Source organism: Bradyrhizobium sp. IC3123, assembly GCF_020193625.1.
Lineage (GTDB): Bacteria > Pseudomonadota > Alphaproteobacteria > Rhizobiales > Xanthobacteraceae > Bradyrhizobium > Bradyrhizobium yuanmingense.
Map to the genome: position 1 here is coordinate 282,129 of NZ_JADYVF010000003.1, position 55,727 is coordinate 337,855.

Here is a 55,727-nt window from a genome sequence, read left to right on the forward strand (position 1 = left end):
GTCACGATTCCCCACAGCTTCTAGAGACCGAATATGTCGGCCCCTGACGACACGACGTCGCGCGTGCGCCGTAAGCGCATGGAGATTTTCGCCTTCCTGTTCCTGACCGCGATCGTGATGCCCGTGCTCGCGGTCGGGACCGTCGGCAGTTACGGCCTTGGCGTCTGGATCTACCAGATGTTCGCCGGCCCTCCCGGCCCGCCGCCCTCCCCGCATTGACCGGCAACCAGCGAAAGACAGGCATCATGGCTCACGCCACACTCAACCGCCGCGCCTTGATCACCGGCCGGATGCTCAGCGCCGACCGCGTCATCGCGCCGCCGGGCGCCGAGATCGCCAGCATCATCGTGCAGGCGCGGCCCGAGCGCCTTGCCGAACTGGAAGCGGAGATCGCAGCGCTTCCCGGCTGCGAGATTCATGCCCGCGACGCGCGCGGAAAGCTCGTCGTCGTGGCTGAAGCGGCGGATGCCGGCAGCCTTGGCACCATGCTCAACACCATCCAGTCGCTGCCGAACGTCTATTCCGCAGCGCTCGTCTTCCACGCCATTGAAACCGCCTGAGTCAGGAAGAGCCATCATGACATCGCCGAAGCTCGACCGCCGCCAGATGCTCAAGCTCGAGGCCGCCGCGATCGCCGCGGCCGCCGCCGGCCTGCCGGCACCGGCGCTCGCCGCCAACCTCGCCGCCGAGCGGAAGGAGAGCGAATTGAAATGGGACAAGGCCGCCTGCCGCTTCTGCGGCACAGGCTGCTCGGTGATGGTCGCGACCAAGGACAACCGCGTCGTCGCCACCCATGGCGACATCAAGGCCGAGGTCAATCGCGGCCTCAACTGCGTCAAGGGCTACTTCCTCTCCAAGATCATGTACGGCCATGACCGGCTGACGCAGCCGATGCTGCGCAAGACGGGCGGCAAGTACGACAAGAACGGCGAGTTCACGCCCGTCACCTGGACCGAAGCCTTCGACATCATGGAGCTGAAGTGGAAGGAGGCGATCAAGAAGCGCGGCCCCAACGGCGTCGCCATGTTCGGCTCCGGCCAGTGGACGATCTGGGAAGGCTATGCCGCCGTCAAGCTATTCAAGGCCGGCTTCCGCACCAACAACATCGACCCAAACGCCCGGCACTGCATGGCCTCGGCGGTCGCCGGCATGATGCGCACCTTCGGCATCGACGAGCCGGCCGGCTGCTACGACGACATCGAGGCCACCGATGCCTTCGTGCTGTGGGGCTCCAACATGGCGGAGATGCATCCGATCCTGTGGACGCGCATCGCCGACCGTCGGCTGTCCGCACCGCATGTCCGCGTCGCCGTGCTCTCCACCTTCGAGCACCGCTCGTTCGACCTCGCCGACATCGGCATGGTGTTCAAGCCGCACACCGACCTGTACATCCTCAACGCCATCGCCAACCACATCATCAAGACCGGTCGCGTCAACAAGGACTTCGTTGCCGCACATACCGTGTTCAAGCGCGGCCAGACCGACATCGGCTACGGCCTGCGGCCCGAGCATCCGCTGCAGAAGAAGGCGACGGGCGCGGCGAAACCCAACGACGCCACCGACATGAGCTATGACGAATTCGCCAAGTTCGTGTCGGAGTACACGCTGGAGAAAGCCGCCCAAATGTCGGGCGTGCCGCTGAACCGGCTCGAGGCGCTGGCCGAGTTGTATGCCGACCCGAAGACAAAAGTGGTCTCGTTCTGGACCATGGGCTTCAACCAGCACACCCGCGGCGTCTGGTGCAACAACCTCGTCTACAACATCCACCTTTTGACCGGAAAGATCTCCGCGCCCGGCAACAGCCCGTTCTCGCTGACCGGCCAGCCCTCGGCCTGCGGCACCGCGCGCGAGGTCGGCACCTTCTCGCACCGTCTGCCCGCGGACATGGTGGTGACCAACAAGAAGCATCGCGACCACACCGAGCAGATCTGGCAGCTGCCCGAAGGCACCATTCCCGACAAGCCGGGCGCGCACGCCGTGCTGCAAAGCCGGATGCTGAAGGACGGCCTGATCAACGCCTATTGGGTGCAGGTCAACAACAACCTGCAGGCCGGTCCCAACGTCAACGAGGAGATCTATCCAGGCTTCCGCAACCCCGACAATTTCATCGTGGTCTCCGATGCCTATCCAACCGTGACGGCGCTCGCCGCCGATCTGATCCTGCCCACCGCGATGTGGGTGGAGAAGGAAGGCGCCTACGGCAATGCCGAGCGGCGCACCCAGTTCTGGCACCAGCTCGTCCCCGCGCCGGGCGATTCGAAGTCGGATCTCTGGCAACTCATGGAGTTCTCCAAGCGCTTTAGAATCGAGGAGGTCTGGCCCGCGGAGCTGATCGCCAAGAAGCCGGAATATCGCGGCAAGACCCTGTTCGACGTGCTCTACAAGAATGGCCAGGTCGACAAATTCCCGGTCACCGATATCGAGCCGGGCTATGCCAACGACGAATCCAAGGCGTTCGGCTTCTACGTCCACAAGGGCCTGTTCGAGGAATATGCCCAGTTCGGCCGCGGCCATGGCCACGACCTCGCGTCGTTCGACACCTATCACCGGGAGCGCGGCCTGCGCTGGCCCGTCGTCAACGGCCAGGAGACCAAGTGGCGCTTCCGCGAAGGCAGCGACCCCTACGTCAAGCAGGGCACCAACGTGCAGTTCTACGGCCATGCCGACGGCAAGGCCCGCATCTTCGCGCTGCCCTACGAGCCGCCGGCGGAATCGCCCGATAACGAATATCCCTACTGGCTCTCCACCGGCCGCGTGCTGGAGCACTGGCATTCCGGCACCATGACGCGCCGCGTGCCCGAACTGTTCAAGGCTTTTCCAGAAGCGGTCTGCTTCATGCATCCGGACGATGCGCAGGAGGCGAAGCTGCGCCGCGGCGACGAGGTGAAGGTGGTCTCCCGCCGCGGCTTCATCCGCGCCCGCGTCGAGACGCGCGGCCGCGACCGGCCGCCGCGCGGCCTCGTCTTCGTGCCTTGGTTCGACGAATCCAAGCTGATCAACAAGGTGACGCTCGACGCCACCGATCCGATCTCGCTGCAGACCGACTTCAAAAAATGCGCCGTGCGCATCGAGCGGGTGAACATGTCATGATGAAACGATCCGCAATCATCCTGCTCGCCTTCGCGATCGCAGCGGGCACGAGCTCGCTGACGGCGCAGACGGTGACCTCCGGCCTGCGCGGCCCGACCCCGCTCAACGACGAGGGCCCGGCGCCGCCGATGCTGCCGAACCGCAACACCTCCGAGAAGGAGGTGCGCAACTATCCGGAGCAGCCGCCCGTCATCCCGCACAATATCGACGGCTACCAGGTCGACCTCAACGGCAACAAATGCCTGTCCTGCCATGCACGGGCGCGCACGGCGGAGTCGCAGGCGCCGATGGTGTCGATCACGCACTTCATGGATCGCGACGGCCAGTTCCTGGCCTCGGTCTCGCCGCGCCGCTTCTTCTGCACCGAATGCCACGTGCCGCAGAACACCGCCAATCCTCCGGTCAGCAACGATTTCACCGACATCGACACGCTGCTGTCACGCGCAAGCCCGGGTGGCCGCAGATGACGACGACTGCCGACGATCCCAACGCCGAGCTGAATGCCAAGCGCGGCGTCATCGCGCGCAGCCGGGCGTTCCTGCTCGAGCTGTGGCAGGTGCTGACCCGGCCGAGCTCGGTGTTCGCGCTCGGCACCCTGGTGCTGGCCGGTTTCGTCGCCGGCGTGATCTTCTGGGGCGGCTTCAACACCGCGCTGGAAATCACCAACACCGAGAAGTTCTGCACCGGCTGCCACGAGATGAAGGACAATGTCTACGCCGAGCTGAAGTCGACCGTCCACTTCACCAACCGCTCCGGCGTGCGCGCGACCTGCCCGGACTGCCACGTGCCGCACAACTGGACCGACAAGATCGCGCGAAAGATGCAGGCCTCCAAGGAGGTCTGGGGCAAGATCTTCGGCACGATCGACACCCGCGAGAAATTCCAGGATCACCGGCTCGAGCTCGCCGCGCACGAATGGGCGCGCTTCAAGGCCAACGACTCGCTGGAATGCCGCAACTGCCACAGCGCTGATTCCATGGACATCACCAAGCAATCGCCGCGGGCCTCGGTGGCGCACCAGCGCTTCCTCTTCACCAAGGAAAAGACCTGCATCGACTGCCACAAGGGCATCGCCCACCAGCTGCCCGACATGCGCGGCGTTCCCGGCTGGCAGTAGGGTTTGGCGACGCCTCAGTGAACGCCTCGTCCTTCGAGACGGCTGCTTCGCAGCCTCCTCAGGATGAGGCTCAACGGCATCTTGCCCGCCAAAAATGCCGCCGCGCACTCAGCCCTCATCCTGAGGGCCCGCCAAAGGCGGGCGTCTCGAAGGATGGCGGCCGAGAACGGACTTCAAATGCGACGGGCCCGCGCTTGAACCAGCGGGGCGAATGGTTAGTTTGGGGGAAGGCGAATCGCCTCATTCGCCGCTCCCTCAAGACAGACATGGCCACTTTCACCCCGCATCAGGATGCTGCGCTCAAGGCCGTCGGCGACTGGCTCAAGGCCAAGCCGGGACGGGGCGGCACGCCGCCGGTGTTCCGCCTGTTCGGCTTTGCCGGCACCGGCAAGACCACGCTGGCGCGGCACATTGCCGAGGGCGTCGACGGCGAGGTGAAGTTCGCCGCCTTCACCGGCAAGGCGGCCCTCGTCATGCGCAACAAGGGCTGCGACGGCGCCTCCACCATTCATTCGTTGATCTACCGCGCCCGCGAATCCGGCGAGGAGCAGCCGAGCTTCGAGCTGTGGGACGACGCGCCCGCCTCCAAGGCCAAGCTGATCGTGATCGACGAATGCTCGATGGTCGACGCCGAACTGGGGCGCGACCTGATGTCGTTCGACTGTCCCCTCCTCGTGCTGGGCGATCCCGCGCAGTTGCCGCCGATCCAGGGCGGCGGCTTCTTCACCAATTCCGAGCCGGACGCGATGCTGACAGAGGTGCATCGCCAGGCCCAGGACGATCCGATCGTGCGGATGTCGATGGACGTCCGCGAGGGACGCGAACTCGACATTGGCCGTTACGGCGAGAGCGAGGTCGTCTCGCGCAAGGAGCTCGATCCCGATCGCGTCATGGGCGCCGACCAGATCCTGGTCGGCCGCAACAACACGCGCCGCGCCTACAACATGCGGGTGCGCCAGCGCCAGAACATCGAGGACCAGTTCCCGGTCGCCGGCGACAAGCTGGTGTGCCTGCGCAACAACCGCAAGAAGGGCCTGTTCAATGGCGGCCTGTGGCGCGTCAAGTCGCGCAACACCTCGCGATCGAAATCGCGCATCCTCTCAATGCGGTTGTCGCCGGATGAGGATTTCGGTCACAAGGTGACCAAGGTCTCAGTGCGCGCCGATTGCTTCGAGGGCGGCGTCGAGCAGATCGCTTGGGAGCAGCGCAAGCCCTATGACGAGTTCGACTACGGCTACGTCCTGACCGTGCACAAATCGCAGGGCTCGCAATGGGACGACGTCGTGCTGTTCGACGAGAGCTTTGCGTTCCAGGATTCGCGGGCGCGGTGGCTCTATACCGGCATCACGCGTGCCGCGAAACGGCTGAGCGTGGTGGTATGAAGCTGCCGTAGCGCGGATGAGCGTAGCGATATCCGCCGCTTGTAGCTGCGCTCATCCGGGCCACGGACCCTCACAATGAGCAGCCACGACGAGGTGCGTTCACCGCCCGCTAGGCTTTGTGCTGTATCAGCTTGCGATCTGCCTCGGAGTGGAACGCATGACCTCGCGCGCGACAAAGCCTGACGACCTCGATCGCCGGCTCGATGATGTTGCAGTGAGCCGCCGGAGCTTCCTCAAGTCCGGAAGCGCGGCAGCGGGCCTTGCGCTCTCGACCACAATTCCGGAAACCGCTTTTGGCTTGCCGGCGCAGGTACGACGCACGGATGCGGGCAAGCCTGTGCGCGTCTCCAAGGAACGGCTCAATACGCTGGCCGCAAAGTTCTACGCCGTCTTCAACGAAGGCAATATCCTGCCAGCTGCCTTTCCCGAAAGATATGCGGCACGAAACGACGTGGAGCTGCGGCGCATCGTCACCTTCACGCGCATCCCGGATACCGGAGAACGCGTCAAGGTCAGCGGCCTGCTTGCGGTTCCGGTCGGCGCGCGCGGCACCTTGCCGCTCCTGTCATGGCAGCACGGCACGATCCTCTCCTTCGACCAGGTCCCGTCGAACCTGCTGCGGCTGAAGGACGAAAATTACGAGCTGCGCGACAAAGTCGATTCGATCGAGACCCTGTTCAATATCCAGCGCTTCGCCGGCAACGGCTATGCGGTCGTCGCGGCCGATTATGTCGGCAAGGGCCCTTATCGCAACGGTCGGAGCGAAGCCTATGCCGTGAAGGGCGCGACGGTGCAATGCTGCCTCGACATCCTGACGGCAGGGTTGCACGAATTGCGGACACTGAGCCTGCGCCAATCAAACCTGTTCCTGAACGGTTGGTCGCAAGGCGCCTTGAACACGCAGTGGCTGAAACAGGAGCTGCAGCGCCGCGGCATCAAGGTGCGGGCGACCGCCACACAGAGTCCGTTCAATGATCTCGCCGAGAGCTTTCACTATTGGACGAACCCCACGGCCTATATTCCGGCCTCGGAAACCTCCTACCCGATGCCGCCGGCCTGGATCACACCCTGCCTGATCGTCCTGCTCGGCAGCTATCGCCGCTACTACGGGCTGACCGACTTGTTCAAGACGGCGGTCAAGCCCCAATATCAAGCCTTCGCGGAGAAATACTGGTCCGATTACAGCCTCGAGGGCGAGATCGCGAAGAGCATTCCGCCCGCCGGCGATTTCCTGGTCGAAGGCTTCTTCGATCGCTTCACCAACGAGACCAACAGCGCATTGGGCGCCGCCTTGGTGGCAATGGTGCGACGTACTGGCAGTACGATTCCCCGATCAGATTTTACTACGGGCTGGCCGATGAGGCGCTGCATCCCCGGCTGGTGCGGCCCGCAATCGCCGCCGGCGGGCATTTCGCCGCGGGCGTCGCGGTCAATGGCGCAAGCCATCGCGGCACGTTCCTGTCGAGCCTCTATGGCGAAGCGGCCGTTCTGAACGGACACGCGACGGCGTTCGACTGGTTCAATTCGCTGGCGTGAGCGCGGCTATTTCCCCGCGACGAAGTAAAAATCTTCCCGCCCGGGCGGCGACCCATAGGTGAACGGCTGCTGCTCGTGCCTGGTCGCGGCCCAGACGTCGTCGCGGACGATGTCGAACAATTTTCGGATCTCGACCTTCGGCTGCTTGATCTCGCGCGCGAGCGCGGTGGCGAACGGGCTGTTGGGGCTACCATCGCCATCCATCGCGGTCTGGCCGTGCTTAGCGGCGTAGACGACCATGAAGCCCGCACCGGGCTCGATGTTGGAAAAGCCCTTCTCGACCAGCTTCAGCGACAGCGTGCGCTGCATGGCCGGCGCGAACGGATTGTCGCGGCAGGCATCGAGGACCACGAGGCGCACTTTTCGCGCCGCGCCGACCGCGGCGATCACCTGCTCGAGCGCGACGGCCTCGGTCTCGGCGTCCTTGTCGGCGGTGAGCTTGGCGTCGACCGGAACGAGATAGTTCACCCCGCCGATCTCGAAACCATGGCCGGCATAATAGACCATGGCCCAATCGGCCTTTTCCGCTTCCTCGGCGAAGGCCTTCAGCGTCTGGAAGAGCGCATCGCGGGTGAGGTCCCTGGTGTCCATCACGGTCTGGAAGCCGAGGTCGCGCAGCACGCCGGCGATCAGCTTCGAGTCGCGCGGCGGATTTGGCAACGCATGGACGTTCTTGTAGGCGCCGTTGCCGACCACCAGCGCGACGCGACGGCCGGTCGTCGCGCTCGCCGCCTCCTTCGGCGTCAGGGCGGCGAGCCGCTCCTGCGCCATGGCGCGGGCGCGCGCAACCTCGGTCTCGTCGAACCTCGTCAGCGAATAGGCGGCGGCGCGATAATCGGCGCGGGCCTGCGCGAGATCCTTCCTGCGCTCGTAGATCTGGCCGCGGCCGGAATGGGCGCGGACATTGTTCGGGTTGATCTGGATGACCGTGTTGTAATCCTTCAGCGCGGCGTCGAGATCGCCCTTCATCATGTTGAGGTCGGCGCGGTTGTTGATCGCGAACGCGTTCCTGGGCTGCTTTTCGATCAGGCCATTGCAATCGGCCAGGGCGCGGTCGAACTTGCCCATCATGCCGTAAGTGACGCAGCGGTTGCCGGCGATCTGCGGCGCAGCCGCATCAATCTTCTCGGCCTCGGCGAAATCGGCGATGGCGCCGTCGAAATCCTTCAACAGCGTGCGCGCGCGGGCGCGATTGGTCCAGGCGAGCAGGAATTTCGGGGTGTACTTGATCGACAGGCTGAAATCGTCGATCGCGCTCTGCAGCGCGCCGCGGCGCGCGTGGATGACGCCGCGGTTGTTGTAGGGAACGCCATAGGCCGGGCGTTTCCGGAGCGCGAGATTGTAGTCGGCCATCGCGAGATCCTCCTGGCCGCTCCGCTCATAGGCGAGGCCGCGCAGGTTGAGCGCGACGACGTTGTCGGGATCGAGGTCGATGGCCATGGACAGCGTCTCGATCGCGTGGACATGGTCGCGCTTGTTGAGCAGGACATTGCCACGCGCGGACAGGGCGATCGCCTTGTCCTTGGCGGTGAGGCGATCGGCGCTCAGCAGATTCTCGCAGGCGGCGGCGCGGGCCTGCAGCTCAGCCTGGCGGTCGCGGCACAAAGCGAGATCGTCGCCGGCTCGGGGATCGGCCGCGGCAAAGCAAGTGCCGGCGGCGAGGACGGCCAGGATCAGGAGTACGACGCGCAGCATATTGTCAGGCCAGCTCCAGCCACCATTTGGTCGATCATCGATCGCGCCGGTTCATCTAGCGCGGAGTTCCGCATCCCGCCAAGCCGGCCCGTCGCCGCGTCAGCCGCGTCCTCACGGTCTCGTGTCCGCCCCGGCGTAACAATCTGCGGTACGGCCCGTATCTCGGATGATGCGAAACGCGGCCGGGCAGGCTGTTCGCCCGGTCCCGACCGCCCTAGACTGTCAGCCCTTCCGAAAGAGGATGCCATGCGCCGAACCGCCCTCGCCACCCTGCTCGCCGCAACCACCGCCCTGACGCTGGCTTTCGTGATGCCGTCGCGGGCCGCGGAGGAGGCGGTCGTGATCCCAGCCCCTACATTGGACGCGGCGCCCGCGAGCGGCGTCCAGACCGCCGTGCTCGCCGGCGGCTGCTTCTGGGGCGTGCAAGGCGTCTTCCAGCACACCGCAGGCGTCGTCAACGCGGTCTCCGGCTATGCCGGCGGCACCAAGGCGACCGCCGATTACAAGACCGTGTCGAGCGGCCGCTCCGGCCATGCCGAGGTGGTCGAGATCAAGTACGACCCGAAGAAGATCTCCTACGGCAAGATCCTCCAGATCTACTTCTCGGTGGTGCACGACCCGACCCAGCTCAACCGCCAGGGTCCCGACGTCGGCCCGCAATATCGCTCGGCCATCTTCACCACGTCGGACGAGCAGAAGAAGGTCGCGGAGGCCTATATCGCCCAGCTCAACGGCGCCAAGGTGTTCAACAAGCCGATCGTGACCAAGATCGGCGCGCTGGAGGCGTTCTATCCGGCGGAGGCCTATCACCAGGATTATCTGACGCTGCACCCGAACCAGCCCTACATCGTCTATAACGACATCCCGAAGGTCGAGAACCTGAAAAAGCTGTTCGCGGATAACTACATCGAGAAGCCGACGCTGGTGAATGCCGGCAAGGCCACCAACTGATCGCGAGATCCCCAAAGCAACGGGAGACCCATGCCCGACACCAAGACGAAAGCGACCGACGACAAGGTCATCAAGAGTGAAGAGCAGTGGCGGCGCGAGCTGACGCCGATGCAATACGCCGTGCTGCGCGAGAAGGCGACCGAGCGTCCCTTCTCGGGCGAATATGAGCACGACCACCGTGCCGGCACCTATGTCTGTGCCGGCTGCGGCAATGTGCTGTTCGAGTCGGATGCCAAGTTCGATTCCGGCTGCGGCTGGCCGAGCTTCACCCAGCCCGCGATCGAGAGCCACATCGACGAGGAGCGGGACACCAGCCACGGCATGATCCGCACCGAGGTGCTCTGCTCCAAATGCAGCGGCCATCTCGGCCACGTCTTCCCCGACGGCCCCGGGCCGACCGGCCTGCGCTACTGCATCAATTCCGCGGCCCTGAAGCTCGAGCCCAAATAAACCCAAGCCCGCCGCCGGGTTCCCCCATGGAACCCGGCGGCGCGATGTGCTTTTCTGCTCTGGCGGTGCGGCCGATCATCGCATTTCGGTGGCCGCCAGGGAGGATGCCATGGCGCTTGGGACCATCCTGATCATCCTGGTGATCATCTATCTCGTCGGCGGCCTGTCCGGCCGGTTCGGCGGCTACGGCTATGGCCTTGGCCATTCCGGCATCGGGATCGGCGGGGTCGTGCTGGTCATCCTGGTCGTGCTGCTGCTTCTTGGCAAAGTTTAAGTCACATAAGCCTTTGAGATATCGATAGGTTTCGTCCCCGCGGGGCTGCCATGCGCTGATTCATCATCTCGCATCGCGGGGGTCGCATTTTTGTCAAATCGGCCTATATTAGAGGGCGACAACGACATGCGGCGGGCCCGCTCGATTGCGGCCCCTGCCCTCCCCAACCCCACGCGCTTAAAGCCCCAGAGAAGATCACGAGGTCTTTGACCATGCGTCCACTGCGTCCGTTCAACTTCAACACCTCCGCCGAACTCTTCCCCGCCGCCATCCGCAAGAAGAAGCGTGCGGGCTTCACCTATCGGCGGTTCGGCACTGCGGCCGAGGCCGTGCAGTTCGCGATGGAGCAGTTGCCGACGGACTCGCTGAACGGCGCCTATCTCCAGGTCGAGGAAGCGCGCTTCGACCAGAACGGCATCCGCTCGCTGTACGAGAGCGATGCCTTCCCGCTGCCCCGCCGGCCCAAGCCGGCCCCGGCCGCGGAGACCGACGCCGACGCGGCGTAAGCTTTCGCAACAAAGTTCGATGTGCGCAGAAGGCGCGATGGCCGAAAGGTCGTCGCGCCTTTTGTGTTTGGGGCTTTCTCATCCGCTATCTCTCATCCGTCATTGCGAGCGCAGCGAAGCACCCAGCGTCCCTCCGCGGAAAGATTCTGGATTGCTTCGCTACGCTCGCAATGACGACTCTGGAAGATCGAGCGCATTGTCGACCAATCGGACTCGCGGCGAGCGCTCTCAGCCAGGCTACATCCGCGGCTGCTTTTCCAGCCAGCGCTGGAGCAGGCGGACGTTGCGCGTGTTGGCGCGGAACATGACGTCGAAGGCGTCGCCCGCGAACGGGACCAGGCCGACCACGCCGTCGACCGCGACATTGCCGAGCATGCGCGCCGTGATGTGCCAGGGCGCGCCCAGCGCGCGGGCTTCGCGCACCAGCCACAGCGAGATCGCGGTGGTGATGATGTCGCCGACGACGGGAATCAATCCGATCAGCCCGTCGATGCCGTAGCGGATGTTGGTGCCGGGCAGGATGAAGGCGACGTCGAGCAGCTTGGCGATCGCCTCGAGCCGCGCGATCCGCTGCTCGCGCGTCAGATTGCCGAACGGGCTGCCTTGACCGAACTCGAAACGAAACTCGCGAAATCCCTGCTCCAGGCTTTCCGGCCTGATCTCGTGGCCGTCCTGGTCGATGATCGGGCCGCGCGCCTCATCGCGCGAAAAGCGCGCATGCGGGCCGCTCCCGGAACGGGATTTGCGCGGAGCGAGGATGTCGTCGTCTTGCATGGCCATGGCCTTCAGTGAACGCGCCAGCGCGGCGGAGGTTGCGGCCGCGCCCGAACGCCGCGCGTCAGGTCGGCACCGGCGCGGCTTGCGGCTCCTCGACGTAGCGATGCACCAGCCAGGATGAAATCACCGCCGGCACGAAACCGACGAGCCCGTACAAGATGAACTGCACCGCGCCCGAATCCGGCCCGCGCGAGCTGTGGGTGAGCGAGGCCAGAGCGAAGGCGAACAGGCCGACCAGGAGCATCCGCAAGACCGGCCCAATCCGGCGGATGTGGATCAGGATGTCATCGACTGCGCCGATCATCAGCGCAGGCAAGAACCCGAACAGGTAGCTGTATTGGAGCGTCTTGAAGAACACCGCGAACAGCTTGCCGACCTCGCCGAGGTTGGTCTGGGCCCAATAGCCGGACTGGTAGGTCGTCGTCAGCAGCAGTAGGAACCCGCCGATGAATGGGACGACCAGCGCAAATACCAGATAGCGTTTCATCAAGCACCTCACACTCTGCAGGCGTTATAGCAGCGCAGCGGGAACCTTGAACAGCGGGCGCCGGGCTCCTTAAGGGGAACAAGTGGCAAGGCGATGAGTTCATGCTGGACCTGAATTGACCCCTGGCAGACTGGAGCCGCCGATGGCCCGCAAATTTCTCCTGGCGACGATCGCGCTGGCGGCCCTGAGCAGCCTGCCGACGGCACCCGCGCTGGCCCAAGGCCAGATGGGCACGCCGCAGGAGCGGCAGGCCTGCACGCGCGATGCGCAGCGCTTCTGCCGCAAGGACCTCGGCAATGACGGCGCGGTGCAGAGCTGCCTGCAAGCCAACCGGGCCAAGCTGTCGAAGTCCTGCAGCAAGGTGTTTCAGAGCCACGGCATGTGAGGACGTACCCATACCCGCGAACGGAGAGTGACGCCATGTTGCACGACGAAGAGCTCTCGATCCTGCGGGACATCAGCCAGTCCGTTGCCTTTGCCGACGACCGGCAGGGCAAGATGGGGCAATTGATCGCCGACGGCTACGTGATGAAGGACGGCGATCTGTTCGAGCTGACGCCCAAGGGCGTCACCGCTGTCGAGGAGCACGCCGCCGCTCTCGGCGCGAGCGATGAGGAACAAGCGTCTCCGATCGGCTGATCCGATCGCGCGACGTGACTGGCGTGCAACAATTGCGAATTCCTTTGTGCCGGCCATTGCGGGCGCGTGACAATGGCGCATACTTCGCTCGGGCGGCGCAGCACTTTCGATTCGAGCATCAAGAAGTCGAGCGACCACACGCGGGATCGAAGCTCCCGATGTGAAGGCTGCGACATGCGGCAGATCAAGCCGCGTGCGGCGCCCCAAAACCAAGCGGCTCAAGCCTTAAGGGAACTCGGGGATCCATTCCACATGACACGCCTTCAGACCATCGCTTCGCTCTTCGCAGTCGCCACCACCTTCGCTCTCCAGACCTCACCCAGTCTCGCCTTCACGCAAGAAGCCCAGCAGATGTGCTCGGGTGACGCCATGCGGCTGTGCTCCAGCGAGATTCCCGACATCCCGCGGATCACCGCCTGCATGGTGCGGAACAAGGCGCAGGTCAGCCCCGGCTGCCGCGCCGTGATGGACCGCCAGCACGCCGCCGCCGCGGCATCGCGCAAGCGGGAAGCCGCGGCGCAGTAGTCCTCTCGGACGTCATTCCGGGGCGTGCGAAGCACGAGCCCGGAATCCATCGGGCGGCATGTACGCGGTGAAATGGATTCCGGGTTCGCGCTACGCGCGCCCCGGAATGACAGAAGAGCCTCAATCGCCCCACTGCGCGAAGGCGTCGTTGAAGGCGCGCTCGCCGGGGGCGCCCTTCTCGATGGCGATGATGGCGCGGCGCTGGTTGGCGTAGACCAGCGGCACGTCGAACCAGGAGCGCTCCTTCAGGAGCTGGACGTTGCGGGCGCGGTCGGCATCGACATTGGAGAGGCCGACCAGGAAGAAGCCGTCGGTGACCTTGACCGCGAGGCCGGCGAGCGGCGTGCCGCGGGCCTGCTCGTTCGACTTCATCAAGATGCCCGGCACGTTGGAGACGCTGCCGCCGGGGAAATCCTGCGGCAGGATGAAGGTCAGCTCCGCCGTGTGGCTCGCCGGCAACGAGGAATCGGTGTTGCGGCGGAACGACATCGTCATCTTGAACTTGCGGTCGGGAATCTCGATGTCGGCGCGCACGGCGACGTCGGCCTTCTGGTTGCCGGAGGCCTTGATCGGCTCGAGCCGCCACACCACCGAGCCGACATATTGCTTGCCCTTCGGATCGGACGGATCCTCGTCGTAGAGCACGACCTTCTGCGCCACCGGCGCGACCGGCTGGTCCGCCGAGGGCTGACCGACGCGATCGGGAATCTTGGGCTTGCTCTGCGGCTGCGCCTGCGTCGTCGGCGTGTCAGCAACTTGCGTCGCGGACGGCTTGAGAAAGCCGTTGACGATCTGGACCAGTTGCTTGCCCCAGAGGATGCCGGCGCCGACCAGGATGAGCACGATGCCGACGGCAATCGCGCTCTTGAACGGAAAGGCGGAGCCGGTGCGGGCGCGCTTTTTGACGTCGCGATCGGGGGCGATGCGCGGACGCGGCGACGGCGGCTGCGGCGCGTAGCGCTCGGCCTCCTCGATCGACTCGTCGTAGGAATAGGGCGCTTCGGTCTCGCCGGCGCGGTTTTCCAGGCTCGGCTCCAGCCGGTCGAATTCCGGCGAGGGCGAGGGCACGTTGGCGTAGGTGCGGCGCGCGGCGCGGCTGGCCTGCGCGGCGGCACCGCCGAGATCGTTGGCGTCGGCCGTGATGTCGCGGAAGCCGCGCACGCCGGGTGAGGACGGCAGCGGCGGCGGGGGGCCGACGTCGGGCGGACGCCGCCCACCCTGGCGATCGCGGCCGGCCGGCGGCTCCGGCGGCGGGGCGGCGGGGCCAGGTGGGCGCGAGGCGTCGAAACGGGGCGCGCGCGGCGGCCGCGGGGCCTCGCCTTGATCATCAACGTTGAAGGACGGGCGGTCGGCGCGCGGCGGCGTCGGGGCCGGACGCGTGCGCGGCGGAGCCGCAGCCGGGCTCGCCTCGGTGGCACGGGTGCTGGCGCGGCGGAAGGCATCGCCACTCGAGCCGGAGCGGGCGGCGCCACCGGGACGCGAGGCCTCGCGGGCCCGCTGGGCGGCCTCCGATTCGACCTTGCGGACGGCCTCCTCCAGCGACAGCCGTTCCCGGGTGATCTCGGATTCGGAGAGCGGCGGCTGCACGCTGCGCAGCTGCGCGATCAGGGCCGTGCGCGCCCGTTCATAGAGCGCGCGACGGCTTTCGCCGGGAGCGTTGGGGTCCAGGGCGGCAATAGCGCGGGCGATCAGCGGATAGTAATCAGCCATTTCTACTCAACTATACGCGCGTCCCGGTAAGATATCGTTAAGCCTCAAACGGATTTTGCACCAGGATAGTATCTTCGCGTTCCGGGCTGGTGGAAAGCAGCGCGACCGGACATCCCACCAATTCCTCGATCCGCCGGACATATTTGATGGCCTGCGCCGGCAGGTCGGCCCAGGACCGCGCATTGGCGGTCGGCTCCTTCCAGCCCTCGATGGTCTCGTAGATCGGCTCGACCCGGCTTTGCGCGCCCTCGCCGGCCGGGAAATGGTCGATCTCCTTGCCGTCGAGCCTGTAGCCGGTGCAGACCTCGATCGAATCGAAGCCATCGAGGATGTCGAGCTTGGTCAGCGCCAGGCCGTTGATGCCGCAGGTCCGGACCGCCTGGCGGACCAGCACGGCGTCGAACCAGCCGCAGCGGCGCGGACGGCCGGTATTGGTGCCGAACTCGCGGCCGCGCTCGCCGATCTTGCGGCCGATCTCGTTGTCCTGCTCGGTCGGGAACGGGCCCTGGCCGACGCGGGTCGTGTAGGCCTTGCACAGGCCGAGCACGTAGCCGACCGCGCCCGGCCCGAGGCCGGCGCCGGTCGCGGCCTGCGCCGCCACCGTGTTGGACGAGGTGACGTAGGGATAGGTGCCGTGGTCGACGTCGAGCAGCGCGCCTTGCGCGCCCTCGAACAACATGCGCTTGCCGGCGCGCCGCTCGATATCGAGCAGCCGCCAGACCGTCTCGGCATAGGGCAGCAGCTGCGGCGCCATCGCCATCAGCTCCTTCAGGATCACCGCGCCGTCGAATTCCGGCAGGTTGAGGCCGCGGCGCAGCGCGTTGTGGTGCGCCAGCAGGCGGTCGATCTTGTGTGGCAGCGTCTGATGATCGGCCAGATCCATCAGGCGGATGGCACGGCGGCCGACCTTGTCTTCATAGGCCGGCCCGATGCCGCGGCGGGTGGTGCCGATCGCAGTCGCGGCGCTGGCGGATTCGCGGTGCGCGTCGAGCTCGCGGTGCAGCGGCAGGATCAACGTGACGTTTTCCGCGACACGCAGATTGTCGGGGCCGACATCGACGCCCTGCGACCTGAGCCTGGCGACCTCGTCGAGGAAGGCGGCGGGGTCGAACACGACGCCGTTGCCGATCACCGACAGCTTGCCCTCGCGCAGCACGCCGGAGGGCAGCAGCGCGAGCTTGTAGGTCTTGCCGTTGATCACCAGCGTGTGGCCGGCATTGTGGCCGCCCTGGAAGCGGACGACGATATCCGCCTGCTCCGACAACCAGTCGACGATCTTGCCCTTCCCTTCGTCGCCCCACTGGGCGCCGACGACGACAACATTGGCCATTCGCGGGTAATCCTGTTCAATCTGTCTCTAGAAGGCATGATCCTCGCGGAAAACCGGTGCCCACTTTTCCGGGATCACGCCTGCGCCCAGCCCAATCGGCAGCCGGAGCCGCCCGCACGCAAGGCAGCCAACCGGATAAAGGAAGCAGCCCTTCTAGGCAAGCAAGAACGGGGCTTTTTCGGGGTCTAACGTCCGGTCCAAGCCCTTGATATCCGCGGAAAATCCCGAACCCTGGCGGGCCGGCGCAACAGCTTCGACCAAAGCGGGAGAGGCCGCCTTCGCCGCCAGCATGGTCGCGATGCGCCCGTCCCCGTTGATGCAACCTCGATTTCCGTGTCTTTGGACCTGCCGGGTGATTAGCCGGCCCGGACCTCGCCGGGCCGGAGGGCTCGGCGTACTCGACGCGGGGCTCAACCATCACAATGTCCGCCACCGGCCAGACCACGCCCGCGGAAACATCCGGCCACAGCTGGATCGCCAACCAGCCTTACCTGCTGCTCAGCATCACCGCGCTGTGCTGGGCCGGCAACGCCATCGTCGGTAGGCTCGCGGCCGGCCACATTCCGCCGGTGACGCTGTCGTTCCTGCGCTGGTTCTTTGCCTTCCTGCTGGTGCTGCCGTTCGCCTTCAAGCACCTCGTGCAGGACTGGCCGGCGATCCGCGGCAAGCTCGGCCTGATGGTCACGCTCTCGGTCACCGGCATCGGCGCCTTCAACACGCTGCAATATTGGGCGCTGGAGCACACCCAGGCGCTCAACACGCTGCTGCTGCAGTCGGCCGCGCCGCTGCTGGTGGCGTTGTGGTCGCTGGTCATCCTCGGCATTCGTCTCACCGCCGCGCAGGCCTTCGGCGTGCTGCTGTCGATGTGCGGCGTGCTGACCATCCTGCTGCACGGCGATTTCACCACGCTGTCGAGCATCGACTTCAACAAGGGCGACCTGATCTTCCTGCTCGCGCTCCTGATCTTCGCGCTCTATTCGGTGCTGTCACTGAGGCGGCCGCCGATGCACGGCCTCTCGTTCCTCGCCTTCACCTTCGGCTGCGGCGCCGCCTGTCTCATTCCGCTGGAGATCTGGGAACTGTCCGCTCGCCCGGTGATGAAGCTCGACGGGCCGAACCTCCTGACGCTGTTCTACGTCGCCGTCTTTCCCTCGACGCTCGCCTATCTCTGCTTCAATCGCGGCGTGCGCCTGATCGGCGCCAACCGCGCCGCACCGTTCTTCCACGTCGTGCCGGTGTTCGGCTCGATCATGGCGATGGCGTTTCTGGGCGAGCACCCGCAGGCGTTCCACTTCATCGGTTTCGCATTGGTGCTGGCGGGCGTGTTCGCGGCGTCGCGAAAGCAGGCAAGTTAGGCGGCTTCATCGAAGCGCTCGCTGCACTTCCCTTCTCCCCTTGTGGGAGAAGGTGGCGCGAAGCGCCGGATGAGGGGTTGTCTCCGCGCATTCAATTGGGAGTGGACTCGCGGAGAGAGACCCCTCACCCGTCTCGCCGCTACGCGGCGAGCCACCCTCTCCCACAAGGGGAGAGGGGAAAAGTGCACGCGCTGCTACTTCGTCTTGAACTTGCTGTACGCCTCGCTCGTCGCAATGATCACGTGCTCGGCGCAGCCGTTGACGCGATGCGGATCGGCTTCGCGCTCGTAGGCTTGCGAGGTCATCATGTCGAGAAAGGCCGAGACGGACGGGTAATGGACCAGCGCGACGAAGTCCCAATCGTTGCCCGCGTGCGGACCGAGTGCGACCGCCTTGCCTTCACCGGTCCAGAGCAGTGTGCCGCCGCGCGCCTTGATCATCGGCACCGTGATCGCGCTGTAGCGCAAGTATGCGTCCCAGCCCGACCCGTCGCCATCGAGCGAGCGCGCGTGGAAGCGCATCAGGTTCAGCATCACCACCGGCGCATTCGGATCGAGCCGCTCCAGGCCCTCGATGTTCAACATATTGACCGCCAATGGCACCTCCTTAGGGCTCGGCTGCATTGTAGCATTGCGGCGCTGTGACTTGTGCCATCGCGGCAATCGGGCGCAAGTTGTATCCAACGCCCATGACGACCGCTTCGCCCGCGCCACCGGCCGCCAATCCGGCCAGCTGGCTCAACAACCAGCCTTATCTGCTGCTCAGCCTTAGCTCGCTGTTCTGGGCTGGCAACATCGTGCTCGCGCGCCATGTCGGGGCGCATGTGCCGCCGCTGACGATCACCACGATCCGCTGGTTCGGCGTGTTCCTGATCCTGTTGCCGTTCGCCTGGCCGCATCTGAAGCGCGACTGGCCTGCGTTGCGCAAGAGCATGCCCCTGATGCTGTTCCTGTCGCTGGTCGGCTTTGCCTTCAACAACGCGATCTCGTACTGGGCGCTGCAATACACCGAGGCGCTGAATGCGCTGCTGATCCAGTCGGCGGGTCCGCTGTTCGTGGCGCTGTGGTCGCTGGTGCTGTTCGGCGTGCGGCTGACCGGCGCGCAGCTCGGCGGCATCGCGATCTCGCTGCTCGGCGTGCTGATCATCATCCTGCGCGGCGACCTCGCGGCGCTGGCAAGCATCAGCTTCAACAGGGGCGACATCATGTTCGCCTCCTCGCTGGTGGCGTTCGGGCTCTACTCGGCCTTCATCCCGCGCCGGCCGAAGATCCACCAGCTCTCCTTCCTGTCCTTCACCACCTGCTGCGGCGCGACGATGCTGCTGCCGACGGCGATCTGGGAGGCGGCGAGCGGCCGCGTGCTGCAATTCGACGCGACCACGCTGGCGACACTGGGCTACATCCTGATCTTCCCCTCCACACTCGCCTATCTCTTCTTCAACCGCGGCGTGGCGCTGATCGGGCCGAACCGGGCGGCGCCGTTCTTCCATTTGGTGCCGGTGTTCGGCTCGGCGCTGGCGATCGTGCTGCTGGGCGAGAAGCTCCAGCCGTTCCACCTGATCGGTTACGCCCTGGTGCTCGCCGGGGTCGTGCTTGCATCGCGCCGGGGCTCGGCGATGACATAATTCCGCGCGACGGACGCGGTCACGACCTATAGCCATCTTCCGATTCCCCTTTGGACAAGCTAGGTTCCCCGCCAATCAAAAAGAGGGAACGACCGACATGATTTCAGGGCTGATTCGAAACCTGCGGACCGTCGCCGCGGCCGCGCTATGCCTCACGGCAGCATCCACCGCTCACGCCGACACCTATCCCAGCCGCAACATCACGCTGGTGCTGCCCTTCGCGGCCGGCAGCGGCACCGACACCACGACGCGACTGATTTCGCAGCATCTGTCGCAGGCGCTCGGCGTTCCCATCGTGATCGAGAACAAGGCAGGGGCCAACGGTATGCTTGCCGCGACCTATGTCGCGAAGGCTGCTCCCGACGGCTACACGCTGCTGGTGACGACCAACACTACGCATTCGGCCAATCCCTATCTGCTCAAGAGCCTCACTTACGATCCGGTCAAGGATTTCACCCCGATTGCCCGCACCGGCGATCTGCCCTTCATGCTGGTCATCAATCCCGAGGTGCCGGCCAAGACGGTCGGAGAGCTGGTGGCCTATGGCAAGGCCAATCCGGGCAAGCTGAGCTACGCCTCGGGCTCGTCGGCGGCGATCGTGTCGGGCGCGACCTTCGCGCACAATGCCGGGCTCGACCTGCTGCACGTGCCCTACAAGAGCTCGCCGCCGGCGCTCAACGACGTCATGGGCGGCCGCGTGTCGATGATGTTCGTCGACATCCTGACCGGCCTGCCCCATGTCAACGGCAACGCGCTGCGCGCGCTCGCCGTCACCACCAAGAACCGCACGCCGCTGGTGCCACACCTGCCCTCGATGCAGGAGGCCGGCGTGCCGGACTTCGACATCACGTCCTGGCAGGGCTATTTCGGCCCGGCCGGCATGCCGAAGGAGATCGTGACCCGGCTCAACACCGAGATCCGCAAGATCATCGAGAACCCGGAGATCAAGGCCAAGCTCGCCACGCTCGGCATGGACGCTTTTTCCGGCACGCCGGAGCAGCTCGGCACCTTCGTGAACGAGCAGCTGGTGCTGTGGGAGAAGCTGATCGCCAACGCGAAGATCGAGAAGCAGTAGTACGGTCTCGTAGGGTGGGCAAAGCGCAGCGTGCCCACGAAGAGTCGCACCGTACTCAAAAAGAAAAGGTGGGCACGACGCTTCGCGTCTTTGCCCACCCTACGAATTCAGCGCAAGAATTTACGCCGCGCGGACCTTGGCGAGGAAGCCATCGACGGCATCGCGCAGCGCGCCGGACTGGGTGTCCAGCTCGCGGGCGTTGGTGAGCACATCGCTGGCCGCGCTGCCGGTCGCTTCGGCGGCCGAGGTGACGCTGCCGATATGGGCGTTGATTTCACTCGAGCCGGCCGCGACCGACTGGATGTTGCGGGCGATCTCCCGCGTCGCCTCGCCCTGCTGCTCGATCGATGCGGAAATGCCGGCGGTGATCTCGCTCATCTCGGCGATCGTCTGGGTGATGCCGGAGATGGCCGACACCGCGTCGCTGGTCGAGGTCTGCATCGCCGCGACCTGGGCGGAGATCTCCTCGGTCGCCTTCGCGGTCTGGTTGGCGAGCGCCTTGACCTCGGAGGCGACGACGGCGAAGCCGCGGCCGGACTCGCCGGCACGCGCCGCCTCGATGGTGGCGTTGAGCGCGAGCAGGTTGGTCTGCGCCGCGATCGAGTGAATGAGCTTGACCACCTCGCCGATCTTCTCGGCACCGGTGGAGAGTTCCTGCACCGTGGCGTTGGTGCGCTCGGCATCGCTGACGGCACGGCTCGCAACTTCAGTCGAGCGCGTCACCTGGCGGGAGATTTCCGCAACCGAGCTCGACAGCTCTTCGGCGGCGGCCGCAACGGTGCCAACATTGCCGGACGCCTTCTGCGAGGCGGCACCGACGGTCGCCGCGCGCGAGGAGGCATCGCTGGCGGCCGCGGTCATCGATTGCGCCGTGGTCTGCATGCCGGCTGCGGCCGAGGAGACCGAGCGGACGATGCCGTTGACGCTGCGCTCGAAATCGTTGGCGATCTCCTGCATGGCGCTGCGGCGATCCGCCGCGGCGCGTTCCTTGGCGTCCGCGTCGGTCTTCTCGAGGTCGCGGATGCGGACCGCGTTGTCCTTGAAGATCTGCACGGTCGATGCCATCGCGCCGACCTCGTCACCGCGACCGACGCCGGGGATGTCGCCTTCGAGCTTGCCGTCGGCCAGCTCCCGCATCCGGGTGCCGAGCAGCCCGAGCGGAACACTGATGCTGCGGCCGATCATCCAGGCGACGCTGCCGGCAACGATGACGATGCCTAGCACAGCCAGGCCGAGCAGCCAGTAGATCGGACCCATCTTGGCGTCGATGTCATCCAGATAGGCGCCGGTGCCGAGATACATATCGAAGCCGGGGACCGCGACGGCGTAACCGATCTTGCGGATCGGCGTTTCCTGGCCGGGCTTCATATATTCATAGTGAAGCAGGATCTCGCCGTTGGCCTTGACGCCGTTCATCAATTCCAGCGACAGCTTGCGGCCGTTGGTCACGACGTCCATTCGGTTGGTGCCGATCACCTTCGGATCGGGCGCAAGCTGGGTGAGACCGTCATAGGACGTGCCGAACAGGTAGCCGGCACCCTTGTCATAGGTCATCGCGTTGCCGTAGCGGCGAAGCTCGGCCATAGCGGCGTCCTTCGTCATTTCGCCGGCATCGACGCGCTTCTTCAACGCGGCGGCATAGTTGCGCGCCAGCTCGACGATCGCCTTGGCCTGGTCGATGCGCGCATTCACCATCTCGCGCTTCATCAGATAGCCGGCGAGAACTCCGGAGATGCAGAGGCCGAACAGCGTGACTCCAACGAGAATGCCAAGCTTCGGGGCGATCTTCAGATTGCTCAACTTCACAGGTTAGCTCCGGCAATGATGGGGGTACAGGCGCATGACGAGATCGATCAAATTCGAATCAAGTCTTAGTGGCGGAGCCCTTAGCAAGTTACTTACGCACCTCCGTAGAAGCCCGGGGCTTGCACGGAAAAACGGAAATATACCTCGCCCGCAACAACCGTGAATTGTACGCACTTGCCCGAATTTCGCGTAAAAGACGCAAAGGCCCGCTCGTCGAGGCGGACCACGACAAGAAACCAAATCGGGAGCAGAGAATGCCGAAATACAGGGTGGTGACGCCGAAGGGTGCGAGCTTCACGGTCGCCGGCAGCGATTATTCCTATGAGCGCGAGGCGCTCGATCCGATCGATGCCGAGATCGTCGAGGCGCCCGCCGACGAGGTCGGGTTCATCGCCGCCGCGAAGAACGCCGACGCGATCTACGCCAAGGGCATCCCGATCACCAAGTCGATCATCGACGCGCTCGAGAGCTGCAAGGTGATCACGCTCGGCTCGGTCGGCGTCGACAGTGTCGACGTCAAGGCCGCCACGGCCCGCGGCATTCCGGTCACCAACATTCCCGACACCTTCATCGAGGAGGTCGCCGACCACGCCATGATGCTGCTGCTCGCCGGCTTCCGCCGCCTGGTCGAGCAGGACCGCATGGTGCGCGACGGCCGCTGGGCCGAGGGCCGGCCGGCGCTGCTGAAAATCCCGAGGCTGATGGGCCAGACGCTTGGCTTCATCTCGTTCGGCCGGGTTGCGCGTGCGGTCGCGAAACGCGCCGCGCCTTTCGGCCTGCGCATGATGGCCTACGATCCCTTCATCCAGGAAACGCTGATGTACGAACACGGCGTGATCCCGGCGACGCTGAACGAGGTGCTGTCGCAATCCGACTTCGTCTCGATGCATGCCCCGGCGCGGCCCGAGGTGCATCACATGCTGACCGAGAAGCACTTCCGACAGATGAAGAAAGGCTCGATCTTCATCAACACCGGCCGCGGTGCCACCGTGGACGAGGAGAGCCTGATCAAGGCGCTGCAGGAGGGCTGGATCGCGCACGCCGCTCTCGACGTGCTGGAAAAGGAGCCGCCCTCGCACAACAATCCCCTGCTCGGCATGGAGAACGTGACCCTGACCGCCCATGTCGCCTCGGCCTCGGCACGGTTCGACGAAGCGCGCAAGCGCCGGGTGGGCTACGAATTGTCACTGGTGCTCCAGGGCATGTGGCCGGTAAGCTGCGTCAATCCGTCGGTGCTGCAGAACACCGCGCTCCGCCGCTGGCAGCCCGTCAGCATGGACCGCGGGCCGAACAGCTAGGCGGGCGGCGCGAAGGCGCCAAGGACCAAACGGCCCCTTCACCGGCGATCAACGCCGGGAAGGGAGACATCATAGGGAGGTACTGATGAGGAACGACATCACACGTCGTGATGCCTTGGCGCTGGGCCTGTCCGCTGCAACGCTCGCGGCCACCGGTGCTGCAGCGCAAACGTCCGCTATCAAGGCTGCCGACGTCCCGGCACCCAAGCGCGAGATCGAAAAGGGCGCGTCCTTGCGCATGCTGCGCCCGGTGCGCTTCGTCCAGGCGGACGAGGACGTGTTCCGCGCCAATGCGGCAAAGTTCACCAAGGACACCGGGGTCGAGGTCAAGGTCGACTTCGTCGGCTGGGAGGACATCAACCAGCAGACCGCGGTGACCTCGAATTCCGGCGCCGGCCCTGACATCATCATCGGCTTCTCCGACGCGCCTCACATCTACATCGACAAGCTGATCGAGCTCACCGACGTCGCCGACTATCTCGGCAAGAAGTACGGCGGCTGGCTGCCGCTGGCGCAACGCTATGGCAAGAAGAACAAGAGCGAGTCCTGGATCGGACTGCCGTTCGGCGCCACCGCAGGTCCCCTGATCTACCGCAAGTCGGTCCTGCAATCGGTCGGCTTCGACAAGGTTCCGGAAGATCATGCCGGCGTGCTCGACCTCTGCCGCAAACTGCAAAAGGCCGGCAAGCCGGCCGGCTTCGCACTCGGCAACGCCAAGGGCGACGGCAACGGCTTCGCCAACTGGGCGCTGTGGTCGCACAACGCCTCGCTGCTCGACGAGGAAGGCAACGTCACCATCAACAGCAAGGAGACGATCGCCGCACTGAACTGGGTCAAGGAGCTGTATCCGACCTTCATCGCCGGCACGCCGTCCTGGAACGACGTCAGCAACAACCGGGCCTATTCCTCTCAGGAGATCGCGCTGACGGCCAACGGCGTCTCACTGTACTTCTCGCTGAAGAACGATCCGGCCACCAAGGCCATCGCCGAGGACAGCGAGCATCAGCTGCTGCCCAAGGGCCTCGCCAAGGTCTCGCCGATGGCGGGCCTGACATTGAACGCTATGGTGTTCAAGCACAGCCCGTACCCCAATGCCGCCAAGGCCTTCCTGCAATACATGCTGGAGAAGGACCAATACGAGCCGTGGCTCAATGCCAATTCCGGCTACTGGTCCCAGCCGCTGGCCGCCTATGCCGAGGCTGCCGTGTGGTCGCAGGACCCGAAGGTGAGCTTGTTCAAGAACACGATGAACAGCACTTACTATGACGGCTACAAGGGGCCGATCTCGACGGCCACCGGCGCAGTCAGCGCCGATTACGTGCTGATTCAGATGTGCGCCTCCGTCGCCACAGGCGCCGCCACGCCGGAGGCCGCGGCCGCCGAAGCCGAGCAGCGCTGCAAGCGCTACTTCCGGCGACAGCGGTAGAGCGACGACGACAGAGCCGCCGTCATTGCGAGGAGCACTTGCGACGACGCAATCCAGACGATCACTGCGGAGACAGACTGGATTGCTTCGCTTCGCTCGCAATGACGGTGTCGTGACACTTCAGACGGGACGAACCAATCTATGTCCGTGACCACCCTTTCCTCCCACGCACTGGCGCAACGGCAGCCGAACTGGATCGTGCGCCTGTTCGACTACAAACCGTTCCTGATCGTGATGTGCCTCGCGCCCGCGCTCGGGCTGCTCACGGTATTCCTGACCTACCCGCTCGGCCTCGGCGTCTGGCTCGCCTTCACCGACACCACGATCGGCCGGCGCGGCATCTATGTCGGGATCGAGAATTTCCAGTACCTGCTCACGGACCCCTTGTGGTGGAACGCGGTATTCTACAGCGTGTTCTACACGGCCGTGGCGACCTTCGGAAAATTCGCGCTCGGCTTCTGGCTCGCGCTGCTGCTCAACAACCATTTCCCGTTCAAGAGCCTGCTGCGCGCCATCGTGCTGCTGCCCTGGATCGTCCCGACGGTGCTGTCGGCGCTGGCGTTCTGGTGGATCTACGATCCGCAGTTCTCGATCATCTCGTACCTCCTGGTCGACGTTCTGCATTGGCGCGACAGCAATATCGACTTCCTCGGCTCGCCCTGGCCGGCGCGCTTCTCGCTGATCGCCGCCAACATCTGGCGCGGCATTCCCTTTGTCGCGATCTCGCTGCTGGCGGGCTTGCAGACCATCTCGCCCTCGCTCTACGAGGCCGCGATGCTGGACGGCGCCAGCGCCTGGCAGCGCTTCCGCTACATCACTTTCCCGATGATGCTGCCGATCCTCGCCATCGTCATGACGTTCTCGATCATCTTCACCTTCACCGACTTCCAGCTGGTCTACGCCATCACCCGCGGCGGTCCGGTGAACTCGACGCATTTGCTGGCGACGCTGGCGTTCCAGCGCGGCATCGCCGGCGGCGAGCTCGGCGAAGGCGCGGCGATCGCGGTGTCGATGATCCCGTTCCTGGTGTTCGCGACGCTGTTCTCCTATTTCGGCCTAGCACGCCGCAAATGGCAGCAGGGAGAGGCCAATGACTGAAACCGTCGCGCAATCGACCGTCGCGGACGCAAAAGCGCCGCCCGACACCATGGCCTGGGATTCCGGGCTGCGGCGGCTGATGATGATCTACCTGCCGCTCGGCTGCTTCGTTCTGATCCTGCTGTTTCCGTTCTATTGGATGGCGATCACCTCGTTCAAGCCGAACGCGGAGCTGATGAACTACCGGGACAACAACCCGTTCTGGATCTCCTCGCCGACCCTGGCGCACATCAAGCATCTGTTGTTCAACACCGCCTATCCGCAATGGCTGAAGACGACGATGCTGGTCGCGATCGGCTCGACCACGCTGTCGCTGATCGCGTCGACGCTGGCGGCCTACGCGATCGAGCGCCTGCGCTTCCGCGGCAGCCCCTATGTCGGCCTCGGCATCTATCTCGCCTATCTGGTGCCGCCGTCGATCCTGTTCATTCCGCTCGCGACAGTCGTCGTGCAGTTCGGCCTGTTCGACTCGCCGCTGGCCCTGATCCTGGTCTATCCGACCTTCCTGGTGCCGTTCTGCACCTGGCTCCTGATCGGCTATTTCAAGTCAATTCCTTACGAGCTCGAGGAATGCGCGCTGGTCGATGGCGCCACGCGGCTGCAGATCCTGCGCCGGATCACGCTGCCGCTCGCGGTGCCCGGGCTGATCTCGGCCGGCATCTTCTCCTTCACGCTGTCCTGGAACGAGTTCATCTACGCGCTCGCCTTCATCCAGAGCGGCGCCAACAAGACGGTGCCGGTCGCGATCCTGACCGAGCTCGTCACCGGCGACGTCTATCAATGGGGTGCGCTGATGGCGGGATCGCTGCTCGGCTCGCTCCCGGTCGCGATCTTCTACTCGCTGTTCGTGGATTACTACGTCTCTTCGCTGACGGGTGCGGTGAAGGAGTAGCCCCGCTCTCTCGTCCCCCTCTCCCCGTTCTCACGGTCTGCAGGCGGGGAGAGGCGAAGAGCGCTGCGGCCTTTGGCCCGGCTTCACAATACTGCAACATGCGATCCGCATAAGCGTTGCGTCCGCCAACAGGAGACGCACATGCGCGCGACTTTTCTTTGCACCGTCGCCACGATCATCCTCACCGCGAGCACAGCGCTCGCGCAGAGCGAGGGCGAATTCCCCGCCAAGCTCGCCGGCCACGCGGTGATGCCGGCCGAAACCTTCATCCAGGCGCCGGCTGATGTCCCCGCCGATCTCAAGGCGGCGGGCAAATATACCACCGGCAAGCGGGTCGACGCGCTCGGCACCGTGATGGGCAAGTCCTTCGAGCGTCCGACCGGCGTGTCGCTGCCGTTCAAGGGCCAGCCGCTGCAAGGCCATTCCGGCATCAAGACCATGCCCGACGGCACGTTCTGGGTCCTCACCGACAACGGCATGGGCGCGCGCGCCAACTCGCCGGATTCGATGCTGTACCTCAACCGCTACAAGATGGACTGGGCCAGCGGCAAGATGGAGCGGCTGGAGACCATCTTCCTGCACGACCCCGACAAACGCGTCCCCTTCCGCATCGTGCATGAGGACACCCAGAAGCGCTATCTCACCGGCTCCGATTTCGACACCGAAGGTTTCCAGATCGTCGGCGACACCTTCTGGATCGGCGACGAGTTCGGCCCCTATGTCCTGAAGGCGGACAAGTCAGGCAAAATCCTCGGCGTGTTCGATACGGTCGCCGACGGCAAGCCGGTGCGCTCGCCCGACAATTGGGCGGTGGGGACGCCGGCCGCGCCGGGCGCGACCTACACCAATGTCAATCTCCGCCGCTCCCGGGGCTATGAGGGCTTCGCCGCGTCGAAGGACGGCAAGTTCCTCTACGGCCTGCTCGAGGGACCGCTGTGGGATGCCGACAAAAAGGACTGGGAGAAGGTCGACGGCAAGGAAGCCTCGCGCATCCTCGAATTCGACGTCACTGCTGAGAAATTCACCGGCCGCTACTGGCACTATGTGTTCGAGCAGAACGGCAACGCCATCGGCGACTTCAACATGATCGACCAGGCCTCCGGCCTCGTCATCGAGCGCGACAATGGCGAGGGCACCGCCGACAAGGCCTGCCCGCAAGGCCAGCGCGGCGAGAACTGCTTCCCCGACCTCGCCAAGTTCAAGCGCGTCTACAAGATCGAGCTGACCGATGCCAATGTCGGCAAGCCCGTGCGCAAGATCGGCTATATCGACCTGATGAAGATCAGGGATCCCGACAAGAAGGCGCGGAAGCCGCTCAACGACGGCGTCTACACCTTCCCGTTCTTCACCATCGAGAACGTCGATCGCGTCGACGACACCCACATCATCGTCGGCAACGACAACAACCTGCCGTTCTCCTCCAGTCGCGATCCCAACAAGGCCGACGACAACGAGTTCGTGCTGCTCGAGGTCGCGGATTTCCTGAAGGCGAAGTGAGGCGAGGCTCGCTCTCTCTCCCTCCCGCTTTTCCGCGGGAGGGAGAGTCATTGCCCATGGCTACTTCCCGAAAATCACCGGGACGTTGATGGGTATGGTTGCATAACTGGTCTCGGCCGGCACCGGCGGGAATGGTTGGGCCTGGCGCACCATGGCCATCGCCTGGGCATCGAGCGCTGCGACGCCCGAGGAGCCGCCGAGGCGGCTGGACAATACCTGACCGTTACGGCCGAGCGTGAAGCTCACCTTGACCACGCCCCTCTGGCCATTCGCGCTCGTCGGATACTGGTGGAAGCGCATGAGATGCGCGCGGACGCGCTGATAATAGGTCGCCATCGCAGACGCGAGCGAGCCGGCATTGACGGCAGAGGCCAGCGGAGCCTGCCGCTCCGTGCGCGGCGGTGCGCTGGTGCGCGGCGCCGGAAGGGCATCCGACGGCTTCCGGGCGTCGAGGCGGACCGCCTTGGGCTTCGCCGGGGCGGGCTTCTCCACGGGCACAACTTTCGCGGGCTCGGGCTGCGGCGGGCTCGGCTCGAGCTTCTGTTCCGGTGGAGCCAACACCTCCGGCCGCTCCTGCGGCGGTGTCGGCGGGATCATTTCCTCGACAGCCTGCTGCTGCACCGGCTCGGGCGGTGACGCATCCGCCTGCTGCATCATCGGTCCCGGCGCGATGTCCAGCGGCGTTGACTGCGGTGCCGACGTCTCCGGCTTCATGTCGATCAGGATGGCCGGCATGTTGACGCCCTCGTCCGGCACCTGCTTCAGCCAGTTCATCGCAAGCAGCGCGGCGCCGAGATGCAGCGCCACGATCATCGCCGCCGAGGCGCCCCAGCGCGCGCCCTCCCGCTCGTCAAGCGGCTGATGCAAGGCAAAGGCGTTCGCTGCCATCAGCTGCGTCCGTCGAGCCCGACGAGGGCGACCTTGAGATAGCCGGCGTTGCGCAGGGTGTTCATCACCTCCATCAGGTCGCCATAGGAGACGGCCTTGTCGGCGCGCAGATAGATGCGCTCGTCCTTGCGGCCCCTGGTGGCCGCATCGAGCGAGGTGCTGAGCCCGTCGCGAGCGACGATATCCTCACCCACGGCGATCGAAAGGTCCGGCTTGACGGTGACGAAGACCGGCTTGTCGGGCCGCGGTGCCGGCTCGGCGGCGGTCGCCGGGAGATCGACGCCGATGTCGACGGTGGCGAGCGGTGCGGCCACCATGAAGATGATCAGGAGCACCAGCATCACGTCGATGAACGGCGTGACGTTGATCTCGTGGGTGACGTCGAAATCGCTCGTCTCGCCGCGCGAGCCGAGCTTCGATGTTCCGAGCTTGACGGCCATGGCTACTCCGCTGCCCGCGCCAGACGGAAATGGCCGTGGTCGCGCTGGCGGCTCACCAGCAGCATGAGCTGCGCCGAGGCGTCGCCGAGCAAAGCGCGGTAATTGGCAATGCCGCGGACGAGGTGATTGTAGATCACCACCGCCGGAATCGCGGCGACGAGACCGAGCGCGGTCGCGAGCAACGCTTCGGCAATGCCGGGCGCGACCACCGCCAGACTGGTGGTGTGGCTCTCGGAGATGCCGATGAAGGAATTCATGATGCCCCAGACGGTGCCTAACAGACCGACGAACGGCGCGATGGCGCCGATGGTCGCGAGCACGCCGGTGCCGCGCGCGATCTGCCTGGACATCGCCGCCTCGACCCGCTCCAGCCGCAACGCGACGCGCTCCTGCAGGCCGTCGTCGAGAATGCCGCCGGAGAGCTCGGCCTCCCTGGCGCAGGACTGAATCAGCTGCGCGACTGCGTCGCGGGCGTCGCCGGTCCGCGCGGATGCCTCGGCCAGCGTCATGTTGCCTTCGAGGGTGCGCGTCCGCTGCAAGGCGAGCGAGCCCTTGCGACGCAGCTCGATGGTCTTGGCGAGCCAGACCGTCCATGTCGCCAGCGAGGCAACGGCAAGCCCGACCATCACGACCTTCACGACGATGTCGGCACCGAGGAACATGCCCCAGGGCGACAGATTGCGCGGCAACAGCGCCGCGTCGATCGCAAAGGCCGGCGCCGGCACGAGCGCCAGTGCGATTGTGAGGATCACGTGCCCTAGCGTGGAATTGCTCTGCATCCTGATCTCCCGACAAATGGAAGTCACGCCGAAAGCTTCGCCGCGATCCGGTCCGCGAGCCGCCGGAACCGCGCCAGCTGATCCGCCCGCAGCGCCCTCGTCTCGTCGCGGCCGACGAAGACCTTGAACATGATGCCGCCGTCGGCGTTCACGAAGGCGACGAAGGCCGAGGACTTGCCCATGAAGGGCCGCTCGACGAAGGCAATTCCCGCGCAGCGCTCGTGGCGGAGATGGCCGTGCAGGCCCTTTGGCTGCATCAGGTTGAAATAGCCGCGGCCGATCTCGCCCGCGGGAATGGTCCCGGTGAACTCGAAGATCGCATCATCGGTGTGGACGATCAGCGTGACCTCGCCCCATTCCGCGATGTCCTGCATGGCGGCGACAAAATGTTCGCCGCTCCCGATGCGCACCATTGACGGCGGCAACGCCTCGATCACCGCGCGCGGCGTGGCGCTGCGCTCGCGCGCGACGTCCTCGATCACGGCACCCGGATTGTCCGCCATATGCGCCTTGAGGTCGGCGAGATCGGTGCTCAGCATATCTGGCTCCTCAACCCCGGCGCCTCAAGCGGCCGCGCTCGCCTTGCGCTCGGTCATGATGACCTCGAAACCTTCGAACTTGGGGTGACCGAGATAGAGGCTCTCGCCGGTCTTGTTGTCGGCGCGCGCATGAGCGCGGCGGAATTCCTCCGAGCGCGTCCAGGCCTCGAAAGCCGCCTTGTCGACCCACACGGTATGCGAGGAATACAGCGTGTGGTCCTCGGCGACCGGCCCCTTGAGCAGATGGAATTCGACGAACCCCGCCATGCTGCCGAGATAGGACTCACGGGTCCGCCAGACGGTTTCGAACGCGGCTTCCGAGCCGGGCTTCACCTGGAAGCGATTCATGGCGATGAACATTCGACTTTTCTCCTGTGACTTGTAGATCGGCAATTGCCGACCGGATATTTCAGAACGGGTCGAAAGCCACGCTGACGCATCAGCGTGGCTTTCGAGATCGGCAAGGCATAACCTGCGGTGTCTCCCTCAGGTGCCGCCAAAGTGGTATTTGAGACCTCCCTTGATCACGAGCCCAGCACCGGCGCTCGCCCACTTCACGTCGTTTTGCGTGTCGCCCGTGCTACCGACCGGAATGGCGTACGGACGATAGTAGCGATTGAAGAGGTTCTCGACGGAGAAGTTGAGCGTGAGATCGGGCGTCGGGTGATACTGCGCGTAAAGATTGACGAGATCGTACGACGTCGCGGGCGTGTAGGTCCTGGGGATGTCGTAGTTGGCGATTGCCGACGTCCACATCATCGAAAGGATGAGGGTGCGGTCGAGCAGACGCACGCCGGCCGTCGTCGTGATCTTCTGCGGCGGAATGCTGTAGAGGCCGAAGCCGGTCTGGAGATTCTTTCCGCTCTGATAGGTCCCGGAGAGGCCGAAGAACCACAAGTTCGCGTCATACATCGCCTCGGCCTCGACGCCTTGAATGAGCGCGGACGCCACGTTCTGATACTGCAGGAACGGGAGCACCGTGATCGACGGTGCCGGTGGCGGCCCGGTCGGGACCACGAGCGGGTTTCCGTAAGCGACCTGGTCGATGAAGTCGCTGATGTCGTTGCGGAACACGTTGATCTTGCCGCGCAGCGTGTCGCCCGCCGTGAACAGATCGTTCTTCTTGATGTTGAAGCCGATCTCCTTGTTCTTGCCGACCTCCGGGCGCAGGTTTGGATTGGGCACGAAGCAGAAGGTCGAATCCGCGCCCGGTCCCGGCGTTCCCGACGGACAGCGGAAGAACGAGTCGCTGACCGTCGCGCCGGCATGTGGCCCGCTCACCAGCGTCTCCGTGATCGAGGGCGCCCGATAGCCTTCCGCGTAGCTGGCATAGGGTGTCACGACCGCGGTCGGAACGAGAGCCACGGTGATCTTCGGCGAGAGGCGATCGCCGCCCGACGACGAGGACGCCGAGGAAAGCTGATAATTGTCGTAACGGAGTGCGCCGATCACCTCGAGCATCGAGGTGTAGTTGGCCCTCCACTGCACGAAGCCGCCAGACACCGTGCGCTGTCCGCCGGGCGTCGTCACTTCGGCGGTACCTGTCCTATCCTGCGTAGATACTTTGTCCTGGAAGGCGTCCAGCCCGTATGTCACCGCGTGACGCCAGTTACCAGTGTCGAACCGGGTCGTGTTGTGCACGTCGATACCGATCGTATCGAGCAGATATCCGCGGTTGCTCCCGATGCACCCCGAAATGGCATTGCCCGGCACACCGCCGCAATAAACGGATGGCGTCGTGAGGGTGTGCCTCGTCTTGATCTGGTCGTTCTCGGTGCGATTCCAGTAGATCTTCGCGTCCCAGTCGAACCACTGATCGTCCGGCTGCGCGTATTTCCAGCCGAGCGTCGTGGTGTAGTTCTTGACGTTGGAGGCGTAGATCGACGTGCCGTTGAGGTTGTTGGTGCCGTTCGCATTGGTCGAGTTGGGATCGCCCGCGCGCCGCGGCGGCTGGCCCAGGCTGTAGATGTCCTCCTGGAAGATGGCGCCGAGCTTGACCTCGTGACCGTCGGCCGGACGAACCGTCAGCTTGGCGATGCCGCTGCTCAGACGGTTGCCGGTGTTTGCGACCTCGAAGCCGGTGCCGTCCTTGTAGCTCTCCTGCGTCGAATAGGTGCCGCCTGCGAATACGTCGACATTGGGGTTGACGTGAACACCGCCAAAGGCGGATCCGAGTGCACGTCCGTAGTTGCTGCCGAGGATGGTTTTCACGTCGACGCCCCAGCGCTCTCCCACGCGGACAACGTCCTCGATGTCCTTGGTGCGGAACGAGGCCACGCCACCGATCGCACCGGAGCCGTAGATGTTCGCGGTCGGGCCGCGCACGATGTCGATGCCGCTGATCAGCTCGGGGTTGAGGAAGAAGGAGCCGTTGGCGAAGTGGCCCGTGCGCTGATAGTTCTGCCGCGCACCATCGACGACGACGGCGACGCGGCCGAAATCCTGCAGGCCGCGAATGTTGATCGAGGTCGACGGCTCGTCGCCGCGATTCTGGACCCATACGCCCGGCACATTATAGATGAGGTCACCAACCGTGCTGGCCTGACGCCCCTCGATCTGCGCCGAGGTCACGACGCTGACCGGCGCCAGCGAATCCACGGCACGCTCCTCCGTCTTCGTTGCCGCGACTGTAATCGCATCGAGCGTTTGCACCGGTGCTGCGCCGCCGGCCTGAGCGCGGGCGTTCATCACCTCCGGCGTGGTCTGCTGCGCAACTTGCGGCGGCGCTTGCTTGCGCTTGGCCTGCTTCGGCCTTTCCGACGACGCGCTTTCACCCTGCGGCGATGCGGTCTGCGCGAGACTGCCCTCCGCCGTCATTGCCGCAATTGAAATCACCGACGCGCCCAAAATCAGGGCGCGCGAATACCTAGCCCCGTCAGCCATATCAGCCCCAGCCTGCACTTCACTTTAGCTTTTGATGTCGTCTGGCTGGCGCGCGCTCGCAAACTGAGCGACTGGCTGGCTGATTGTCTCAAGAGGCGGGCGAGTTCCCCGCTGTGAGAAATCGTTACGTGGCAACACTCTGACGGTCAATGACATCGGGTTACAGTTTATATCGATTGTAAACTGCGACGGTTGGAATGCGCTTGGCGCCGCCTGTACAAACGGGCGGTACTCCAGCTTTCGAAAGCGCATCGCACCGACAATGTCAGCAACATCAGGAGACAGCAGCGGCAACGCGGCAGGGCCGGCACAACGCTCATCTGCAGCAACGCGAACTCTCACCATGCGTGGGAGCCGGATCGACAGCCGCGAGCTGTTTGCCGCCGAGCGCGAAATCATCATTGCGCATGGCGAGGACAGCTATCGTCTCCGCCTGACCTCGCAGAACAAGCTGATCCTGACGAAGTAACTGCAATGACATGTTGCCGCACCCTCACCCGTCTCCTGCTCTCCGGCGGGCTCGCGTTCGCGTCTGCTGCGCACGCCGCGGGCATCACCGTGCATGACGCGCGCAATCGCGACGTCACTGTTACCGATTTTGCCCGCACGGTGTCGATCGGCGGCGCCATCACCGAGATCCTCTATGCGCTGGGATTGGAAAGCCGGCTGGTCGGCGTCGACACCACGAGCCTCTATCCGGCGGCGGCACTGCAAGACAAGCCGAATGTCGGCTATGTGCGCCAGATCTCGGCCGAAGGCGTGCTCGGTCTCAACCCGACGCTGATCCTGGCGATCCAGGGGTCGGGCCCGCGCGAGACCATGGACATCCTGGAGACGGCGAAGGTGCCGCTGGTGCTTGTGCCCGAGACCTTTTCCGAGGAAGGCCTGATCGAGAAGATCAAGCTGGTCGGCCACGCCATGGGCGTCGATGCACGTGCCGAATGTCTCAGCGCCGCGGTCGGCGCCGATCTTGCACAGCTCCGTGCCCTGCGCGCCAAGGTGACGAAGCCGGTGCGGGTGATGTTCGTGATGTCGCTCCAGAACGGGCGAGCAATGGTGGCAGGCCACAAGACCGCGGCGGATGAGATCATCCAGCTCGCGGGCGCGGCCAACGCGGTCGAGAATTACGACGGCTACAAGGTCATCAGCGACGAGGCGATCGTGGCCGCAAAGCCCGATGTCGTGCTGTCGATCGAGCGCGGCAAGGATTCGCTGCAAGCCGATGCAGTCTACACGCACCCCGGCTTTGCGCTGACGCCGGTCGCGGCCAACAAGAGCTTCATCACCATGGATGGGCTTTATCTGCTCGGCTTCGGGCCGCGCACCGCGGCAGCGGCGCGCGATCTCTCAGTCAAGCTCTATCCGACCTTGGCCGAGGGTGGCGCGTTCGCGTCGGCGCTGTCGACGGCGAATTGCCGGCAATGAGCGTGGCCGCCGGGATCGAAACACGGAGCCCGCGACACATCGCGGGGCGGCGAGCAGCATCGTTCGCGATTCCCCTCCTGCTCGTGGTGCTCCTGGTCACCGCGATCGCCGCTCTGACGGTCGGCGCCGCCGGCATCCCGCTCTCCCGGCTGCCAGCCGCGCTGGGCTTGGCCGGCGAAAGCACGGCCATGACGGCCCGCGACCAGCTCGTGCTGTGGTCGATCCGCATTCCCCGGATCGCGGCGGCGGCGATGATCGGCGGCCTGCTTGCCGCGGCCGGCGCGATCATGCAGGGGCTGTTTCGCAACCCGCTCGCCGATCCCGCCCTGGTCGGCGTCTCCAGTGGCGGCGCGCTCGCAGCCGCGAGCGCGATCGTCTTCACCGATTCCCGCTTCGGCGAGGCGCTGCGCGTTCTCCAGACCGAGCTGTTGCCGCTCGCAGCCTTCGCGGGTTCGCTGGCGACCACCACGATCCTCTACGGCATCTCCAGCCGCTCGGGACGCACCTCGATCGCGATCTTCCTGCTCGCCGGCGTCGCCATCACCGCGATCGCCAATGCGGGCATCGGCCTGCTGGTATTCATCGCCGATGACCGTCAGCTGCGCGACATCACGTTCTGGATGCTGGGCTCGATGAGCGGCGCGACCTGGACCAAGGCCGCCGTGCTCGCGCCGGTGCTCATTGCCGGACTCGCAGGCTGCGCCTTCATCGCGCGCGGCCTCGACCTGCTGGTGCTCGGCGAGGCCGACGCCTTTCACGGCGGCGTCGACGTCGAGCGCCTGAAGCGGATCTCGATCGTGATGGTCTCGGCCATGACCGGCGTCGCGGTGTCGATCAGCGGCGTGATCGGCTTCGTCGGCATCGTCGTGCCGCATCTGCTCCGTCTCGTGATCGGCCCGGCGCATCGCCTGCTGCTGCCGGCCTCGGTGCTATCAGGCGCGATCCTGATGGTCGGGGCCGACACGCTGGCGCGGACCATCGTGGCGCCCGCGGAGATGCCGATCGGCATCCTGACGGCGGCCGTCGGCGCACCCGTCTTTCTCTTCATCCTGCTGCGGCAGCGCGGGCTCGCCGCGCTATGACCGCAGTGCTCGATGCACGACACCTAGGCAAGCGCGCCGGCCGCGCGACATTGCTTGACGGCGTCGGCCTGACGGTTGCGGCCGGCGAGATGATCGCCATCATCGGCCCGAACGGCGCCGGCAAGTCGACGCTGCTGCGGCTGCTCTCCGGCGATCTCCGCCCGAGCGCCGGCGAGGTGCGGCTCAAGCAGCGCGACATCGGCAGCTTCGCGCCGCGCGAGCTCGCCGCGCGCCGTGCGATGCTGTCTCAGCACATCAACGTCACCTTCCCCTTCACCGTCGAGGAGATCGTGCTGATGGGCGCGGGCGAGCGCAGCTTGCGCGAGGCCGGCCCGCTCGTCGACGCCGCGATGGACGAGGTCGGACTGTCGCATTTCCGCGAGCGGCAATTGCCGACGCTGTCGGGCGGCGAGCAGCAGCGCGCTCATTTCGCCCGCGTGCTGGTGCAGCTCGCCTGCGGCGAGGCCAAGCACGGCCCCGGGCTCTTGCTGCTGGACGAGCCGACATCGAGCCTCGATCTGCGTCACCAGATCGACCTCGTCGAGGCGGCGCGCCGCCGCGCGGCAGCCGGCACCGCCGTGATCGCGATCCTGCACGATCTCAACCTCGCGATCCGCTTTGCCGACCGGCTGGTCGTGCTGGCCGGCGGCAGGCTCGCCGCGGACGGTCCGCGCGCCGAGGTCGTCACGCGCGAGAGGATCCGGGATATTTTCGAGATCGACGCGGTCGTGCATCAGGTTGACGGCGTGCCGTATGTGCTGCCGCAGTCGATGCGGGCTGCGGGGCAAGCTGAACTGCCGCCACGGTGAAGGTGCGCTCCCTCGCCCCGTTCTTACGGGGAGAGGGTTGGGGTGAGGGGCCTCTCTCCACACGCGAGATGGTCGAGAGACCTGTACCCCCTCACCCGGATTGCATCTTCGATGCAACCCGACCTCTCCCCGCAAGCGCGGCGAGGTGAAGCTGCGCCACCTGTGCAGGAAATCAGCCCGCCGGGACGATCACCATGCTCTTGTCCTTCGGCCAGCGGATGCGCCAGGCGAAGTTGATGTCGCGGGCCTCGCCGGGCTTGGCGTCGAACGACCATTCCAGCACGCCGCGCTTGTCGCGGATGTTGTTGGCGGTCGGCTGGGTGCTCGAGGGCAGCATCTCGACGACGATGTCCTCGTTCTCGCTGACCGGCAGCTGATCCTCGATCGCGACGCGAATCGGAAAATCATGCCCGTTGCGGATCGTGGTCTTGAACGAACGCTCGTCGGTCTTCGACGTCGTGACCAGGAGGCCTGCCGAGCCTTCGTTGCGCTTGAGCACGGCGCGTTCGATCTTGACCTTGTCGTCGGCGCCGAACCCGAGCCGCACGATGTCGTCCTTGGTGGACGCCGTGATCTTGCCGCGGCCGACGAAGGTGCCGTCGCGATAGATCGCGACCTTGCCCGGCAGCAGGGTCGTGTCGTCGGTCTGCTTGAAGCTGGCTTCCAGGAATGCGGTCGGATCCAGCACCGGCGCGGCGCGCACCGCGAGATCGGCGGGCACATTCACCGAAGCGATACGTAGGCTCTTGGCACCGTCGGCGGCGCCGAGGCTGACGCGGCCGGGAATCCTGAAGGTGGCCTGGAAGTCGCCGATCTCGGCGAGGGCCTGTTGCTCGTCGGCGCGCTCGCGCAACTCGGTCGCTTCGGGAGCCTTGGACATGGGCTCGTACGAGCGCTGGCGAACAGTTGGCGCAGGCCGCGCTAGATCCGAGGCCGTGCCAAGGGCCATGGGCTTCGGCACTTGTGGATATTGCGCGATCAGCGAATGCAGCTCCGGAGCACTGCCGCCGCGGCTGATGCGCACGGTGGAGACGCCGAGCGTCACGTTCGACCAGTCCTCGCCGGTGGCCTGCGTCACCTCGGCGCGACGAACCAGTTCGAGCTGCGGCTTGCGATCCTTGGCGCCGGTATCGAGCCGCGCATCGTAGAGCGGCACCCAGCGCGCGTTGCGCACGGCATAGGTTACGCGCAGCGTCGCCTTGGTCGCGGCGGCCGAGGCGACGTCGATCCGCACTTCCAGCTTGCTCGGCGGCTTGGCCGAGCGCTCGGCTTCCAGTTGCGCGATCTGGCGGTCGAGCTCGCGCTGTTTTCGCGTGGCATCGCGAATTGCGCTGTCGGCGGTCGCGATCTCCTCGGCGACCGCGGCAAAGGCCGCGCGCCATTCAGCAATCGGGCGCGCCTCGCCCTTCTCGCCGAGGCCGGCCGGCGACGCCTCGGCAAAATGCTGCGCGAACTTGCGCCGGGCATTGGCCGAGTCGATCGCACCCTGCAGGTCGGCCCGTTGATCCCTCAGCGCTTCGATGCGCTTGTCGAGCTCGGGCAGGTTGACCGGCGGCGCGGCCTTCGGTGGGCGTGCGTCGATCGTGCCGATGGTGAGCTTGGCGCCCGCCTCGCCTTCGACGCGGAGGGAAGATGGATCGAGCGAGAGCGGAAAATCCTTGGCCACCAATGTCGAATCGCCGGAGGCGAGATCTAGCGAAATGACGCGGGTGACGGTGGCACCGTCGGGATAGACGGTGACCGTGTCGATCGTCGAATTGGCGTCCACATTGGCCGCCCATAACGGCGATGCGAGCGCCGTGGTCACCAGGACCAGGCCCGTGGTTGCCAAATATCCTGCGGTGATGCGCATAAAGTCCCTCCTGCCGGTATCGCCGCGCCGCCAGCCGGACGCGCGCGATGAAATGCCTCGCCATCGTGGTTGGACGCGGCAGGGAAGGAACCGGTTCGATTGAGACTTCCGTGGGGCGCCGCCGCGGCGGCACCATGTCTGTGGAACGCTCGGTGGTCCGGGCGGCTTCAGGCCTGGGCCTAAGAGCCCTGGCCGAAAATGCGCCGGAGCAGATCGGTCACGTTCTTGGCGCCGGCCTTCTTCAGGACGCTGGCGCGGTAACCTTCGACCGTCCGCGCGCTCAGATGCATCCGCCGGGCGATCCCCTTGTTGGTGAGGCCGGCGGCAAGATGCTCGAGCACGTCGGCTTCGCGCGCGGTCAGAGGCTCACAGCCCGGCAGCCAGCGTTGCCGGATCGCCCCGGGTTGCGCGAATTGATCGATGGCGGCATCGATCCGGTTGACGATGTCGTGGGTGCGGAACGGCTTTTCGATGAAGTCGGTCGCGCCGCTCTTGATGGCGTCAACCGCCATGGCGATGCTGCCATTCGCCGACGTCACCAGCACCGGCGCCATGCAATTCTCCTCGCGCAGCTGCCTGAGCACCTCGAGAGCGGAGCGATCCGGCGGCATCTCCAGCAGCACACAGGCCGGCATCCGCGTCTTGGCTTCCGAGAGCAGAGAGGCACCATCGGCAAAGCAGATCACGTCATAGGCGCTCTGTTCGAGCGCGGCGGAAAGTTGTTCGCGGGAGGCGGCGTCAGTGTCGATGACGAATACCTCGCCCTTGGAATGCATGTTCCCCGGCATAGTCCCGATCCAGCAATGTCTTGGTCAAATGGCCCGAGACGGCCGGGCCCCGTCGCGCCCGCCGTCAATGCGCACGGCATTCACGCCAGTGCATCGGTTTTCCGTATGTATGCGCCACCGGGTTCCCCGATTTGACGTATTGAGACAGACACTTTACATTTCGGGACATCTGCGGGTATGGCTGGCAGGAACGGTTTGCATGACCGACCTCATTCGCAGCGCAGGCTTGAGCTGTTATCCCGAGGTCGCGCGGTCGGTCGGGCTGGACCCCAGCCAGATGATGCGCAAGGTCAGGCTCCCGCTGGCCTGCCTCGACCAGCCAGACATCCCCATCGCCGTCACCGGCCTGCGCCGCCTGCTCGAACTATCGGCAAAGGCGTCCGGTGCAGAGGATTTCGGCCTGCGTCTCGCCGAGCGCGGCGGCCTCACCAATTTCGGCGCGGTCGGCCTGATCGTGCGCGAACAGGCGACCGTCGGCGAAGCGATCGAGGCGTTTTCGCGCTTCATCCATATCCATCACGACGGCATGCGGCTCGACGTCACGCGTGACGAGCGGACCGTGACCATCACGCTGCATTTGCGCGGCCGGCAGCCGCGCGCGCCGCGGCAGTCGATCGACATGGCGCTCGGCAGCGTTCAGCGCATCATCCAGTCGCTGTTCGGAGGCGATTGGCGGCCGCTGGAAGTGCATCTGCACTACCCGCCGCCGCTCGACCGCAAGCGTTACCGCGACTTCTTCGGCTGCCGGGTGATCTTCAATGCGGACGACGATGCGATCCTGTTGTCGGCGCACGACATGCAGCGCCGGATCCCAAGCGCGCATCCCTTGATCGCGAGTTACTTGCGCAAGCGGATCGAGGCGATCGAGAGCAGGCCGGCAAGCTGGGAGGCGAAGGTCGACGAGGTGGTGGGGACCCTGCTCGCCAGCGGCGATTGCACGGTCGAGCGCGTCGCCGAGCATCTGGCCTGCACCCGCCGCACCATCCACCGCCGCCTCGCCGCATCGGGCACCAGCTTCTCGGCCATCCTGGACGCGCAGCGCGCCGATCTCGTGGTGCAGCTGATCGAGGATCACACCCGGCCGCTGGCCGACATCGCGGTGCAGCTCGGCTTCTCCGCGCAGAGCGCCATGGCGCGCTGGTTTCGCGGCCGCTTCGGCTGCACCATCACCGATTGGCGCAAGGGCGTGCGGCCTCGCTCCGCACCGCCCTCGGCAGGTGCAGCCTGACTTCAGCGCGCGGGGGCGGGCACGCCCATCGTGGCGAGCGCCCGCCGCCCGCTGCCGGCGAGCAGCGGACCGAACGCGACGGCAAATCCGAGGAAGGCGAGGATCCAGCCGCAGGCAGCGACGTACAGCAGCACGTCGCCATACGCGGGCAACACGACGGCACCGATTCGGGCCAGAGCCGCGATGACGATTGCAGCATAGATTGCCTGGACCGCCGGCGAAGCCGTCAGCGCCTGTCCGGTATGGCCGAGGCTGGCGCGGGTCATCACCGCGAGCGTCATCGTTCCCGCAGCACCCGCCATCCAGGCATGGATGCCGGCGCTCGGCGGCAGCTCGCCGAAGGCGGCCACAGCGTTCAGGATGAAGCCGAGCGGCACGAAGACATAACCGACATGCAGGATCAGCAGCAGCCGCTCCCGCGTGGTGCGGTCGCCGGCCCAGCGTGCAAGCCGAACCAGATGCAGCACGCCGACTGCCGCCATCGCGACGCCGGTGATCATGTTCAGCGGTGCCGCGATCCATGCGATCAGCGCCAGCGCGCTCAAGCCGATCACCGCGCCATCGAATCGTCCGAACGGCACCGGCAGGCGGCCGGGATTGAACTTGACCAGCCAGTTGCGGGTGAAGCTCGGAATGACGCGGCCGCCGATCAAGCCGATCAGCAGGACGACCACGCCGATGCCGACGCGGATGCTGACGTCGGCCGCGCCTGCGTAATGCGTCTCGACATGGAAGGCGACGTTGCCGGCGAGCAGAACCAGCACCAGCCCCACCACCGGCAGGTTGCGCCAGTTGCCGCCCGCGATGATCTCGCGCGTTGCGGCGGCAACGACCAATGCCAGGAACGCGGCATCGACGACCAGTGCAAACGTCCAACCGGTATTCGCCGACAGCGTCACCGCGACGCGTCCGGCAAGCCAGACCGTCACCAAGCCTGCGAGCGGCGCGCCCTGGATCGGCAGGCGCCCCGTCCAGTTCGGGATGGCGGTGAAGAGGAAGCCGGTGATGACGGCCGGCAGGAAGCCATAGAGCATCTCGTGGATGTGCCAATCGCGCGGCGCGAATGCGGAACTCACCGACAATTCGCCGTAGAACATCGGCAGCCAGACCAGGATCGACAACGCCGCCTGGATTGCGGCGAGCAGGAAAAAGGGGCGAAAGCTGTTCGCAAACAGCGGCCAGCCCGTAAAGTTGCGGGATCGGGCGCCAGCCATGGGTCAACTCCAATCAAATCAGACTGTTGCTTGGAAAAATACTGCCACCGGGCGGCCTCGTTTTGCGCTAACGCAAACTACCTGACGATTGCAGGTGCCATCACACTCCCTGATGCCAGGGGAGGCAGAATGGCCAAGGTCGACACATCGCTGGTTGCGCATTTGCCGCTGTTTGCGGGGATGACGCCGGAAGCTCTCGACGAGATCCTGCGTGAGGCCCGCTCGGCGCGCTATCCCAAGAACAGTGCGATCTTCGAGCAGGGGGCGGACGCGCAGTCCTTCTTCCTGCTGCTGCACGGCCATGTCCGCGCGGCCAAGACCACACCTGCCGGCGAGCAGATCGTGGTGCGCTATGTCGCGCCCGGCGAGACGTTCGGGCTCGCGATGGCGATCGGAGCCGCGCGGTATCCGGCGACGGCCATGGCGGTCGACGACAGCGTCGTGCTGATCTGGCCGACTTCGGCCTGGCCGCGGCTGGTCGAGCGGTTTCCGGCGCTTGCCGCCAACACGCTCCAGACCGTCGGCACGCGGCTGCAGGAAAGTCACACCCGCATCCTGGAAATGTCGACCCAGCAGGTCGAGCAACGCGTCGCGCACGCGCTGCTTCGCCTCGCCAAGCAATCCGGCAAGAAGCTCGACCACGGCATCGAGATCGACTTCCCGATCAGCCGCCAGGACATCGCGCAGATGACGGGCACCACGCTGCACACCGTCAGCCGCATCCTGAGCGGCTGGGAGAGCCAGGGCCTGGTCGAGAGCGGCCGCCAGCGCATCATTCTGCGCGAGCCGCACAAGATTGTGGTTCTGGCGGAACGGAGCGTCGACAGCGGCACGGCGTGAGAGACACCTCTCTGCTCAAGTCAGGGATGAGGCGCGCTTCCGCTTACGGCGAAAGCGCGCTCATCATCCGGGAACCCACGCACACCTGCGCGATTCCTGATCGTTTCACGCCGGCACGCACTCGATCAGCGCGGCGAGGAACTTGTCGCGGTCAATGCCATGCTCGCGGCAGGCGTCATCGACCGTGTGGAAGGTCGCGATCGGACAGCCGACGCAAGCCATCCTGAAGGCGAGAAACACGCGGATCGTGTGCGGCGCCGAATGCATGATGTCATCGACCAGATCGTCGGATCGGAAGGACATGGACAACTCCATTCCGATCGACGATAGCGACGCGGGACCGAGTTTCTTTGTTGGAGCGCAAGCTGGCTCGTCATTGCGGGGCGGCGTAGCGCGAACCCGGAATCCATCGAGCAGCAACCAGTGCAGTGAAATGGATTCCGGGTTCGCGCCAAGAGGCGCACCCCGGAATGACGGGGGGCTACACCGCCCGACTGTGCAACTGCTTGCCTGGATCCAGATGCGCATCGAACGCAGCGGCGACGCTGCGGACCAGGAAGCGCGAGTCCTTGGCGACAGCGAGTCGATCGCCCTCCACCCTCACGACGCCGTCGGAAATCAGCGGCTTCAGACGCGAGGCCGATTTCAGCATGGCGCCGGCCTCCGCGCCATGGCGGGCGCAGATGTCACCGAGATCGGCACCGAACTCGCACATGATGCGTTCGATAATGTCGGCGCGCAGCCGGTCGTCATCGGTGAGGCCGTAACCCTTCGCGGTGGCGAGGCGGCCGGCAGCAATGCTCTGCGCATAGGCGCCGATCTGCACCTCGTTCTGGACATAGCCCTGCGGCAGGTGCCCGATCGCGCTGGCGCCGAAGCCGAGCAGGACTTCGCTCCGGTCGGTGGTGTAGCCCTGGAAGTTGCGCCGCAGGGTGCCCTGCTCGAACGCCACGGCCATGGCATCGTCGGGCCGCGCGAAATGATCGAGCCCGATCTGCACGTAGCCGGCCTCTTTCAAGGCATTGGCGATGGCGCAGGCCTGGTCGTGGCGCGCAAGGCCGTCGGGCAACACGCCTTCATTGATCATGCGCTGGTGCTTCTTGAAGGCTGGCACGTGAGCATAGCCGAACACCGAGAAGCGGCTGGGTGAAAGCGCGAGGCTGCGTCGCACCGTCTCCAGGCACGAAGCCACTGTCTGGTGCGGCAGTCCGTAGATCAGGTCGAAGTTGACACCCTCGATCCCGGCGCCGCGGAGCATCTCGACCACGGAGGCCGTCTGCGCGAAGCTCTGCACGCGGTTGATCGCCCGCTGCACCACCGGGTCGAAGCTCTGCACGCCGAGGCTCGCGCGGTTGACGCCGGAGAGCCGCATCGCCTCGACCATGTCCGCGCTCAATGTACGGGGATCGATCTCGACCGCGATTTCCGCCGAGGGCAGCACGAAGAATTCCTGGCGCATCGTCGCCATCAGCTCGGCAAAGGCGTCCGGCGCCATGATCGTCGGCGTACCGCCGCCGAAATGAATGTGCTCGACCTTGATGCGGTGGCCGATGGTTTCGGCCGTCAGCGTGATCTCTCTGCGTAGCGTCCGCTGGTACCCGGCGATCAGTTCGTCGCGGCGGACGATCTGGGTATGGCAGCCGCAGTACCAGCACATCTCGCGGCAGAATGGCACGTGCAGATAGAGCGATGCGCTGGCGGCCACCGGCAGCTCCGCCAGCCAGCGGGCATAGGCGTCCGGACCGATCGCGGGCGTGAAATGCGGTGCGGTCGGATAGCTGGTGTAGCGAGGCAGGCGCTCCTCGCCGTAGATCGCCGCAAGATCAGCTCTCATAAGTTACCCATTCGTAAATGCCCGCCGCGCGCGAGACATCGCGGCAAATCACGGAATGAATTCAAATAACCCGGATCGGCGGACGCGGCTTTGCGCTCGCGCAAAGCGCGGATACCGGTTCCCGGCCATGGTGAGAAAAAATCGCGGCCATCCGGAGCGTTCGCCATGAGGCTTTTCGCACTCGAACTCATTCTCTCCCTGCTCGAGGTCCGCGGCCATATCCCGCGTTTCGACGACTTCCGGCCGGCCCCGGCCGCGCCGGCCCCCGCCGGCGCGGTGCGCGCCCTGGCGGCCGCGATCGCCGTCTTCGTCGCGCTGTCATTGGCGATCTGGGGATTGGTCTGGCTCGCCGTGAACCTGCTCTGAACGGACGCGCCTTCGCCAAGGCCTGTCTTGCGATCTCGTCCACGCGCATGAGCGGGGCAGCCGAGATCGTCATCCAGCTTGAACATGCAAACGAGTTGCCGCTGAGTTGACGCTCGGCCTCGATCGGCATCGCGCCTGCGGACGCGGTGAGTTGCCATCGCCGATCCCGCTCCTTCAAGAAATCTAGGTCATGTTGCCGAACGCGAATCCGGCGGAAGCTTGTCGCAGCACAAACACGCTTGCCGCAATCGGCGCACACTGCACTCCGTCATCAAAACCATTTCAGATGAAGGATGCTTCCGATGTTCACCCGCAGAGCCGCATTGATCAGCGCCGCCGCGACCGCCCTGATGTTGGCGATCCCGGCTTTCGCCGCCGGCGATCTCAAGCTGCCGCGTCAGAAGGTAGAGCTGGTCGCTCCGCCCTTCGTGCACGCGCACGAGCAGGCCACGACACAGGGCCCCAAGATCGTCGAGTTCAGGATGACGATCGAGGAGAAGAAAGTCGTCATCGACGACAAGGGCACCACCTTCCAGGCGATGACGTTCAACGGCTCGATGCCGGGCCCGCTCATGGTCGTGCACGAGGGTGACTATGTCGAGCTGACGCTAGTCAATCCCGCGACGAACACCATGCCGCACAACATCGACTTCCATTCCGCGACCGGCGCGCTCGGCGGCGGCGAGCTCACGCTCATCAATCCCGGCGAGCAGGTCGTGCTGCGCTGGAAGGCGACCAAGACCGGCGTGTTCGTGTATCACTGCGCACCGGGCGGCCCGATGACCCCCTGGCACGTCGTCTCGGGCATGAACGGTGCCGTGATGGTGCTGCCGCGTGAGGGGCTGAACGACGGCAAGGGCCGCGCGCTGAAATACGACAAGGTCTACTATATCGGCGAGCAGGACATGTACGTGCCGCGCGACGAGAAGGGCAACTTCAAGTCCTACGAATCGCCGGGCGAAGCCTTCACCGAGACCGAAGAGGTGATGAAGAAGCTGACCCCGACCCATGTCGTGTTCAACGGCAAGGTTGGCGCGCTCACCGGCAAGAACGCGCTCACCGCGAAGGTCGGCGAGAACGTGCTGATCGTGCACTCGCAGGCCAATCGCGACAGCCGTCCGCATCTGATCGGTGGCCACGGCGACTATGTCTGGGAGACCGGCAAGTTCGGCAACGCGCCCGAGGTCGGGCTCGAGACCTGGTTCATCCGCGGCGGCTCGGCGGGAGCTGCGCTGTACAAGTTCCAGCAGCCCGGCATCTACGCCTATGTCACGCATAACCTGATCGAGGCGGCCAGTCTCGGCGCCACCGCGCACTTCAAGGTCGAAGGCAAGTGGAACGACGATCTGATGATGCAAGTGAAGGCGCCTGCCGAAATACCTCCTGCCAGCACCAACTAGACGCGACGAAGGGGCCGGTCATCGCCGGCCCCTTTTTTCCTTCTGCGGAGGAATGATTGTGCTGATCGCATTCAAGCTCAAGCTGGCACTTGCCTGCGCGGCCGGGCTTGCGGGGCCGCTGGCCGTTGCGCCTCTGGTCTCGGAGCTGACGATGCGCCATGCCGTCGGCGAGCCGGCCTTGGTCGAGGTCGCCCCGGGCAGCTTCGCCTATCGCGAGGCCGGCGATTTCACCCGCGGCGGACAGCAGGCGGAAGCGCCGATGCGCACCATCCGGATCAACCGGCCGCTGCGCATCATGCGGAATCAGGTCGCTTCATCCGACTATCAGCATTGCGTGCAGGATGGCGCCTGCCGCGCACTCGATCGCGACGTGGCAATCGCCCCCGATCGTCCCGCAGTGCGGGTGAGCTGGCACGACGCCGAGGCCTATGCAGGCTGGCTGTCGCGCAAGACCGGCCATCAATACCGCCTGCCGAGCGACGAGGAATGGGCCTTTGCCGCCGGCTCCAGATTCCGGGATGACGGGGTACCGGTCGATGCAAGCGACCCTTCGAAGCGCTGGATCAGCCGCTATGAGCGCGAATCCGAACGCGACCTCTCCGACACCACGGCTCATCGCTTCGGCAAGTTCGGCCCGAACGAGCATGGCGTCGAAGACCTCGCCGGCAATATCTGGGAGTGGACCGCGACGTGCTTCGTGCGCTCGCGTGTCGATGATTCCGGCAATCCCGGCCGCGCGACCGTGAATTGCGGCGTGCGGGTCGCCGAGGGTGCGCACCGCGCCTATGTCACCGACTTCATCCGCGACGCCCGTGCCGGCGGCTGCGCCCAGGGCGTGCCGCCCGCCAATCTCGGCTTCCGCCTGGTGCGCGAGGAGACGTCGTGGCTGGCCAGCGTCTCGCAGCGCCTGAGCAAGATGAGGCCGGCAGGATCATAGGGCGTCAATTATTTCCCATGACCGTCGCTTCAGTATTAGAATGAGTCTAAAAGATACTTTGGAATTGCTCTAAGCTTATGCTCTCGCGACATCGCGTCGCTAACGTTGGCCCCCCGCCTGCGCTACTCAATCGGCGTTCAATCTCGCGCCTGGGAGCAGCCCTTATGATCTATCTTCGCGTCCTCGCCGCGTCTGCGGCGGTGTTGAGCCTGACCACGTCTTTCGTGTCGGAGGCAGCCGCCAACGGCGAGGTCAACGTCTATACCTACCGCGAGACCAAGCTGATCCAGCCGCTGTTCGATGCGTTCACCAAGGACACGGGCATCAAGGTCAACGTCGTCTCCGCAAGCTCCGGTCTGGAGCAGCGCATGAAGGCGGAAGGGGCCAACAGTCCGGCCGACGTGCTGCTGACGGTGGACATCGGCCGCATCGACGAGGCCGTGCAGGCCGGCGTCACCCAGCCGATCAAGTCGGAGGCGGTCGACAAGGTCGTGCCGGCGCAATATCGCGATCCGGACGGACACTGGGCCGGCATCTCCATGCGCGCGCGCGTGATCTATGCCTCGAAGGATCGCGTCAAGCAGGACAAGATCACCTATGAGGAGCTCGCCGATCCCAAGTGGAAGGGCAAGATCTGCATTCGCTCGGGCCAGCACATCTATAACAACGCGCTGTTCGCGGCCTACGCGGCCAAGTACGGCGAGGCCAAGGCCGAGGAATGGCTGCGGGGCCTGAAGGCGAATCTCGCGCAGAAGCCGTCGGGCGGCGATCGCGAAGCCGCGCGTGACGTCGCCGCCGGCAAATGCGATATCGGCATCGGCAACACCTATTACTGGGCGCTGATGATGAACAACGATCCCGAGAAGAAGCCGTGGGCGGAGGCGACCCGCGTCATCCTGCCGACCTTCGAGGGCGGCGGCACCCACGTCAACCTCTCCGGCGTGCTGCTCGCCAAGAACGCGCCCAACAAGGCCAACGGTACCAAGCTGATCGAGTGGCTCGTCAGCGAGCAGGCGCAGCAGATGTATGCCGACCAGAACTACGAATATCCGGTTCGGAGCGGTGTCGCCGTCAATGCGACCATCGCCGGCTACGGCAAGCTCGTCCCGGATCCGTTGCCGATCGCAAAGATCGCCGCCAACCGCAAGGCTGCGGCCTCGCTGGTGGACAAGGTCGGCTTTGACAACTGATCTCTGGCGGCCCACGTCTATCGAACTGCTGGAAGCTACGAGCACACGGCCTCGATCGAGGGGCCGTGTGCGGGCCGGTCGCGCCGCAACCGCCATCGCGATCGCAACCGCGGTCCTGGTCGCGGCGCCCGTGATCTCGATCGTTTCGCTGGCTTTGCAGCCGGCATCCGATGTGTGGCACGACCTGATCAACTACGTGCTGCCGGCCGCCCTTCTCGACACTGCCCTTCTGCTCGTCGGGGTCGGCGCGGTCACACTTTTGATCGGCGCCGGCACTGCATGGGTGATGTCGCGCCACGATTTTGCCGGCCGGGGCATGCTGCTGTGGCTGATGCCGCTGCCGCTGGCGATTCCGACCTATCTTGCGGCGTACGTCTATGCCGATCTGTTCGAACCGCTGGGCCTGGTGCATCGCACCCTGGCGACCTGGCTGCCGCTGGGCGATGCCCTCGGCCTTCTGCCCAACCTCCGCTCGCTGCCGGGCGCCATCTTCGTGATCGGGCTCGTGCTCTACCCTTACGTCTATCTCTCGGCGCGTGCGACGTTCCAGGTTCAGTCAGCCGAATTCGCGGAAGCGGCCACGACGCTGGGCGCCGGCCGATGGACCATCTTGTGGCGCGTTTCACTGCCGATGGCGCGGCCGGCGCTGGCGGTCGGCGTGGCGCTGGTCGCGCTGGAAACGCTCAACGACATCGGAGCCAGCGAATATCTCGGCATCCGCACGCTGACGGTCTCGATCTTCACCACTTGGCTCAACCGCGGCAGCCTTGCCGGTGCAGCGCAGCTCGCATGCCTGATGCTTGCGATCGTCGCCGGCCTGATCGCGATGGAGCGTTACGGCCGTCGCAACGCCAGCATCGAATTCTCGGCCGAAAGCCCGCATGTGAGGCGGCGAACCCCGCTGTCGGGCGCAAGAGCGTCGATCGCGTTCGCGGTCTGCGTGCTGCCGGTGCTGATCGGTTTCGTGGTCCCGCTGCTCTATCTGGCGCATCAGGCTCTCGGCCGCGGCCTGCTTGCAAATTTCGACCCGCTGCTGTGGCGCCACACCTTCCATTCGTTTGCCTTTGCAGGGCTCGCAACGCTCATGGCCTTGATGCTTGCGCTCGCCACGACGATCGCGCATCGCTTGCGGCCGGATCCTCTGCGATATGTCGCGCTGAGCATCGCGCAGGCCGGATACGCGCTGCCGGGTCTCGTCATCGCTCTCGGCCTGCTCACCCCGGTGCTGGCGGTCGACAATGCGCTGAGCGCGGTCGCGACCTGGACCGGACGTTCGCTTCCGGGTCTGGTCCTGGTCAGCTCCGGGATGGCCGTCGTGATCGCCTACACGATTCGTTTTCTGGCTGTGCCGGTCGGCATGATCAAGGCCGGGTTCGACAGCATTCCGAGCGACTATGACGAGAGCGCGCGCGCGGTCGGCGCCGGCCAGGGGGTCATGTTGAGGCAGATCTATCTGCCGTTGCTCCGGCCCGCGATGCTTGGCGCCGTCATCATCATGTTCGTCGACTGCCTGAAGGAGCTGCCGGCAACGCTGCTCCTGCGGCCCCTCAACGTCGAAACGCTGTCCACGTCGATCTACCAGTACGCAAGCCGCGGCAATTTCGAGGACGGCGCGCTCGCGGCCCTCCTGATCATCGCCGCGAGCATCGGCCCAGTTGCCTGGCTGACCCGGTTCTCCGAGGTGCCGAGCGGCCCCGCTTGAAGGGGCACATCGTCCGCACATTCATGGCGCTTCGACCAATTGATAGCAAACGCTTGGTTGTCGCCGGTGCCTGCAACCTGCTCAAATCTTCCGCGCGAACATGCGAAAACCGGGCGCGCCGATGATTGCCTCGAAATTCGGGTCGCGCTTCTCTTCCGCGAAGACAAAACCCGCCTTCGCGTAGGCGCGCTCGGCCGGCTCGTTGCCGATCAGGAACGATATCGTCGCCCGGGCAAACCCAGCTGCCCGCCCTTTGTCCAGCGCATGCGCGATCAACGCCTGCATCAAGCCACGACCACGATAGGCAAGGTCGGTCGCGACATGCTCGATCATCCAGTCGCCCTCGCCGCCCTGGACCCAGCAAGCTCGCGAATAGGCACCGCGCTGGCGGATGGCGTCGAGCTCTGACGCCATCAGCCCAATGGAGAGACCGACCTCTTCGACCGCGCGCCATGCCGCCGGTCCGGTGCCGGCTGCCGGCACGGCGCAAAGTGCAGCAGCGGGCTTGCCATCAATCTCGGCGACCAGGAACTGCGAAAAATGCCACATCGACACCGCCCGTGCGACGGCGACGCGCGCGACGAAAGCGAGGCACTCCGCTTCCGGCCAGCCGAGCGCCACGTCGAACCAGCCACGCGGCCGGTGGCCGCGCATCGAATTCAGGATGGTTTGTGCGATGAATTCGGCATCTTCGGGACGCGCGGACCGTATCGTCATGCGCGCCCCTTTACGACGACCCTACGTGTTCTTCAGCGCGACGCGGAATTCGGCTTCGGTCTTGGACTTGATCTCGTCGAGCGTGACGCCGTCGGCGAGCTCGATCAGCGCCATGCCGCCATCGCCGTGCTTGTCGATGGTGAAGACGGCAAGATCAGTGACGACCATGTCGACGACGCGCTCGCCGGTCAGCGGCAGATTGCACCTCTTCAGGAGCTTCGGGCCGTCCTTGGCCGAATGCTCCATCACCACGACGACGCGCTTGACGCCTGCGACGAGATCCATCGCGCCGCCCATGCCCTTGACCATCTTGCCGGGGATCATCCAGTTGGCGAGATCGCCGTTCTGGGCCACCTGCATGGCGCCGAGGATCGAGAGATCCATGTGGCCGCCGCGGATCATGCCGAAGGAATCCGCGCTCGAGAAATACGAGGTCGACGGCAGCTCGCTCACCGTCTGCTTGCCGGCGTTGATGAGATCGGCGTCTTCCTCGCCCTCATAGGGGAACGGCCCCATGCCGAGCATGCCGTTCTCGCTCTGCAAGGAGACGTCCATGCCATCGGGGATGTAGTTCGAGACCAGCGTCGGGATGCCGATGCCGAGATTGACGTAGTAGCCGTCGCGCAATTCCTTCGCGGCGCGCGCGGCCATCTGTTCACGGGTCCAGGCCATGTGAGTCTCCTGTTGCGCTTAAGCGGCGGTACGCGGGCGGGTGTTGCGGAATTCGATGCGCTTCTTGGCCGTGCCGACCTCGACGATGCGCTTCACGAAGATGCCGGGCGTGTGGATGTGGTCGGGATTGAGTTCACCGGCGGGAACCAGATGCTCGACCTCGGCCACCGTGATCTTCGCGGCGGTCGCCATCATCGGGTTAAAGTTGCGCGCGGTCTTGCGGTAGATCAGGTTGCCGGCGGTGTCGCCCTTCCAGGCGTGCACGATGGCGAGGTCGGCGAACAGGCCGCGCTCCATCAGGTACTTCTCGCCGTCGAATTCCTTCACTTCCTTGCCTTCGGCGATCAGCGTGCCGACGCCGGTCTTGGTGTAGAAGGCCGGGATGCCGGCGCCGCCGGCGCGGATGCGCTCGGCCAGCGTGCCCTGCGGATTGAATTCGAGTTCCAGCTCTCCGGCGAGGTATTGCTGGGCGAACAGCTTGTTCTCGCCGACATAGGACGAGATCATCTTCTTGATCTGGCGGGTTTCAAGCAGGCGGCTAAGGCCGATGCCGTCGACGCCGGCATTGTTCGAGACCACGGTCAGGCCCTTGACGCCGGAATCCCGGATCGCGTCCGACAGCTCCTCGGCAATGCCGCAGAGGCCGAAGCCGCCCGACATGATCATCATATTGTCTTTTAGAATGCCTGACAGCGCCGACTTGGCGTCGGGATAGACCTTGTTCATACAAAAAACCTCGACTGAACCTTGGGCTGGCGGGCGTCGCGCCTCATTGGCGGCGATTATTAGGCGAAATCGTCCGAAGCCGTCAATGATACGGGGTTCTCCGCTCCGCCCCCGGGTGATAGAAGCTGCCCATGCCGTGGGCATAACCGCGCAGCGGCCTTGAAAGCGTCAAGAAAACCCATCAAGTTGCGGTACTTAACACCATAGGATCTGGGCGTTCGGCACACACGTTTCGCGGCCCGCCCTTCTGGCTCCAACGACCAACCCGATCAGGACATGCCATTGACCATGGCCCAAGGAATGAAGCGCCTCGGGACGCCGATCGCGGCGCTGCTCGGCGTCGCGCTGATCGCCCTGATCGCGACCTCCTGGCTCATCAACCGCGACGCGCTGCGCAAGGCGGTCGAAGCGCAGATCCGCGACGTCACCGGGCTCGAGCTCAATGTCGCAGGCAGCATCGAGATCTCGGTGCTTCCGGCGAGCTACATCTCCTTCCGCGACGTCGGCCTCAAGGGCGGCGGCACCAGCGCTCCCGCGCTCCAGGTCGACGTGCTTACCGCGAATTTGCGGCTGCTGCCGCTCCTGCTGCAGCGTTTCGAGATCGCCGACCTGACGCTGCTGCGGCCGCGCATCCACGTCAGCCTGAAGCCGGACGGCGAGAGCAACTGGACGCCCTTCATCCAGACCATCGCACGCACCATGAAGCCCGGGGCCGAGAACCAGGTCTCGTTCTCCGAAATCCGCATCCAGGACGGCGTGCTCGATTACGAGGACGTTGCCACGCGTGCCACCGAGAAGCTCGAGGACATCGACCTGTCGCTGGCCTGGCCTTCGATCTCGCGCTCTTTTGCCGCGACCGGGCAGTTCGACTGGCGCGGCGAGCGCGTCGACGGCTCGATCAGCTTTTCCGATTTCGTCGCCGCCCTCTCCGGCGACCGCTCCGGCCTGAAGGCGCGCATCGCCAGCGCGCCGCTCAAGCTCGCCTTCGACGGCAGCGTCGCCAATCGCACCAGCGCGATGATGGAGGGCACGCTCACAGTGGACAGCCCGTCCTTGCGCAACGCGCTGCGCTGGACCGGACAGCCGCAGCCCGGCAGCGGCGGCTTCGGCCGCTTCGTGCTGAAGGCGCGCGCCAACGTCGTCGGCGCCTCGATCGCGCTCACCAATGTCAACGTCGAGCTCGACGGCAATGCCGCCGAAGGCGTCATGACCTACGCCAATAACGGCCGGCAGACGCTGCAGGCCACGCTCGCCGCCGACGCGCTCGACTTCACACCTTATATCTCGACGTTCCGCCTGCTCGCGAGCGGCGCGCGCGACTGGAACAGGCAGCTGTTCGACCTCCAGGGATTGTCGACCACCGATCTCGACATGCGCCTGTCGGCGGCCAAGCTGACGGTCGGGCCCACGCGGCTCGGCCGCACCGCGATCGGCGCCAATTTGCGGAATGGCACGCTGGCCCTCTCGGTCGGCGAGGCGCAGGTCTATGGCGGTATCGCGAAAGGCTCGTTCGGCATCGCGCGGTCCGATACGGTCGCCGACATCAAGGCGCAATTCCAGTTCACCGACGTGGATCTGCAGGCCTGCGCCACCGAGCTGTTCGGCCTCAACAAGCTATCCGGCCGCGGCAACATCAACGTCTCGCTGTTCGCCTCGGGCTCGAGCCCGTTCGGCCTCGTGCAGTCGCTCGACGGCAGCGCCACCGTGACCGGGCATAACGGCGCGATCGCGGGCTTCAATGCCGAGCAGCTGCTGAAGCGGCTGGAGCGGCGGCCGCTGTCGGGCGGCGGCAATTTCCGCAGCGGCTCGACGCCATACGACAAGCTCACGATCGCCGTGAAATTCTCCGACGGCATCGCAACCGCCGAAGACATCCGCATCGAGGGCCCGGCGGCCAAGATCACGCTGACCGGCACCGCCTCGGTGCCGACCCGCGAATACGACATGAAGGGCGTGGCGAGCCTCAACACGGCGTCCGGCTTTCAATTGCCCTTCATGGTGCAGGGCCCCTGGGACGATCCCCTGATCTTCCCCGATCCCGAAAGCCTGATCCGGCAGTCGCCGGCGGCGTCTCCCTTCCTCGATCTCCTCAAGCAGCGCATCACGGGGGGAAAGCGCCCGGAGGGATCGCCGACCGCCGAAAATGCGAAAGAGGGCGCGAAGTCGAACTGACGATTGTGCGCCGTGGAGCGCGCGCGAATTGATCCCGGTGAATTGATGCGGCGATTGGATCGATGCGCGCATGATGCATCTCCGACGCGCTACGACCTTGGTCCGACAAGATGCGTTGATTGCGCTACCACCATGCGCTAGTGTTTTATACGACCGGTTAAAACACCGGCCGTTTGAGGGAGAAAAACGTGAAATCCAAGGTTATTGGCGCAGTTTCATTGGCGGTCGCTGCGGTTGGGCTGTTTGCCGCCACTGCGCCCGCATTTGCACAACAGAAGACGATCACGGTCTGGTGGGTCAAAGGCTTTTACAAGTCCGAGGACGAAGCGCTCGCCGAGACGATCAAGAAGTTTGAAGCCAAGACCGGCATCAAGGTCGAATTGTCGCAATACGCGATCCAGGACATGATTCCGAAGACCGTCGCAGCGCTCGATGCGGGCACCGTGCCCGACGTCGCCTATTCCGACAGCTACGACGTGCAGGTACAGGGCAAGTGGGCCTATGAGGGCAAGCTCGAGGACCTCACCGACGTCATGGAGCCGATCAAGGGCCGGTTCGTGCAGAACACGCTGGACGCCTCGATCCTCTACAACGACGTCGCCAAGAAGAAGGCCTATTACGGCTTCCCGCTGAAGCAGCAGAGCATGCACGTCCAGATCTGGAACGACATGCTGGAGAAAGCCGGCTTCAAGCAGAGTGACATC

The 55,727-nt window shown here is 65.3% G+C and carries 56 protein-coding genes (1 of these 56 only partly in view); 35 read left to right on the plus strand and 21 right to left on the minus strand.

From position 1 onward, the window contains the following. Positions 1-33: 33 nt before the first annotated feature. The 7 genes from napE (at position 34) to I6F20_RS11430 (ending at position 7,081) form a co-directional block, all read left to right on the plus strand. Positions 34-219: a periplasmic nitrate reductase, NapE protein gene (gene napE, locus I6F20_RS11400; RefSeq protein WP_018318384.1), complete on the plus strand. Its 186-nt coding sequence runs from the start codon at positions 34-36 to the stop codon at positions 217-219. A 26-nt stretch (positions 220-245) separates the two neighbouring features. Beyond that, positions 246-560, plus strand: a complete 315-nt coding sequence (locus I6F20_RS11405) for a chaperone NapD (RefSeq protein ID WP_035998976.1) — start codon at positions 246-248, stop codon at positions 558-560. A gap of 16 nt (positions 561-576) precedes the next feature. Then, positions 577-3,090, plus strand: coding sequence for a nitrate reductase catalytic subunit NapA (napA, locus tag I6F20_RS11410; protein ID WP_225126246.1), 2,514 nt, complete (start codon positions 577-579; stop codon positions 3,088-3,090). Next, positions 3,087-3,557 carry a nitrate reductase cytochrome c-type subunit gene (locus I6F20_RS11415; RefSeq protein ID WP_035998936.1) on the plus strand — a complete coding sequence of 157 codons (471 nt, stop codon included), beginning with the start codon at positions 3,087-3,089 and terminating at the stop codon, positions 3,555-3,557. Before napA ends, I6F20_RS11415 begins: the two co-directional genes overlap by 4 nt. Continuing rightward, the gene (locus I6F20_RS11420; protein WP_035998932.1) at positions 3,554-4,207 is read left to right on the plus strand and encodes a NapC/NirT family cytochrome c; all 654 of its coding nucleotides are present in this window, start codon (positions 3,554-3,556) and stop codon (positions 4,205-4,207) included. Before I6F20_RS11415 ends, I6F20_RS11420 begins: the two co-directional genes overlap by 4 nt. A 266-nt stretch (positions 4,208-4,473) precedes the next feature. Then, a complete protein-coding gene (locus I6F20_RS11425; RefSeq protein WP_035998929.1) occupies positions 4,474-5,589 on the plus strand; it encodes an ATP-dependent DNA helicase in 1,116 nt (371 codons plus the stop codon). A 157-nt stretch (positions 5,590-5,746) separates the two neighbouring features. Beyond that, the gene (locus tag I6F20_RS11430) at positions 5,747-7,081 is read left to right on the plus strand and encodes an alpha/beta hydrolase family protein (RefSeq protein ID WP_225126248.1); all 1,335 of its coding nucleotides are present in this window, start codon (positions 5,747-5,749) and stop codon (positions 7,079-7,081) included. Positions 7,082-7,131: 50 nt separating this feature from the next. On the opposite strand, the gene I6F20_RS11435 is transcribed toward I6F20_RS11430, so the two are convergent. Beyond that, positions 7,132-8,820 carry a caspase family protein gene (locus I6F20_RS11435; protein ID WP_225126250.1) on the minus strand — a complete coding sequence of 563 codons (1,689 nt, stop codon included), beginning with the start codon at positions 8,818-8,820 and terminating at the stop codon, positions 7,132-7,134. Between the two features lie 246 nt (positions 8,821-9,066). Between I6F20_RS11435 and msrA the strand changes: the two genes are divergently transcribed. The 4 genes from msrA to I6F20_RS11455 all read left to right on the plus strand — a co-directional run bounded on the left by msrA (position 9,067) and on the right by I6F20_RS11455 (position 11,001). Beyond that, positions 9,067-9,771, plus strand: coding sequence for a peptide-methionine (S)-S-oxide reductase MsrA (msrA, locus tag I6F20_RS11440; protein WP_057028015.1), 705 nt, complete (start codon positions 9,067-9,069; stop codon positions 9,769-9,771). A 30-nt stretch (positions 9,772-9,801) separates the two neighbouring features. Beyond that, positions 9,802-10,221, plus strand: coding sequence for a peptide-methionine (R)-S-oxide reductase MsrB (gene msrB / locus I6F20_RS11445; protein WP_109142549.1), 420 nt, complete (start codon positions 9,802-9,804; stop codon positions 10,219-10,221). A gap of 109 nt (positions 10,222-10,330) precedes the next feature. After that, entirely contained in the window at positions 10,331-10,495 is a 165-nt protein-coding gene (locus I6F20_RS11450; RefSeq protein ID WP_035998916.1) for a DUF3309 family protein, read from the plus strand. A 212-nt stretch (positions 10,496-10,707) separates the two neighbouring features. Then, positions 10,708-11,001, plus strand: coding sequence for a hypothetical protein (locus tag I6F20_RS11455; RefSeq protein ID WP_024337713.1), 294 nt, complete (start codon positions 10,708-10,710; stop codon positions 10,999-11,001). A gap of 237 nt (positions 11,002-11,238) precedes the next feature. On the opposite strand, the gene I6F20_RS11460 is transcribed toward I6F20_RS11455, so the two are convergent. Both I6F20_RS11460 and I6F20_RS11465 read right to left on the minus strand, forming a co-directional pair. Further along, a complete protein-coding gene (locus I6F20_RS11460) occupies positions 11,239-11,781 on the minus strand; it encodes a DUF4112 domain-containing protein (protein WP_225126252.1) in 543 nt (180 codons plus the stop codon). Between the two features lie 58 nt (positions 11,782-11,839). Then, entirely contained in the window at positions 11,840-12,265 is a 426-nt protein-coding gene (locus tag I6F20_RS11465) for a DUF5413 family protein (RefSeq protein ID WP_035998913.1), read from the minus strand. Between the two features lie 142 nt (positions 12,266-12,407). On the opposite strand from I6F20_RS11465, the gene I6F20_RS11470 reads away from it, so the two are divergent. From I6F20_RS11470 to I6F20_RS11480, 3 genes are all read left to right on the plus strand, one after another. Continuing rightward, positions 12,408-12,650, plus strand: a complete 243-nt coding sequence (locus I6F20_RS11470; protein ID WP_225115171.1) for a hypothetical protein — start codon at positions 12,408-12,410, stop codon at positions 12,648-12,650. A 35-nt stretch (positions 12,651-12,685) separates the two neighbouring features. Continuing rightward, positions 12,686-12,904, plus strand: coding sequence for a PIN domain-containing protein (locus I6F20_RS11475; RefSeq protein WP_192893089.1), 219 nt, complete (start codon positions 12,686-12,688; stop codon positions 12,902-12,904). Positions 12,905-13,156: 252 nt separating this feature from the next. Further along, the gene (locus tag I6F20_RS11480) at positions 13,157-13,429 is read left to right on the plus strand and encodes a hypothetical protein (protein ID WP_035998968.1); all 273 of its coding nucleotides are present in this window, start codon (positions 13,157-13,159) and stop codon (positions 13,427-13,429) included. A gap of 120 nt (positions 13,430-13,549) precedes the next feature. Here I6F20_RS11480 and I6F20_RS11485 read toward each other — a convergent pair whose 3' ends face one another. Both I6F20_RS11485 and I6F20_RS11490 read right to left on the minus strand, forming a co-directional pair. Then, on the minus strand, positions 13,550-15,139 hold the full coding sequence (locus I6F20_RS11485; RefSeq protein ID WP_225126253.1) for a hypothetical protein: 1,590 nt from the start codon (positions 15,137-15,139) through the stop codon (positions 13,550-13,552). A 37-nt stretch (positions 15,140-15,176) separates the two neighbouring features. Further along, positions 15,177-16,469, minus strand: a complete 1,293-nt coding sequence (locus I6F20_RS11490) for an adenylosuccinate synthase (protein ID WP_035998896.1) — start codon at positions 16,467-16,469, stop codon at positions 15,177-15,179. 422 nt (positions 16,470-16,891) lie between these two features. Between I6F20_RS11490 and I6F20_RS11495 the strand changes: the two genes are divergently transcribed. Next, positions 16,892-17,824 (plus strand): DMT family transporter, encoded by a 933-nt coding sequence (locus tag I6F20_RS11495; protein WP_035998893.1) that lies wholly within the window; start codon positions 16,892-16,894, stop codon positions 17,822-17,824. A 194-nt stretch (positions 17,825-18,018) separates the two neighbouring features. Here the strand turns inward: I6F20_RS11495 and I6F20_RS11500 are convergent, their stop codons facing one another. Then, on the minus strand, positions 18,019-18,408 hold the full coding sequence (locus I6F20_RS11500) for a DUF1330 domain-containing protein (protein ID WP_192893391.1): 390 nt from the start codon (positions 18,406-18,408) through the stop codon (positions 18,019-18,021). 104 nt (positions 18,409-18,512) lie between these two features. Between I6F20_RS11500 and I6F20_RS11505 the strand changes: the two genes are divergently transcribed. Both I6F20_RS11505 and I6F20_RS11510 read left to right on the plus strand, forming a co-directional pair. Next, the gene (locus I6F20_RS11505) at positions 18,513-19,448 is read left to right on the plus strand and encodes a DMT family transporter (RefSeq protein ID WP_036022066.1); all 936 of its coding nucleotides are present in this window, start codon (positions 18,513-18,515) and stop codon (positions 19,446-19,448) included. Between the two features lie 97 nt (positions 19,449-19,545). Further along, complete coding sequence (locus tag I6F20_RS11510) at positions 19,546-20,523, plus strand: Bug family tripartite tricarboxylate transporter substrate binding protein (RefSeq protein WP_035998887.1); 978 nt, start codon at positions 19,546-19,548, stop codon at positions 20,521-20,523. Between the two features lie 120 nt (positions 20,524-20,643). On the opposite strand, the gene I6F20_RS11515 is transcribed toward I6F20_RS11510, so the two are convergent. Further along, entirely contained in the window at positions 20,644-22,329 is a 1,686-nt protein-coding gene (locus tag I6F20_RS11515) for a methyl-accepting chemotaxis protein (protein ID WP_225126254.1), read from the minus strand. A 254-nt stretch (positions 22,330-22,583) separates the two neighbouring features. Between I6F20_RS11515 and I6F20_RS11520 the strand changes: the two genes are divergently transcribed. From I6F20_RS11520 to I6F20_RS11540, 5 genes are all read left to right on the plus strand, one after another. Beyond that, complete coding sequence (locus I6F20_RS11520; RefSeq protein WP_225126255.1) at positions 22,584-23,627, plus strand: C-terminal binding protein; 1,044 nt, start codon at positions 22,584-22,586, stop codon at positions 23,625-23,627. A gap of 85 nt (positions 23,628-23,712) precedes the next feature. Further along, complete coding sequence (locus I6F20_RS11525) at positions 23,713-25,053, plus strand: ABC transporter substrate-binding protein (protein WP_057028022.1); 1,341 nt, start codon at positions 23,713-23,715, stop codon at positions 25,051-25,053. Positions 25,054-25,194: 141 nt separating this feature from the next. Further along, positions 25,195-26,151, plus strand: a complete 957-nt coding sequence (locus tag I6F20_RS11530; protein WP_035998865.1) for a carbohydrate ABC transporter permease — start codon at positions 25,195-25,197, stop codon at positions 26,149-26,151. Then, on the plus strand, positions 26,144-27,043 hold the full coding sequence (locus I6F20_RS11535) for a carbohydrate ABC transporter permease (protein ID WP_035998862.1): 900 nt from the start codon (positions 26,144-26,146) through the stop codon (positions 27,041-27,043). The genes I6F20_RS11530 and I6F20_RS11535 overlap by 8 nt, the downstream gene beginning before the upstream one ends. Positions 27,044-27,184: 141 nt before the next feature. After that, entirely contained in the window at positions 27,185-28,540 is a 1,356-nt protein-coding gene (locus I6F20_RS11540) for an esterase-like activity of phytase family protein (RefSeq protein ID WP_225126256.1), read from the plus strand. 60 nt (positions 28,541-28,600) lie between these two features. Here the strand turns inward: I6F20_RS11540 and I6F20_RS11545 are convergent, their stop codons facing one another. From I6F20_RS11545 to I6F20_RS11570, 6 genes are all read right to left on the minus strand, one after another. After that, positions 28,601-29,428, minus strand: a complete 828-nt coding sequence (locus I6F20_RS11545) for an energy transducer TonB family protein (RefSeq protein ID WP_225126257.1) — start codon at positions 29,426-29,428, stop codon at positions 28,601-28,603. Then, positions 29,428-29,868, minus strand: coding sequence for a TonB system transport protein ExbD (exbD, locus tag I6F20_RS11550; RefSeq protein WP_128264128.1), 441 nt, complete (start codon positions 29,866-29,868; stop codon positions 29,428-29,430). The genes I6F20_RS11545 and exbD overlap by 1 nt, the downstream gene beginning before the upstream one ends. A gap of 2 nt (positions 29,869-29,870) precedes the next feature. Continuing rightward, the gene (gene exbB / locus I6F20_RS11555; RefSeq protein WP_225126258.1) at positions 29,871-30,647 is read right to left on the minus strand and encodes a tonB-system energizer ExbB; all 777 of its coding nucleotides are present in this window, start codon (positions 30,645-30,647) and stop codon (positions 29,871-29,873) included. 23 nt (positions 30,648-30,670) lie between these two features. Beyond that, complete coding sequence (hutX, locus tag I6F20_RS11560; protein WP_225126259.1) at positions 30,671-31,186, minus strand: heme utilization cystosolic carrier protein HutX; 516 nt, start codon at positions 31,184-31,186, stop codon at positions 30,671-30,673. Positions 31,187-31,210: 24 nt separating this feature from the next. Further along, complete coding sequence (gene hmuQ, locus I6F20_RS11565) at positions 31,211-31,546, minus strand: heme-degrading protein HmuQ (RefSeq protein WP_035998838.1); 336 nt, start codon at positions 31,544-31,546, stop codon at positions 31,211-31,213. 126 nt (positions 31,547-31,672) lie between these two features. Next, positions 31,673-34,069 carry a TonB-dependent hemoglobin/transferrin/lactoferrin family receptor gene (locus tag I6F20_RS11570; protein ID WP_225126261.1) on the minus strand — a complete coding sequence of 799 codons (2,397 nt, stop codon included), beginning with the start codon at positions 34,067-34,069 and terminating at the stop codon, positions 31,673-31,675. 262 nt (positions 34,070-34,331) lie between these two features. Between I6F20_RS11570 and I6F20_RS11575 the strand changes: the two genes are divergently transcribed. From I6F20_RS11575 to I6F20_RS11590, 4 genes are read left to right on the plus strand one after another with little or no spacing between them, the layout of a single operon-like run. Beyond that, positions 34,332-34,538 (plus strand): hemin uptake protein HemP, encoded by a 207-nt coding sequence (locus I6F20_RS11575; RefSeq protein ID WP_225126262.1) that lies wholly within the window; start codon positions 34,332-34,334, stop codon positions 34,536-34,538. A gap of 5 nt (positions 34,539-34,543) precedes the next feature. Further along, complete coding sequence (locus I6F20_RS11580; protein ID WP_225126263.1) at positions 34,544-35,494, plus strand: heme/hemin ABC transporter substrate-binding protein; 951 nt, start codon at positions 34,544-34,546, stop codon at positions 35,492-35,494. Continuing rightward, complete coding sequence (locus tag I6F20_RS11585; RefSeq protein WP_225126264.1) at positions 35,491-36,576, plus strand: FecCD family ABC transporter permease; 1,086 nt, start codon at positions 35,491-35,493, stop codon at positions 36,574-36,576. The genes I6F20_RS11580 and I6F20_RS11585 overlap by 4 nt, the downstream gene beginning before the upstream one ends. Beyond that, positions 36,573-37,385 carry a heme ABC transporter ATP-binding protein gene (locus tag I6F20_RS11590; protein ID WP_225126265.1) on the plus strand — a complete coding sequence of 271 codons (813 nt, stop codon included), beginning with the start codon at positions 36,573-36,575 and terminating at the stop codon, positions 37,383-37,385. Before I6F20_RS11585 ends, I6F20_RS11590 begins: the two co-directional genes overlap by 4 nt. Before the next feature lie 172 nt (positions 37,386-37,557). Here the strand turns inward: I6F20_RS11590 and I6F20_RS11595 are convergent, their stop codons facing one another. After that, entirely contained in the window at positions 37,558-39,237 is a 1,680-nt protein-coding gene (locus I6F20_RS11595) for a mucoidy inhibitor MuiA family protein (protein ID WP_225126266.1), read from the minus strand. 179 nt (positions 39,238-39,416) lie between these two features. After that, entirely contained in the window at positions 39,417-40,025 is a 609-nt protein-coding gene (locus tag I6F20_RS11600) for a response regulator transcription factor (protein WP_036022016.1), read from the minus strand. A gap of 199 nt (positions 40,026-40,224) precedes the next feature. On the opposite strand from I6F20_RS11600, the gene I6F20_RS11605 reads away from it, so the two are divergent. Beyond that, positions 40,225-41,253 carry an AraC family transcriptional regulator gene (locus I6F20_RS11605; protein ID WP_225126267.1) on the plus strand — a complete coding sequence of 343 codons (1,029 nt, stop codon included), beginning with the start codon at positions 40,225-40,227 and terminating at the stop codon, positions 41,251-41,253. Between the two features lie 2 nt (positions 41,254-41,255). Here the strand turns inward: I6F20_RS11605 and I6F20_RS11610 are convergent, their stop codons facing one another. Next, positions 41,256-42,467, minus strand: a complete 1,212-nt coding sequence (locus I6F20_RS11610; protein WP_225126268.1) for an NnrS family protein — start codon at positions 42,465-42,467, stop codon at positions 41,256-41,258. A gap of 129 nt (positions 42,468-42,596) precedes the next feature. Between I6F20_RS11610 and I6F20_RS11615 the strand changes: the two genes are divergently transcribed. Beyond that, a complete protein-coding gene (locus tag I6F20_RS11615) occupies positions 42,597-43,307 on the plus strand; it encodes a Crp/Fnr family transcriptional regulator (RefSeq protein WP_109142533.1) in 711 nt (236 codons plus the stop codon). 105 nt (positions 43,308-43,412) lie between these two features. On the opposite strand, the gene I6F20_RS11620 is transcribed toward I6F20_RS11615, so the two are convergent. Then, a complete protein-coding gene (locus I6F20_RS11620) occupies positions 43,413-43,610 on the minus strand; it encodes a DUF1858 domain-containing protein (RefSeq protein WP_035998817.1) in 198 nt (65 codons plus the stop codon). 178 nt (positions 43,611-43,788) lie between these two features. Next, positions 43,789-45,141, minus strand: a complete 1,353-nt coding sequence (gene hemN, locus I6F20_RS11625) for an oxygen-independent coproporphyrinogen III oxidase (RefSeq protein ID WP_225126269.1) — start codon at positions 45,139-45,141, stop codon at positions 43,789-43,791. 165 nt (positions 45,142-45,306) lie between these two features. Between hemN and I6F20_RS11630 the strand changes: the two genes are divergently transcribed. The 5 genes from I6F20_RS11630 (at position 45,307) to I6F20_RS11650 (ending at position 50,736) form a co-directional block, all read left to right on the plus strand. Then, entirely contained in the window at positions 45,307-45,507 is a 201-nt protein-coding gene (locus tag I6F20_RS11630) for a hypothetical protein (protein ID WP_225126270.1), read from the plus strand. A 302-nt stretch (positions 45,508-45,809) separates the two neighbouring features. Next, entirely contained in the window at positions 45,810-46,907 is a 1,098-nt protein-coding gene (gene nirK, locus I6F20_RS11635) for a copper-containing nitrite reductase (RefSeq protein WP_035998815.1), read from the plus strand. A gap of 58 nt (positions 46,908-46,965) precedes the next feature. Further along, on the plus strand, positions 46,966-47,844 hold the full coding sequence (locus I6F20_RS11640; RefSeq protein ID WP_225126271.1) for an SUMF1/EgtB/PvdO family nonheme iron enzyme: 879 nt from the start codon (positions 46,966-46,968) through the stop codon (positions 47,842-47,844). 164 nt (positions 47,845-48,008) lie between these two features. Beyond that, a complete protein-coding gene (locus I6F20_RS11645) occupies positions 48,009-49,034 on the plus strand; it encodes a Fe(3+) ABC transporter substrate-binding protein (RefSeq protein WP_035998784.1) in 1,026 nt (341 codons plus the stop codon). Positions 49,035-49,101: 67 nt separating this feature from the next. Beyond that, positions 49,102-50,736 (plus strand): ABC transporter permease, encoded by a 1,635-nt coding sequence (locus I6F20_RS11650; RefSeq protein WP_225126272.1) that lies wholly within the window; start codon positions 49,102-49,104, stop codon positions 50,734-50,736. Between the two features lie 81 nt (positions 50,737-50,817). Here I6F20_RS11650 and I6F20_RS11655 read toward each other — a convergent pair whose 3' ends face one another. Genes I6F20_RS11655 through I6F20_RS11665 form a run of 3 tightly spaced genes read right to left on the minus strand, consistent with a single transcriptional unit; the run spans position 50,818 to position 52,851 of the window. Continuing rightward, positions 50,818-51,453, minus strand: a complete 636-nt coding sequence (locus tag I6F20_RS11655) for a GNAT family N-acetyltransferase (RefSeq protein WP_225126273.1) — start codon at positions 51,451-51,453, stop codon at positions 50,818-50,820. A 21-nt stretch (positions 51,454-51,474) separates the two neighbouring features. Continuing rightward, on the minus strand, positions 51,475-52,125 hold the full coding sequence (locus I6F20_RS11660) for a CoA transferase subunit B (RefSeq protein ID WP_035998776.1): 651 nt from the start codon (positions 52,123-52,125) through the stop codon (positions 51,475-51,477). Positions 52,126-52,143: 18 nt separating this feature from the next. After that, positions 52,144-52,851 carry a CoA transferase subunit A gene (locus tag I6F20_RS11665; protein ID WP_035998773.1) on the minus strand — a complete coding sequence of 236 codons (708 nt, stop codon included), beginning with the start codon at positions 52,849-52,851 and terminating at the stop codon, positions 52,144-52,146. Between the two features lie 288 nt (positions 52,852-53,139). Between I6F20_RS11665 and I6F20_RS11670 the strand changes: the two genes are divergently transcribed. Both I6F20_RS11670 and I6F20_RS11675 read left to right on the plus strand, forming a co-directional pair. Then, positions 53,140-55,023: an AsmA family protein gene (locus tag I6F20_RS11670; protein WP_225126653.1), complete on the plus strand. Its 1,884-nt coding sequence runs from the start codon at positions 53,140-53,142 to the stop codon at positions 55,021-55,023. A gap of 188 nt (positions 55,024-55,211) precedes the next feature. Beyond that, positions 55,212-55,727, plus strand: the 5' end (the start) of a protein-coding gene (locus I6F20_RS11675; RefSeq protein ID WP_035998767.1) for an ABC transporter substrate-binding protein. Its footprint extends 870 nt past the window's final position; 516 of the gene's 1,386 nt are visible here — the first part of the coding sequence; it begins with the start codon at positions 55,212-55,214; the stop codon falls past the right edge of the window.

Bases quoted from the DNA above. Each gene is read 5' to 3' on its own strand.
- I6F20_RS11605 (WP_225126267.1), top strand. From the start codon at position 40,225: ATGACCGACCTCATTCGCAGCGCAGGCTTGAGCTGTTATCCCGAGGTC.
- I6F20_RS11485 (WP_225126253.1), bottom strand. From the start codon at position 15,139: ATGGCTGATTACTATCCGCTGATCGCCCGCGCTATTGCCGCCCTGGAC.
- I6F20_RS11615 (WP_109142533.1), top strand. From the start codon at position 42,597: ATGGCCAAGGTCGACACATCGCTGGTTGCGCATTTGCCGCTGTTTGCG.
- I6F20_RS11405 (WP_035998976.1), top strand. From the start codon at position 246: ATGGCTCACGCCACACTCAACCGCCGCGCCTTGATCACCGGCCGGATG.
- I6F20_RS11610 (WP_225126268.1), bottom strand. From the start codon at position 42,467: ATGGCTGGCGCCCGATCCCGCAACTTTACGGGCTGGCCGCTGTTTGCG.
- I6F20_RS11540 (WP_225126256.1), top strand. From the start codon at position 27,185: ATGCGCGCGACTTTTCTTTGCACCGTCGCCACGATCATCCTCACCGCG.
- I6F20_RS11425 (WP_035998929.1), top strand. From the start codon at position 4,474: ATGGCCACTTTCACCCCGCATCAGGATGCTGCGCTCAAGGCCGTCGGC.
- I6F20_RS11585 (WP_225126264.1), top strand. From the start codon at position 35,491: ATGAGCGTGGCCGCCGGGATCGAAACACGGAGCCCGCGACACATCGCG.
- I6F20_RS11495 (WP_035998893.1), top strand. From the start codon at position 16,892: ATGTCCGCCACCGGCCAGACCACGCCCGCGGAAACATCCGGCCACAGC.
- exbD (WP_128264128.1), bottom strand. From the start codon at position 29,868: ATGGCCGTCAAGCTCGGAACATCGAAGCTCGGCTCGCGCGGCGAGACG.
- I6F20_RS11480 (WP_035998968.1), top strand. From the start codon at position 13,157: ATGACACGCCTTCAGACCATCGCTTCGCTCTTCGCAGTCGCCACCACC.
- I6F20_RS11575 (WP_225126262.1), top strand. From the start codon at position 34,332: ATGTCAGCAACATCAGGAGACAGCAGCGGCAACGCGGCAGGGCCGGCA.
- I6F20_RS11420 (WP_035998932.1), top strand. From the start codon at position 3,554: ATGACGACGACTGCCGACGATCCCAACGCCGAGCTGAATGCCAAGCGC.
- I6F20_RS11470 (WP_225115171.1), top strand. From the start codon at position 12,408: ATGGCCCGCAAATTTCTCCTGGCGACGATCGCGCTGGCGGCCCTGAGC.
- I6F20_RS11475 (WP_192893089.1), top strand. From the start codon at position 12,686: ATGTTGCACGACGAAGAGCTCTCGATCCTGCGGGACATCAGCCAGTCC.
- I6F20_RS11660 (WP_035998776.1), bottom strand. From the start codon at position 52,125: ATGGCCTGGACCCGTGAACAGATGGCCGCGCGCGCCGCGAAGGAATTG.
- napA (WP_225126246.1), top strand. From the start codon at position 577: ATGACATCGCCGAAGCTCGACCGCCGCCAGATGCTCAAGCTCGAGGCC.
- I6F20_RS11655 (WP_225126273.1), bottom strand. From the start codon at position 51,453: ATGACGATACGGTCCGCGCGTCCCGAAGATGCCGAATTCATCGCACAA.
- napE (WP_018318384.1), top strand. From the start codon at position 34: ATGTCGGCCCCTGACGACACGACGTCGCGCGTGCGCCGTAAGCGCATG.
- I6F20_RS11455 (WP_024337713.1), top strand. From the start codon at position 10,708: ATGCGTCCACTGCGTCCGTTCAACTTCAACACCTCCGCCGAACTCTTC.
- I6F20_RS11670 (WP_225126653.1), top strand. From the start codon at position 53,140: ATGGCCCAAGGAATGAAGCGCCTCGGGACGCCGATCGCGGCGCTGCTC.
- I6F20_RS11525 (WP_057028022.1), top strand. From the start codon at position 23,713: ATGAGGAACGACATCACACGTCGTGATGCCTTGGCGCTGGGCCTGTCC.
- I6F20_RS11630 (WP_225126270.1), top strand. From the start codon at position 45,307: ATGAGGCTTTTCGCACTCGAACTCATTCTCTCCCTGCTCGAGGTCCGC.
- I6F20_RS11530 (WP_035998865.1), top strand. From the start codon at position 25,195: ATGTCCGTGACCACCCTTTCCTCCCACGCACTGGCGCAACGGCAGCCG.
- I6F20_RS11535 (WP_035998862.1), top strand. From the start codon at position 26,144: ATGACTGAAACCGTCGCGCAATCGACCGTCGCGGACGCAAAAGCGCCG.
- I6F20_RS11665 (WP_035998773.1), bottom strand. From the start codon at position 52,851: ATGAACAAGGTCTATCCCGACGCCAAGTCGGCGCTGTCAGGCATTCTA.
- msrA (WP_057028015.1), top strand. From the start codon at position 9,067: ATGCGCCGAACCGCCCTCGCCACCCTGCTCGCCGCAACCACCGCCCTG.
- I6F20_RS11645 (WP_035998784.1), top strand. From the start codon at position 48,009: ATGATCTATCTTCGCGTCCTCGCCGCGTCTGCGGCGGTGTTGAGCCTG.
- I6F20_RS11435 (WP_225126250.1), bottom strand. From the start codon at position 8,820: ATGCTGCGCGTCGTACTCCTGATCCTGGCCGTCCTCGCCGCCGGCACT.
- hemN (WP_225126269.1), bottom strand. From the start codon at position 45,141: ATGAGAGCTGATCTTGCGGCGATCTACGGCGAGGAGCGCCTGCCTCGC.
- nirK (WP_035998815.1), top strand. From the start codon at position 45,810: ATGTTCACCCGCAGAGCCGCATTGATCAGCGCCGCCGCGACCGCCCTG.
- I6F20_RS11580 (WP_225126263.1), top strand. From the start codon at position 34,544: ATGACATGTTGCCGCACCCTCACCCGTCTCCTGCTCTCCGGCGGGCTC.
- I6F20_RS11460 (WP_225126252.1), bottom strand. From the start codon at position 11,781: ATGGCCATGCAAGACGACGACATCCTCGCTCCGCGCAAATCCCGTTCC.
- I6F20_RS11620 (WP_035998817.1), bottom strand. From the start codon at position 43,610: ATGTCCTTCCGATCCGACGATCTGGTCGATGACATCATGCATTCGGCG.
- I6F20_RS11590 (WP_225126265.1), top strand. From the start codon at position 36,573: ATGACCGCAGTGCTCGATGCACGACACCTAGGCAAGCGCGCCGGCCGC.
- I6F20_RS11430 (WP_225126248.1), top strand. From the start codon at position 5,747: ATGACCTCGCGCGCGACAAAGCCTGACGACCTCGATCGCCGGCTCGAT.
- hutX (WP_225126259.1), bottom strand. From the start codon at position 31,186: ATGCTGAGCACCGATCTCGCCGACCTCAAGGCGCATATGGCGGACAAT.
- I6F20_RS11510 (WP_035998887.1), top strand. From the start codon at position 19,546: ATGATTTCAGGGCTGATTCGAAACCTGCGGACCGTCGCCGCGGCCGCG.
- I6F20_RS11545 (WP_225126257.1), bottom strand. From the start codon at position 29,428: ATGGCAGCGAACGCCTTTGCCTTGCATCAGCCGCTTGACGAGCGGGAG.
- I6F20_RS11500 (WP_192893391.1), bottom strand. From the start codon at position 18,408: ATGTTGAACATCGAGGGCCTGGAGCGGCTCGATCCGAATGCGCCGGTG.
- hmuQ (WP_035998838.1), bottom strand. From the start codon at position 31,546: ATGTTCATCGCCATGAATCGCTTCCAGGTGAAGCCCGGCTCGGAAGCC.
- exbB (WP_225126258.1), bottom strand. From the start codon at position 30,647: ATGCAGAGCAATTCCACGCTAGGGCACGTGATCCTCACAATCGCACTG.
- I6F20_RS11450 (WP_035998916.1), top strand. From the start codon at position 10,331: ATGGCGCTTGGGACCATCCTGATCATCCTGGTGATCATCTATCTCGTC.
- I6F20_RS11505 (WP_036022066.1), top strand. From the start codon at position 18,513: ATGACGACCGCTTCGCCCGCGCCACCGGCCGCCAATCCGGCCAGCTGG.
- I6F20_RS11600 (WP_036022016.1), bottom strand. From the start codon at position 40,025: ATGCCGGGGAACATGCATTCCAAGGGCGAGGTATTCGTCATCGACACT.
- I6F20_RS11520 (WP_225126255.1), top strand. From the start codon at position 22,584: ATGCCGAAATACAGGGTGGTGACGCCGAAGGGTGCGAGCTTCACGGTC.
- I6F20_RS11415 (WP_035998936.1), top strand. From the start codon at position 3,087: ATGATGAAACGATCCGCAATCATCCTGCTCGCCTTCGCGATCGCAGCG.
- I6F20_RS11595 (WP_225126266.1), bottom strand. From the start codon at position 39,237: ATGCGCATCACCGCAGGATATTTGGCAACCACGGGCCTGGTCCTGGTG.
- msrB (WP_109142549.1), top strand. From the start codon at position 9,802: ATGCCCGACACCAAGACGAAAGCGACCGACGACAAGGTCATCAAGAGT.
- I6F20_RS11465 (WP_035998913.1), bottom strand. From the start codon at position 12,265: ATGAAACGCTATCTGGTATTTGCGCTGGTCGTCCCATTCATCGGCGGG.
- I6F20_RS11570 (WP_225126261.1), bottom strand. From the start codon at position 34,069: ATGGCTGACGGGGCTAGGTATTCGCGCGCCCTGATTTTGGGCGCGTCG.
- I6F20_RS11490 (WP_035998896.1), bottom strand. From the start codon at position 16,469: ATGGCCAATGTTGTCGTCGTCGGCGCCCAGTGGGGCGACGAAGGGAAG.